This window comes from Streptomyces sp. NPDC001219 (assembly GCF_053597915.1).
The window spans coordinates 1-40684 of record NZ_JBSFJF010000060.1 but is presented as its reverse complement, the minus strand read 5'-3'; the positions used below and the strand labels follow the sequence as shown (position 1 = coordinate 40684).

The window sequence follows — 40684 nt, the reverse complement described above, 5'->3', positions numbered from 1 at the left end:
CGGACGAACTCCCACTCGGCATCGGACAGTTCATGACGACGTATCACCCGACCATGATCTACCACCCGAGATCATTTGAAGACACCCCCTAGGGGACGTTCTTCACGTGGCCCTTCGCCGCGTAGGCCGGGGCTGCCGGTTTGAGTGGTTACCGGTGTCTTACAGGGCGTTCTCCCCGCTACCCCGGCGGGTCGGGTGCGGGGTTTGCTGGACACATGACGGGGCCGGCCGATCGCGGTCGGCCTGTTCGTCCCCTTCAGGAGGCCCTGGTGTCCCGCATGTCCCGCCGTATCTATCTGCCCCTCGTTCTCGTGCTGTTGGTCGTCGCCGGGGCCGGGCTCGCGCTCTTCCAGCCCTGGAAGGCGTTCAGCGACACCACGGTGAACGAGGCCCTGCCCAGCGCATCCGCCGCGATGAAGGACGGACCGCAGGGGAAGGGCAACGCCGGTATGGAGGGCGGGGAGTCGTCGGGGACCGGCATGCGGCCCAAGGACCTCGCCGAAGGCCGCTTCGTCAGCCACGAGCACGACACCACCGGCAACGCCCGTACGGTCCGGCTGGCGGACGGCGGTCAGGTGCTGCGGCTGGAGCACCTCAAGACCTCCGAGGGGCCGGATGTACGGGTCTACCTTTCGGCCCGGTCCGCCGATGGCGCGGAGTCCGGGCTCGGTGACGGGGCGGTCGAGCTCGGGAAGCTCAAGGGCAACCTCGGAAACCAGAACTACGCCGTCCCGGCCGGCACGGACCTGTCGAAGTTCCGCAGCGTGGTGATCTGGTGCGAGCGGTTCTCGGTCTCCTTCGCTGCCGCCGACCTCACTCCGGTGAAGCGCTGACCCGTGGCACACCCGGCCCGGCCCCGGCTCTCGGGCCGGGCCGCCAAGTCCTCGTGGAAAGACGGGCCTTCACGCGCTCGGACGCCACGGCAGACCAGCCGACGGGGTACATCATGGGCGTGGACGCCCGAGGGGGCCTGCGGAGAAGAGTGGAGTGGTACGTGACACGCATACTGGTCATCGGCGGCGGGATCGCGGGTACGGCGACCGCGTTGGCCCTGCACAAGGCAGGTTTCGACGTCACCGTGCACGAGGCGCATCCCGACACGGCCCAGGACATCGGGGCGTTCCTGACCCTGGCGAGCAACGGCATGCGCGCGCTCGCGCAGCTCGACGCCTCGGATGTGGTCACCGCACTCGGCTTTCCGCTGCCCTCGATGCGTGTGCTCGATGACCAGGGTGGTGAAGTGGCGCGTGTGCCGCTGGGGGAGGCGGAGGACGCGCGCCTGCGCTACCGGTGCCTGCGGCGCGGCGAGTTGAACTCCGCGCTGCAGGCCGAGGTCATCCGCCGGGGCATCGGGCTGGTGCACGGCGCGCAGTTGGTGTCCGTCGAGAACGGCCCGGAGGAGGCGACGGCGCGCTTCGCCGACGGCAGCGTCGCGACCGGTGATCTGCTCATCGGCGCGGACGGCCTGAGTTCGACCGTCCGGCGGTCGATCGCGCCCGGCGCTGACCCCGTTTACGCGGGGCAGAGCGTCTTCTACGGCTACACGCGCAGCACGCCGGCGGCGGACGAGACGGGGCACATCACCATGGTGCGGGGCAGCGCCGTGGCCTTCGGCTACGCGGTGTCGCCGGACGGGGAGACGTACTGGTTCGCCCGCGTCGCCGGTCCGGCCGTCCCCGCCGAGGAACTCGCACGCCCCACGCCCGCCCGGTGGCGGGAGCACCTCGTGGAGCTGCTGGGCAAGGACGCCACCCCCGCCGCGGGCATCGTCGCGGCCTCCACCGACGGCATCATGGCCACCAACGCCACCGAGATCCCGCTCGGAACTCCCTGGCGCTCCGGGCGGACGCTGATCATCGGTGATGCCGCGCATGCGGCGTCACCCGCGACGGGGCAAGGTGCCTCGATGGCGTTGGAGGACGCCGTCATCCTCGCCAAGTCCCTGCGGGACGCGCCCGATACGGACAGCGCGCTCGCCCTCTACGAGGCATGCCGGCGCCCCCGCGTGGAGCACAACATCACCGCCAGCGGCGAGATCTCCCGCGGCACCCGCACCCCGCCGCGCACCGGCCGGGCGCCATCCCCGCAGCGTCCCGGTGACGACGCGCTGATCGCCCAGCTCAACTGGAACCTCGATCTGCGCACTGCCTCCGGCGACATGGACTGAGCCGGGCCGAGTCGGAGTGAGCCGGGCCGAGTCGGACTGAGCCGGTCTGATGCCGGGGCACGTGGGCGTGCCCCGGCATCACTGTGTTCCGCCTCGCCCGGGTTGTGCGCCGGGGTGTGTGGTGGCCGGGTGGGGAATGGGGACGGTGAGGCAGGAGTTTCTTTCCATAGGCCTCGCTGATCTTGTATGGGAAGTCGAGCCGGCCGTTCTTGACGGTGATGAGGGGCTTGTTCGCAACGGTCGTATGGCGGTGAACGTAATGGCCGGAATTCTCCGAGGAATCCCATTCCATTCGACCACCGCGCTGCTACAGTTTCCCTCCTGTACAGTTGCCGGCTGCACGGATTCAATACCCGCCGGTTTCTTGCTGCTGTCGCGGCGCTGACCACGTCTGGACTGAATGGCTGAACGGGGGGCAGGTCATTGTCTGTCGATAGGCACTCCCGCTCGATGCTCGCCCGTGGCTTCAGTGTGCTGCGCTGTTTCCGGACAGGCGAACACGAACTCCCGCTGTCTGAAATAGCGCGCAGAGCCGACATGCCAAAAGCGACCGCTCACCGGATCATCGCGGAACTGGTCGACGAGGGAATGCTGGAGCGCAGCGAGAAAGGGCTGCGACTCGGCGTCGCCTTATTCATGCTGGGGGCACGGGTTCCCCGTCAGCTCAAGTTCCGTGATCTCGCTTTTCCGTATGCGGAGCGGTTGCATCAACTCACCCGCGGAAGTGCCTTCATTTTCATTTCCGACGCGTTCGGGCCGGACGCGGCGCTGGTGGACGCCGTGCGGCGCAGGTTCGGCCCGGACGGCGGGCTCGGGGCCGAGGGGGAGACCTGGGCCTCGGCGGAGGCCGCGACCCGGGTGCTGCACGCGTTCGCGGTGCGGGAGGCGGAAGGGAAGACCACCGGGGAGGAGAACCGGGTGCGGCACCAGGGGTTCGCGGCCGTCCGCAGCAAGGCCGGCACCCTCGGGGTCGCGACACCCGTGCTGACGGCGTCGGGCACGGCCATGGGAGCGTTGGCCGTCGCCGGCCCGCACACCCGGCTGGAGGTGGGCCGGGCCGCCTCGCATCTGCGGGCCGCGTGCAACGCCGTCTCCCGGGGGCTGCACCGTACGCCCGAGCTGGTGCCGGTGCAGTGACCCGCCGTCCGGCGGCCGTCGCGGCAGGCCCGTGGCACGGGGCGCCATGTCAGCCCCGCCGCGCAGTGAACAGGGTGGGCAGCAGCCGCCCGGCCAGGTACTCCTCGCGGGCCGCGGTGAGGGTGTCCCGGATGCGGTCGGCGGATGCGGAACCGTAGATCCCGGCGACACTGCCGCGGAAGATCCGTACGACCTTGAGGCGTTCGGCGAGCAGCGCCATGGCCCAGTCCGTCAGATCGCGCCGGACCAGGGCCGTGAAGCCCGCGTCGTCGAGCTGGCGCAGGCGGGCCGGGAGCGGGGTGGTGAAGAAGACCTCGCGCGGATGTGTCACGCGGAACGCCGCGGACGGCCCCGGGCCGCCGGGTGTCAGGCTCACCTCCTCGGTGAGGACGAGCAGTCCGCCGGGGCGCAGCAGCCGGCCGGCCTCGCGCAGGACGGCACCGGGGTCGGGGAAGTGGGGCATCGATCCCGTCACCACGACGACGTCGAGTGCGGCGTCCGGGAGCGGAACAGCGGTGGCCGAGGCGCAGATCTCGGTCATGCCCTCGCGCCCTTGCGAGCGGCGGATACGGCCGCTGACCGCGCAGTGCTCGGCGACGAGGTCCACTCCGTAGGCGCGGCGTACGGGGACCGGGTGCGCGGTGAGCCGGTCCACCAGGTACCGCAGCGCGCCGCCGAAGCCGCTGCCCAGTTCGCACAGGTCCACCGGGGGGAGGGCCGCCCCTCCGGGAGAGGCCTCCGCCAGGAGCGCTGCGACGGAGTCGGCCACCAGGTCGCAGCCCTGCGGACCGAAGTGGCCCATCTGGTCCAGCCCGAGCAGCCCGGCGGGCCCCTTCTCGCCGGTGAACTCGACGATCGACCGCTCGGTGCGTTCCCAGTCGTGCAGCGCGGGGAACAGCTCCCGGTGGTAGCGGTACTGGATGCCGCTCTGACCGTCCGGGACCCCGGGCGCGGTGTTCGGCACGATGACGCTCCTCGTTTCGTACGAAGGCGGATGCGGGTGGGAAGACCGGGTGCGCAGGGGGTGAGAGGGCTTCGGTCAGCTCCGGTCCTGCGGGCGGAACTCGTCGGGCACCGCGGCGCACACGGTGTCCAGAATCGCCAGCGCCTCCTTCGCCTCCTCGTCCGTGGCGATCAGCGGTGGCAGCAGCCGCAGCACCTCCGGGCGGCCCAGGCAGGGGGAGACCACGAGTCCGTTCCGGCCCAGCTCCATCAGGACCTCCCCGGCCGCGGCGGGAGTGGCGAACTCCACCCCCCACAGCAGCCCTTGCCCCCGCACCTCCCTGATCAGCGACGGGTGGCGCCCGGCGAGGCCGGTGAGCCCGGCGGCGAACAGCTCGCTCAACTCGGCTCCCCGCGACGCCAGTTCCTCCACGGACGTGAGGGCCGCGAGGCCGGCCGCCGCGCCGAGCGGATGCCCGGAGAAGGTGGTGGTGTGCACGAACGGGTCCGCGGACAGCGGCTCGTACAGCTCCGGCGTCGCCACCACGGCGGACAGCGGCTGCACTCCGCCGCCGAGCGCCTTGCCGAGCAGTACGGCGTCCGGCCGTACACCGCGGTCGGTGCTGACCAGCCGGGGCCCGCAGCGGCGCAGCCCGCTCTGGATCTCGTCGGCGATGAGGAAGGCGCCGTGCGCGTGCGCGGCGTCCGCGAGGGCCCGCAGGAACTCGGGCTCCAACGGCCGGACACCGCCCTCGCCCTGGACCGGCTCCACGATCACGGCGGCCACGCCGTCGTCCGGGTCCTCGCCGTCGCCCGCGAAGGCGCCGGGTATCGCGGACACCTGGGCGGGAAGGTGGGTCACGCCGCCGAGCAGCGGTTCGAGCGAGCGGCGGTAGCGGGCGTTCCAGGTCGTGGCGAGGGCGCCGAGGGACTTGCCGTGGTAGGCGCCCTCGACGGCGACGACACGCGTGCGGCCCGTGGCGAGCCGGGCCAGCTTCAGTGCCGCCTCGACGGCGTCGCAGCCGTTGAGTCCCAGCCACACCTTCGTCAGCCGTCCCGGGTCCGCCCAGGCCGTCAGAGCCTCCGCGAGGCCGGCGGTCGTACGGTTGGCCAGGACCCGGGTGGACACCGGCAGCGTGTCCAGTTCGCGGCGCACTGCGGCGACCACGGCGGGGTGACGCTGCCCGAGCAGGGTCACCGCGTAGCTTCCGAAGTCGAGCGCGCTGCGGCCGTCGGAGAGCCGTACGCGTGCCCCCTCGCCTCTCACCTCGATGGCGCCGGAGCCGTTCATGCCGTGCACGAGGGCCAGTTGGGGCGAGAGATGGCGGCGGGTCGCCCCGAGCGCGCTCCGGGCGGACTCGTCCTGCGCGGTCATGGGGCCGTCCTCTCCGCCGTCCGGTACGTCCCGCGGTCGCCGGCCGTCGGTCACCGGTCTGCCCATCGTTGTAGCCGCCCCTCCACGGTGCTGAGAAGTCGTGTTCCGGCTGCCGGAACGTCCGTTGAACCCGGTGGCGGCCCTTGGGAGGCTGCGCCGCATGGAGACCACGTCAGCCGGTGCCGCCACCGCGTTCCCGGAACCCGGCACCCTGGAGAAGCGTCTCGACGCGTTCCTCGCGGAGCGCGGGCTCGACCGGGATGCCGTGCGCAAGGAAGCCGACCAGGGCGTGGGCGCACCGGCCCTCGCGGTCGCCGCCGGATCGGTGCTCGCCGGCTTCGCCAACCACCGCAGCGATCTCGACCTGCTCGTCCTCGTCGAGAACGACCGGCTCAACCGCTTCCCCATCCAGTCCCACGAGCACGGCACGCTGATCGACGTCAACTTCCGCCGGGCGAGCGCCGTCCGGGACGCCACGGCCGAGCTGACCGCCGAACCCTGGCCCCGGATGTCCTCGGTCACCGAGGAGGCCTGGAACCACTGGCGCCGCACCCTGAACACCGTCGGCCGACTGGCGCTCGGACTGCCGCTCCTGACCTCGCGGCCCTGGGACGACTGGCACGCCGGGCTGCGCCGGCCGTGGCTCGCGGACGTGGTGGAGCAGTGGTGGACGGTGGAGGCGCACCGGCTCGCCCAGGCCGCCCGCTGGCTGCTCGGCGCGCGGCCCATGGCGGCGGCCGTACGCGCCCGGGAGGCGCTGGTGGCAGCCCTCAACGCCCGGGCCGCGGCGGGCGGGGAACTGTACTTCGCGGCGAAGTGGGTGGGCGAGAAGCTGAAGCGGCTCGGGGACGCCGAGGGCCTGGCTCTGCTCCGCGCCGCACTGAGGCCGCCGCTCGCACCCCACGAGGGGGTCCCGGAGTGCCTCGCCGCCGTCGAGCGCCTGATCGGTGCGGCCGCCCCCCTGCACGCGGTGCTGCGCTGGTCCACCGGCACCGGCACGACGCCGCTGGACGACCGCACGGTCGTGGACCGCTGGCAGCTGCGCGCCCTGGAGGTGCCGCGGCTGGGCCTGCCGCCCGTGGAGGGCGACGGAGTCATCTGGTCGGGCCCGGCCGGGACCTCGCCCCCGGACGACCTGCTGTCCCTTTTCGTGCACAACATGGCGTGGCTCGGTGTCGCACGCCCCGACCCGGCCGAGGCCGGACACCCCGCCACGGAGGTACCGGCGTGACACTCCCCGCAGCTGCGACCGCGGCCGCCGGCCGGCCTGCCGACGCGCCCCCGGCCGACCTACGACGCCTGCTCGTCTTCCGCGCCCACGGGGCCGCCCGGCTGCTGCTCGGCTGCCGGGCCCGGCTGGAGGACATCGAGGGCGCCGTCGGCGCGGGACAGGCCGAGGTCGCCGTCCTCATGGCGTACGAACTGGTACAGCTCTCCCTCTCGGTGCGCGGGTTGCGCACCGAGGGCGAACTGACCTACGGGCGGGACGAGGCGGGGTTTGACCCCTTTGCCGGGGTCCCGGCCGACGAGGCCGAGGCCGGGCTGGCCCTCGCCGCGGAGGGCCGGAGCGTCGTGACGGAATCCGGCGGTACCGACGTGTCCGGCGAGGAGTGGCTGGAACGGCTCCGCGCCCATCTGCGGGACACCGAGGCGCTGTTGGGGTACCCCGAGCCGCTCCCGGACGTGCGGTCCGGCAGCGGCCTGATGAAGGGCTTCAAGCTGGCGCGCACCTGGGAGCCGCTGCTGCGGCGGGTGGGCCTGCCCGATCTGCTGCCGGACGCCTGGACGCGCCGTGCCGACTGAAGTGGAACCACCACGCCCCGGCCCGGCGCCCGGCCCCGCGCCGGGGCACGGCGCCGTACCCGCTCTGCACGCACGCGGAGTCGGCAAGCGCTACGGCAGCACGACCGCGCTCCAGGACGTCGCCCTCGACATCGCCGAGGGCGAGATCGTGGGCCTGCTCGGACACAACGGCGCGGGCAAGACGACCCTGATGTCCCTGGTGGCGGGCCTGCTGCGGCCGGACGCCGGGGACATCGAGGTGCGCGGTGTGTCCGTCGTACGCGACCCGCGCCGGGCCCGCCGCGAACTCGGCCTGGCACCCCAGGAACTGGGGGTCTACCCGCCGCTGACCGTGCGGCAGAACCTGCGGTTCTTCGCCGAACTGGCCGGACTGCGCCGCCGCGAGGCCCGGCTGCGGACCGAGGAGGTCGCCGGGCCCCTCGGCCTCGCCGCCCTGCTGGACCGGCGCGTCTCCCGGCTCTCCGGCGGCGAGCAGCGGCGCGTGCACACCGCGATGGCCCTGCTGCACCGGCCGAAGCTGCTGCTGCTCGACGAGCCCACGGCCGGTGTGGACGTGGCGACCAGGGCGGGGCTCATCGCGTTCGTCCGCGAACTCGCCGCCGCCGGTACGGCCGTCTGCTACTCCACGCACTACCTCGCCGAGGTCGAGGCGCTCGATGCGAGTGTGGCCGTACTCGACCACGGCCGCATGATCGCCCGTGGCCCCCTCCGGGAACTGGTCCACCGCCACGGCGACGGTGCCGTGGAGCTGACCTTCTCCGGCGAGGCACCACACCCGCTGCACTTGCCCTGGCCGGTGACCCGCGAGGGCGGCGTGCTGCGCGTCCGCGTCAACCAGCCGCACCTGGCGGCACCGGAAGTGCTCGCCGCGCTGGGCGAGTCGGTGCGCCACCTGGTGAACCTGCGCGTGGTGCAGCCCAGCCTGGAGAGCGTGTTCCTGCAGCTGACCGGGCGCCGGTACGCGGCCGCCGGCCAGGACGCCGGCGACAAGGGCCGGGCCGCGGACCCGACCACCGGCCAGGCCGTCGGAGAGCCGTCAGAGGCGGGGCTCCATGGCTGACGCCCTCCACGGCTCCCTGGGCCGGATCACCGCACTCGTCCGGCAGGACGGCAGGCTGCTGCTCCGCGACCCCGCGCCGCTGGTCATCCGTACGGTGATGCCCCTGCTCATCATGGCGTTCATGCAGCCGCTGTTCCGCGCGGCGCTGCGCGCCGACGACGTCCACGACGCCAACGGCGCCGAACAGGGCGTCCCCGGCATGGCGGTGATGTTCCTCTTCTTCCTCGTGAGCATCGTGGGCTTCGCGATGTTCCGGGAGCACGGCTGGAACACCTGGGACCGGCTGCGGGCCGGACCGGCGCGGCCGTTCGAGCTGGTGGCCGGCCGGCTGGTGGTGCCGCTCGCGGTCGCGGTGGTGCAGCTGGCCGTGGTGTTCGGCGCGGGCGGTCTGCTGTTCGGGCTGCGGGTGCGCGGCTCGTACCTGGCGCTGGTCGTGGTGGGTGTGCCGCTCGCGCTGTGCGTGGTCATGGTCGGCATGGCGCTGGTGGCGCTCTGCCGCACCATCGCTCAGCTCAGCGTGTTCGCCAACCTCCTCGCGCTGGTCTTCGCCGGGCTCGGCGGCGCGCTGACCCCGCTGTCCGCCCTTCCGGACTGGGCCCGCCCGCTCGCGCCCGGAGTGCCGAGCTACTGGGCGATGCGCGGCTTCTCCACCGTGATCCTCGACGGCGGCGGCGTGGGCGCGGTCCTGTTGCCGGCCGGGGTGCTGTGCGCGTTCGCGGCCGGGCTGACCGCCGTGGTCCTGGCCTTCTTCCGTACCGGCCACCGCAAGCTCTCCTGGTCCTGACGTGCCCGGACCACCGGACCCGGTGCCCAGTGCCCGGCTCACCGTGACAGCAAGAGGGGACAGCCATGCCCGCCGTCGTGGTCTTCGACTGCTTCGACACGCTCGTGACGTCCCGGCCGCTGCCGGGACCGCGGGAGTTCACCGCCTGCCTCACCGACGTCCTGGCACTGGAGCGGCGGTGCGCGAAGGAGGTCGTCGAGGCCGTCTACACCACCCTGTTCACCGCGATGTCGGACCGCTCAGCGCTCCAGCCGCCGACACTGGACCTGTTGGACGCCGCCCTGCGCGAGCGCGGTGCGGCACGGGAGAAGGCCGAGCTGGAGAAGGCCCTGTGGTACGCGCTCGGCTGCGAGGAACCCGGCCAGTACGCGCTGTGCGCGCCGGCGGCGGAGGCGATGCGCCGCACGGCCGCCGCCGGCCACACCGTACGGCTGCTGTCCAACTGCTATCTGCCGGGCAGCCTGATGCGCAGGCTGCTCCACCGGGTGCGGGTGCCGGCCGTCTACGAACGGGCGCACTTCACCGCGGACGGCGGGCCCAAGAAGCCCGACCCCCGTGCCTTCCGCCTCATCGGTGAGGGCGACTTCGAGCGGCGCGTGATGGTCGGCGACTCCGAGGAGACCGACCTCGCACCGGCCGCCGCACTCGGCTGGGAGACCGTACACGTGCGCCCGGCCGCGCCCGATCTGACGGAACTCCTCGCGCTGCTGGACCTGTGACGCGCGCTGTGCGCACACGATGAGCGTTCCGCACAGAGAAACACCCGCTGCTTTCAACTGCCCGCTCTGCCTAGGGTTTTCCTGTTACGGCCAGCGTCGTAGAGAAGGAGTCGATACGTGCAGTCTGCCCCGCATCAGGCCCTCCTCGATGCCGGCTGGAGCACCGCGTGGAAGCCCGCCCCCGCCCGAGAGGGAGCCACCGGAGCGGAACGCATCCGCGCGCTCGCCGCCGGCGGTTACGCGGCCCTTCCGATCCCCGTGGAGTTCGGCGGCGCGGGCGCGAGCCTGACCGAAGTGGCCGCTGCCCAGCGGGCGCTGGGCATGGCCGACCCCTCCGCGGCCATCGCGCTGAACATGCACGCCTTCACGGTCGGGCTGATGGCCGACTACTGGCAGCGGCACCGGGACACCAGCTGGATGCTGCTGGAGGCGATCGCGGACTCCGGCGCCCTGGTCGCCTCCGCCTTCGCCGAACCGGGCGGCAGCCCCAACTTCATGAGCAGCCGCTCCGAGGCCGTGCCGACCACCAAGGGCTACCGAGTGACAGGCGTGAAGTACCCGTGTTCACTCGCCACCACGGCCACCCTCGTGTGCCTGACGGCCCACGTCACCGGCACCGACGAAACCCTGCTGGCCCTCTGCCCCCGTACGTCCCCGGGACTCACGGCCGAGGGGGAGTGGCCCTCGCTCGGCATGACCGCCTCCGACACGGCCCGGCTGGTCCTGCGCGACGTCGAGGTGGACGACCGGCTCGTCTTCCACCGCGGCCCGGCCGACGCCATCGACGACAACGTCGTCTCCGGCATGGTGTGGTTCGCGGTGCTGCTCACCGCCACCTACCACGGCGTCCTCAGCGCCCTGCTGGACACGGCGTACCGGCAGGTCACCGACGCGGGCACGTACGGGCCCAGGACCGCCCTGCTCGGCCGCGCCACCCGGGAGCTGCTGACGCTCGGCGGCGCCTGCCGCCAGCTCGGCGCGGACGTCGGATCGGGCGCGGTCGGCGGGCAGCCGGCGCTCGCCGCGGCGGTGGGGCTGCGTGCCTCGCTCAGCGACACCCGCGACCGCGTGCTGACCGCGGTCACCCCGGTCATCGGCGGCCGCCTCTACGGACGCGGGCAGCAGGCCGCCGGTCTCCTGGTCGACTCGCTCGCCGTCCACCACCACCCGCCGTCCCTGCTGGTCTGCGACGAGGTGGTCGGCTCGTACGGCACGGGGCGCGCCATCAGCTTCGACCCCGCGGCCGGCTGAGGGCCGCCGCCCCACCCCAACCCCGTACGCCCGTGAGGAGACACACCGCCATGCCCCACGTCGAGGTCAATCTGCCGATCAAGGCCCCGGTGGCCGCCGCCTGGCGCGCCGTCACCCGGCTTGAGGACTACGCCGCGTACATGGAGAACGTCGAGTCGGTGAACGTGCTCGGCGAAACCGCCTCCGGCGTCCGCACCAGCGAGTGGTCGGTGCTGCTGAAGGGCTCCGTACTGGAGTGGGTGGAGGAGGACGAACTCGACGAGGAGCGCCGCGTCATGTCGTTCACCCAGGTCTCCGGGGACCTGGACGAGTTCCGCGGATACTGGTGGGTCGACGAGGCCGGGGACGGCTCCGGCACGTCGGTGGTCACCTTCTCCGTGGACTTCGAGATCGGCATACCGCTGCTCGCCGACATGCTCAACCCGGTCGCCGGCCGGGCCCTGCGGGAGAACTCCGAGCACATGCTCCGCGCCATCGAGCGGCGCATCACGGCGGTCTCATGACAGCCCCCGCGGGCCCCGCGGCACCCGTGGAGTCCGCCCGCGTCCTGGTCACCGGGGCCACCGGCGCCGTCGGCAGCGCCGTCGTGGGCCGGCTGGAAGCGGCGGGCCACGAGGTGTACGGCGTGAGCCGCCGCGGCGCGCCCCGGCCGCGGCAGTTCGCCTGGCACGCCGGGCAGGAGGAGCCGCCGCCCGCCCTGCGCGGCCCGTGGAGCGCGGTCGTCCACTGCGCCGCCGACACCCGCTGGAACCTGCCCGCCGAACAGGCCGAGGAGGCCAACGTCGCCCCGCTGCGCGCCGTGCTCGCCCTCGTCGGCCCCGGGACGCACCTCGTGCACCTCTCCTCCTCGTACGTCACGGGGCTGGCGGGCGACATCGCCTCGCACTCCCCGGACGCGTACCGCAACTCCTACGAGTGGTCCAAGGCCGCGGCCGAACGCCTGCTGCACGCCGAGCGGGAGAGCGCCGACATCGTGCGCTTCCCGATCGTCGTGGGGGCCAGGGCCGACGGCGCGCTCGACCGCTACAGCGGCTTCTTCTGGCTGCCGTCGTCCATGTGCAGTGGCGCCGTTCCCGCGCTGGTCGCGGAGGAGAAGGCGCTGCTGGACATCGTCAGCACCGACGACGTGGCCGCGCACGTGGACCGGCTGATCGCCGGCGGGCCGCCCGCGAGCCACCGTCTGACGGTGCTGGGACGCGGTGACCTGGCGCAGCGGGTGGACGAGGCGTTCGACACCGTCCTGGACGCCCTCAACGACTGGCGCGCGGAGCACGGAGTGCCCCTGCTGGAGCGGCTGCCCTATGTGACGCCCCAGCAGTGGAACCGCTTCTATCTGCCGTTCGCCGAGCAGTACCTGGACCGGGCGCAGCTGCTGCGGGTCACCGCCTTCCGCGCGTACCAGGGCTATCTCTCGGTCACGGAGCCGTTCGACATCACCGGCCGGGTGGCGGACACCCGGCCGGTGCTCTTCCGCTCGATCCGGCGCTGGGCCGAGACCCACGAGACCTCCGCCCGTCGGGTGCCCAGGCCGTGGAAGGCCTGACGCAGAAAGGACAACCTCCCATGAAACCCATACGTGTCGCCCTCGCCGGTGCCGGGAACTGCGCCTGGAGCTTCGCCCAGTTCGTCGCCCTCGCCCAGGCCGACCCCGACACCCCGCTGCCGGGCCTGATGTGCCCCACCGTGGGCGGCTACCGGCTCGCGGACGTACGGGTCGTCGCGGCGTTCGACGTGGACGCGGCGAAGGTCGGGCGCCCCCTGGCCGAGGCGTTCACCGCTCCGGTCATCTCCGCGACGGCCTTCACCGAGCTGGGCGGCGACCGCCATGCCCCGGTCCTCGCGGCACCCCTCCTCGACGGCCTCGCCGGGCCGCTCGGCTCCGTCGTGGTCCCGGCCGACGCCGCCCGCGACGCCACCCAGGACGACGTCGCCAAGGCCCTTGTCGACCACGAGGCGGACGTCCTCGTGATCGCGCTGCCCACCGGCGCCTCCCGGGCCATCCGGATGTTCGCGGACGCCGCCCTCGCCGCCGGCGTCGCCGTCGTGAACTGCACCCCCGAGGAACTGGCCCGGGACGAGGGCGTCAGCCGCCGCTTCGCCGAGGCGGGGATACCCCTCCTCGGTGACGACCTGCGCAGCCACCTGGGCGCCACCTGTCTGCACACCGCCCTGATCGAGCTGCTGCTCAGCCGCGGACTCCAGCTGGCCGGCACCTACCAGCTCAACGTCGGCGGCAACACGGACTTCATGAACCTGGCGGACGCCGGCCGCTCGGCCTCCAAGTTCACCTCGAAGGCCAATGCGCTGCGCGCGGCGGGCATGACCGACGTCGACGGCGTGGCCGGGCCCACCGGCTACATCGCGCACCTCGCCGACACCAAGGTGTGCTTCGCCCACGTGCGGGCCACCTCCGTGCTCGGCTCCGAGGTGCAGATCGACATCAAGCTCACGGTCGAGGACAGCCCGAACGCCGCCGGTGTCATCGCCAACGCCGTGCGTGCCGCGAAGACCGCGGTCGACCGCGGTCTGTCCGGCCGGGTGGACGCCCCGTCGCCGTTGCTCTTCAAGAGCCCGCCGCGCGGGCTGCCCGAGTCGGAGGCGCGGACGGCGTTCCTGGACTTCGCCGCCTGACCGGCACCGTCACCGAAACCATCCGGAACAGCGAGAAGAGAGACGGTCGATGCTGTCGATACAACGGGACTCCCGGTCGGTCGAGGACCTGCCCTACGAGCTCGTCGAGCGCAAGGGGGTGGGGCACCCGGACACCATGTGCGACGCGATGGCGGAGCGGATGTCCCGCTGCTACTCGCTGCACTGCCTCAAGGAGTTCGGGGGCATCGCCCACCACTGGTTCGACAAGGTGACGCTGTACGGCGGCGGGGCGGACGTCGGCTACGGGAGGGGCGAGCTGACCTCTCCGTACCGGGTCAAGGTGTTCGGCAAGGCGGCCTTCCGGGTGGGCTCCGCCGAGATCCCGGTGCAAGAGCTCATGTTCCGCGCCGCCGCGGACGTACTGGCCGAGGTCACCACGGGCTTCGACCCCGCCCGCCACCTGGTCCTCGAACTGGGCGTGGTGGACCATACCGGGGCGGGCCGCGGCCGCTCCCGCTACCAGCCCGCGACGCCGGAGGACCTGGTCCCGCTGCGCTCCACCGGTCTGGTCTCCAACGACACCAACCTGCTGCACGGCTACGCCCCGCTGTCCCGACTGGAGAACGCGGTGCTGGGGCTGGAGCGCCTCGTCAACGGCCCCGACTTCAAGCAGCGCCACCCGGACAGCGGCTGGGACGTGAAGGTCTTCGGCAGCAGACGGCACGACACCTTCAGCCTGGTCGTCAACATGCCCTTCCTCGCGGCCGGCATCGAGTCGATGGACCACTACCTGGCCCGCAAGGCCGTGATCCAGCGGGAGCTGGAGGAGTTCGTCAGGACCCTCGGCATACCCGACTTCCGGATGCTGATGAACGCCACCGACCGCAACGGCCGCCCCTACCTCACCGCGCTCGGCTCCGTGGCGGACACCGGCGACGTGGGCGTGGTCGGCCGGGGCAACCGGGTCAACGGGCTCATCACCCCCATGCGCCCGATGAGCATCGAGGCGCCCGCGGGCAAGAACCCGCTCGACCACACCGGCAAGATCTACAACGTGCTGGCCATGCGGCTCGCCGGGCGGGTGCACGAGGAGTTCGGCGGGCCGGCACAGGTGCACATCTTCACCTCCAAGGAGGCGCCGCTGGAGCGCCCGGACGAGGTCGTCGTGACGACCCGCCCCGACATGGACGAACCGGCGCTGAAGGCCCTGGAGTCGCTGGTGGAGAACTCCGTCGCCGGCTCGGGCGAGCTGACCGCCGAACTGGTGGAGACGGGCGTCACTCTGTGGTGAGCGCGGAGCAGGCGCGGGCCCTCGTCACAAGGGTGGGCGCCACGGGAAGGCGCGCGGACACCGGCCCTCCGCGGGTGCCCGCGCCCGTGACCGGCAGCCACTTCGCGGTGCTGGTCAAGCCCGAGGTCATGACGCCCGGTTTCGCGGCGGAGGCGCTGGCGCAGGCCGTACGGGTGCTGGGCGAGGGCGGTGTGGACGTGCGGCGCTGCGCGGTGCTGCCGGCCGGGGACTTCGCCGGGCGCGGCTGTCTGCTGCTGCACTATCCGCGGCTGCACCGGGTCGCCGCCGACGGCGCCGAGGCGCTGTGCTCCGCCGCCCGCCGGGAACTCGGCTCGCTCCTCGCCGTGACAGCTGCCGCCCGGTCCGCGGCCCCGCGCGTCCTCGGGGCGTACGAGGCGATGACGCGCGAGCCGGACCTGTCCCCGGCCGCCCTGGAGAAGCGCTGCCGGGACGCGGGCATCCACAAGCTGGGCTCCGGCTCGTACGCCGCGGTGACCGAGCCGGACGGGCACCCGGCCACCGTGGTGCTCAACGGTTTCCTGCCCGCCCTGGCCGCGGGCTACGGCACCCCCGGCTCTCTCGTCGGTCTGCTCGAATGCCACAGCCACCGCGAGATCGCCGCGTTGCGCGGCGCTCTCCTGGGCGCCCTCGATCCGGCCGCGGCGGCCCCCGTGTCGCTGCGCGGTGCGCTGGGCGCGGCGGCCCGGGAGCGGGGAATCGCCCTGGGCGAGGGACGCAACGCCGTCCATCTGTCGGCGGGCCATCTGGAGGGGATGTTCCAGGTCTGGCGGTACTTCACCGCCATCGACGGGAACGGTGTCGAGACCACCGCGTTCGGCCGCTCCCTGGCCGGGCTCGGGGCGTCCCCGGCGCGGGTGGCGGAGCTGGCGGCCGACCACAACCTCTCCGAGGACTCAGGGGAGACGCTCTCCCCGCACGGCGCCACCGAGAACCTCGGCCGCGACGCGGCCCTCGCCCTCGTCGCGCGATGGTGCGGCAGCGGAAAGGAGTCAGGCACATGACCGGGACCACCGGCCCGCAGCGCGGGCTCGCCGGACGCACCGCGGTCGTGACCGGCGGGGCCCAGGGCATCGGGGCCGCGGTCGCCGAGCGGCTGTGCGCCGAGGGCTGCCGCGTCCTCGTCTACGACAGGAGCGCCGAACACGGCCGGACGGCGGTGGCCGCGTGGCGGCAGCAGGGCCATGAGGTGCGGCTGGCCGTGGGTGACGTGACGGACCGCGCGGCGGTCGCGGCCGCCTTCGCTGGCCTTCCCGGCGACTGGCCGCGGCCGACACTGCTGGTGAACCTCGCCGCGGGCTTCGTCTTCAAGGGGCTGGAGGCGACCGAGGAGGAGTGGCACGCGGCGCTCGACCCCACCATCGTCGGACTCTCCCTGGTCACACGGGAGTTCGTCACCGGGCTGCCGGAGCGGGCCGTCGGCGCCGCGATCGTCAACATGGCCTCCATCTCGGCGCACATCGCCCAGCGCGGCTATCTGACGTACAACACGAGCAAGGCGGCCGTGCTCGGTTTCACCCGGTGCACCGCAGAGGAACTCGCGCCCCGGGGGGTACGGGTCAACTCGGTGAGCCCCGGGACGGTGTGGAACGCCAACAACGAGCGCTACCACCGCGAGGCCCTCGGCCTGGACCGGGCGACGGCCGAGGCCGCCCCGGAACACGGCGGCAGGTTCCTGCTCGGCCGGTTCGCCGACCCGGCGGAGGTCGCGGCGCCCATCGCCTTCCTGCTCTCGGCCGAAGCAAGCTTCATCACGGGGACCGACCTCCCCGTCGACGGCGGATACCTGGCGGTGTGACGCGATGATCGATCTGCACACGCACCACGAGCGCTGCGGGCATGCCACGGGCTCGCTGCGGGACTACGTCACGGCGGCCCTGGACAAGGGCGTCAGGGTACTGGGCCTGTCCGACCACACGCCCTGGTTCGCGGAGGACGAGGACCACGCGAAGCCCCGGGTGGCGATGCCGAAGTCGGAGTTCCCCGCCTACATCGCCGAAGCCCTGGCGCTGAAGGAGGAGTTCGCGCACAGCATCGAGATCCTCGTCTCCACCGAGGCCGACTTCTTCAGCGGCCGTATGGACCCGTACAGCCGGGCGCTGAGCGGGTATCCGCTGGACTACGTCATCGGGTCGGTCCACATGTTCGAGGGCCGGGACATCTTCGACACCCGCCGCTGGGAGTCGGTCCGGGACGACGAACTCGGCGCCGTGAAGTCGCGGTACTTCCGGGCGGTGGCCGCCTGCGCCCGCTCCGGGCTGTTCCACGTCCTGGGCCATGTGGACGCGCTGAAGGGCAACTACCCGAAGCTGGCCGGCGCACCGGCACCCGCGGCGGCCGACGAGATGCTGCGCGCGATCCGGGACGCCGGCGCCGTGATGGAGATCAACACCTCCGGCGGCACCAAGATGTGCGGCGGCTGGTATCCCGACTTCGACGTCCTCGAACGCGCCCACCACTTCGGGGTCCCGATCACCTTCGCCTCCGACGCGCATGTGCCGGAGCGCGTCTGCGACCAGTTCCCGGAGGTGGCCAAGGTGCTCGAAGAGATCGGGTTCCGCGGGTGGACGGTGTTCCGCCGCGGGGTCGCCCGGACCGTGCCGCTGTCCTGACGGACGCCAGTCCCGACCGTTTCGACTCCCTGGAGCCTTCATGAACGTGAGCGCACTCGCCGAGACCGAGCCCGCCGGGGCGATCACCCGGTACCTCCTCGTCCGGGACCAGCCGTTACGGGTCGTCACCACCTCCGCCGAGGCCGACGGGCTGGTCACGGAGACCTTCTGGCCGCCCGGGATGCTCGGCGTGCGCGAGACCCCCGCCGTGTCCGACCCCGGCCTCACCGTCATCGATCTGACCCGCACGCCCGCCGAGATCGACGAGCTGCTCCGGGCGGCGGAGGACACCGCCGTGCGCGGCGCGTACGAACTCACCCGGCACTACCGGCTGCCGCGCTACGACGGCGACGGCTGGACGGTGTTCACGCTCCGGGACGTGAACTCCGACGAGACCGCGGCGCTGATACGGACGGAGCGGACCCTCACCGTCGTACGGCCCCGGACGGGGCTCGGCGACCGGTGGCTGACCCGGGTCATCCGCGATGTGGCCACCCGGGTCGCCAAGGCCGGCGGCTCCCTCGTCCTGCACTCCTCGGCGTTCGTCCATGACCACGGTGCCTGCCTGGTGATCGGTGACTCGGGAGCGGGCAAGTCGACCACGGCCATCGCGCTGGCCCGGCTGCTGTCCGGCGCCGGGGCCAGGTCCCGGACCGGCTGGATGGGCAACGACCGTATGCACCTGGACCAGCCGTCGGACGGCGACGGCTACCGGGTCACCGCCTGCCCGCTGCCGCTCGCCATCAACAAGGGCTCGCTCGACGTCATGGGCGTCACCGACTTCCGGTCCTGGTCCGTACGCGCGGGCTTCCCGCCGCCCGGGTCGGACTGGGACCGCTTCCAGGGCGAGGACAAGCTGAAGCTCAGCTCCCAGGAGGTCGGCCGGTACCTCGGCGTCCGCGTCGTACCGAACGCCCCGCTCGTCGCTGTGCTCCTTCCCCGGGTCGACCTCGACGCCGAGTACTCCTTCGGGCCCGCGGCACCGGACCACACGGCCGATGTGATCAAGCGGAACTGCTTCTCCCTCGACGACAACCTGTACGGCGAGGACTGGCTGAACGTCCCCGTGCGGCGCCGCACCGCGCCGCCGTCGCTCGACACCTTCCTGGAGCACCTCACGAAACTCCGCGTACTGCGCTGCTCCGTGGGCAGTGCGGCGGACCTGGCGCGGCTGGCGGACGACTTCCGGGACGCCGTACGGAGATGACCCTCAGCCGGAGATGACCCTCAGCGGCCCGGGTCGGCCTCCCCGTCCGCGCGGGCGTCCGCGTCGAGCGCCGCCGCCGTCCTCGTGACCAGGTCGAGGTTCTGCCGGAACCGCGCCCAGAAGCGCGCGACCCAGCCGAGGTACCACGGTCCGAGGCCCGCGTCGCGCCGTGCGAGCAGCGTCACATGGCCGTGCCTCGGCAGGAACCACAGGGCGCCGAGCCGCGCCAGGTCGCCCGCGCTCGCGTACGGCACGGGCAGGCGCCTGTGCAGCTGCGTGAGAAAGCGGCGCAGGGCCGCCGGGTCCAGTACGAAGTCCCCGCGGCCGGCGCGGCAGGAGAGCCACAGTGCCTTGCCCGCGTCGGCCGGCCGGCGCGAGAAGCCCGCCTCGTCCCAGTCGATCACGGTGAGCGGCTGCCCGCCGCCGGAGATCAGGTTCCTGCCGTGCAGATCGCCGTGGTGGACCAGCAGGGCGTCGGCCCGGGTCAACCGCCGGGCGGCGTCCCGCAGTTCACCGAGATGCTCGTCCATGGCGCGGGCGAGGCCCTGCCATGCGCCGGTCAGCAGCGGCCCCACGAGCGCGCGCTCCTGCCCGGCCTCCGCCACCCACGGCGAGGCGTAGTCCCCGACGAGATCCTCCCCGGCCCCCCTCTCCGCCCCGGTCCCGGCTCCGGCCCCCCGCGCCGCCAGCTCGGCGAGTACGCCCACGACCTCGCCGATCCGCTCCCGCGCGTCGTCCGAGGGCACTCCCGGTGCGTAGGGCCGTATCACCACCATCCGGCGCGGGCCGGTCCCGTCGTGTCCGATGCCGAGCAGCGGCGGGTACCAGTCCGCGCCACGCAGCACCTCGTCCACGCGCAGGATGCGCCGGTACTCGGCTTCCGAGGAGCGTTCCGCGCAGTGCACCTTCACGGAGAAGGTACGGGCGCCGTGCGCCACCCGGTACGACGCGTTGAGACCCCGGCCTTCCAGGGCCCGCGCCGCACCGGCGGTGACGAGCCCCACGGCGTGCGGGACCGTGAGCCGGGCGGGCCCGCCGGAGGTCACCGCCGGCGCCCGCGCGGAGCCACTTCGCCGCCGAGCCAGTCGGTCACCGCGGTGACCAGGCGCTCCACCGGCTGGTCGCTGTCCAGCCGCAGTACCGGGAGGTCCAGCCCGGCCAGCCAGCGCTCGTCCTTGGACCGGCGTCCCGGAACGTCGGTGTCCTCGTAGCCGCGCGCCCACTCGATGAAGTCCCGGTGGGCGGTCTCGTGGGTCCCGCCGCTGCCGATCGTGTCGCCGTACCGGACCACCTCACGGTGCAGCAGCCGCTCCACGCGGGTGTCCGCGTCGACGGTCAGGAAGACGACCGCGTCCGCCTGCGCGACGACACCGTCGCCCCAGCCCCGCAGCGACCCGGAGAGCACCCAGGCGTCGCGCGGCACGAACAGCGCGTTCATCAGGGCGACGCGCTCCTCGACGGGGCGCTTGTGGAGGTAGGGCGGGGAACTCGGCAGCCAGAGGTAGTCGTCCACGTCGGCGTGCGGCACGGCCCACAGGGTCGCGAGCGAACGGCCCAGAGTCGTGCTGCCTGTTCCGCTCGCCCCCGTGACGAGCAGCCGGTACCCGCGCATCAGCAGTCTCCCCCTCGTTCGGTGTCCCTCTGACCGGTCCTGCCCGGCCTGCTGCGTCCTGCCTCCGTCACAACGGTCTCATTCCGGAGTTTCGCTGGGCAGAACGGTCGAGGACAGGCTACGGCCCGGCGGCTAGTCTCGCGGCATGCCGACGGCACTGGTGACGGGTGTCTCCCGCGGCCTGGGGGCGCACCTCTGCCGTGCGCTCAAGGCGTCCGGTTACCGCGTACTGGGCCTGGGCCTCGCCACCTCGCCGCGCGGCGCCGCCGTCGACGCCTACCGGGTGGCCGATCTGCGCGAGCCGCTCGCGGACGGCCTGTACGCAGCCGAGGACATCGACGTGCTCGTCAACAACGCCGGGGTCTATGTGGACGATCCGCGCGGCGGGTACGGCGATCTCTTCGCGCTCTCCATGGCCGACCTGCGCGAGACCTTCGAGGTCAACCTCTTCGGCACCGCGCAACTGGTCCTGAGGTACGCGCCCCGGATGCTCGCGCGCGCCTCCGGCCGCATCGTCTGCGTCTCGTCGGGGATGGGCAGGCTCCAGGACGCCGACGGGGCGTCCTTCGCCTACCGCTCGTCGAAGCTGGCGGTCAACTCCCTGGTCCTCACGGTGGCCCGGCAGTTCACCGCCGGTGGCGGGGACCTGGCCGCCTTCTCGTACTGTCCGGGCTGGATTCGGACCGACATGGGCACGGACGCGGCCCCGCTCGCTCCGGGGCCCGCGGCGGACGACCTCGTACGGCTGCTGGGACTCCCTGCCACACGGTCCAACGGCCGGTTCTTCCGGGGCTTCGCCGAACTGGGGTGGGACACCCGGGGCCCGCTGGTGGGGGAGGGGCGGGACACCGGCGCGGAGAACGGCTGAGGGGACACCGCCAGCCGCTGGCCGGCCTCCGTTCCGCCCAGCGGAATCACCACGGACAGGGCACGGAAACCTTGTCACGATCGGCCCATGGCACCGAGCAGCCCGACGCACCGGTACACCGTCGGCTCACGCTTCGCGCGTACCGGACTGACGTGCACGCCGTCCGTCGCGGAGCGGATCGACCGGCTCGCGCGTCCCTATCTGACCCTCGAACGGAGCCCGTCCCCGCCGGGTGCGTGGCAGGTGATCGCGGAATCCGGGCCGCCCCCGGAGGGCGCCGTACCGGAGTCGGTCACCGCGCTCGGCGAACTCCCCCTGGAGTACGCCGTCGACCACACCCGCAGAACCCTCCACCACGTCGCCCCGGAGGGCGAGGCCTGGGTCGTCCAGTCCCTGCTGCGGGCCACCCGGGCGGTGCACCGCTCGGCCGCGAACCGCCAGGGCGTGCTCTTCCTGCACGCCGGGCTCGTCGAGCTGAACGGCATCGGCGTCGCCCTGGTCGGCGGAAGCCGGGCGGGCAAGACCTCGTTCATCATGGCCGCCGTGCTGGACGGTTCGGGCGTCATGGTGGGCAACGACGACGTGAGCCTGACGACGGAGCAGCCGGCTCCGGACCGTGGCCCCGAGCAGGGTGGCGCCGGCACCACCGTCGTGGGCGACGGGTGGCCGCGGTCCGTCTCGGTCCGACTGGACACCCTGGACCTGCTGTTCGGGCCGGACCGGGCGGCCGACGTCCTCGCCGCACTGACCCACCCCGCCAACGAGACGCTGCCGGGCCTGCGGGAGTCCGGTGTCGAGAAGCACGGGACGGCCCTCATCTACCCCTGGGAGTACGCGGATCTGCTGCACACGAAGATCGGGCGGTCGGCCGGGGTCGACGCACTCGTCCATCTGAGCCTCGCCGACGACCCGTCGGAGGCCGGACTGTCCCTCGTACCCCCGCCCGAGCGCACCGGGCCGCTGGACGAGCACGTCCTCGCCCTGCCGAACAAGCACCTCAACATCTTCGGCCACGAGCCCCGCCCCGGGAGCCTGCTGCGCACCCGCGAGGCCCTGGCGGCGCTGCCCACGTTCCGCTTCCGCTACGAGTTCCGTGACGTGCGCCGGCAGGTCGGCCGGCTCGCGGACGGGCTCGCCGAGCGGCTCGGGGACGTCACAGGCCGAGCAGCACCGGCCGGTCCGGAACCCCGCCCGTGAGCAGCGCGGTCAGCGGCGTGGCCAGATCGCGCGGCGAGAACAGGTCGGGGCCGCGGTGGTCCACGAGGTCCCGCGGCCGCCACCAGCGCATCCCGCTGATGTTCTCCGCGGCGAGCCGCTCGTCGCTCAGGGCTCCGCGCGGCACGAAGGAGGCGGTGCGCACGAGGTAGTAGTCGTTGACGACGCCGTCGTACCCCTTGCTCATACCGGGGTCGGCGACCTCCTGGTGCCACACGTGAGGCGGCTCCGCGCGCCCGGCGAGGTCGAGCCCCACCTCCTCGCGCAGTTCGCGCCGCAGGGCGCCGAGCGGGGTCTCGCCCGGGGCGACACCTCCGCCCGGAGCGGCCCACAGCACGAAGGTGGCGGCCCCGTCGCCGTCCGGCCCCGGCAGAGTGAACCGGCAGAGCAGGATGCGGTCTTCCCCGTCCAGGACGAGCGCGCGGACGGAGTGCCGGAGGTTCAGCGAGGTCACCAGGTCACGTTATCCGCACACCATCGCCGGCGGTCCGGAACCGGACATCGCCCGGCAGAGAGGGGAAGACCAGCCGTGCTCTCCTTCCGTGCCCACCTGTCCGCGGTCCCCGGCATGGACTCCTTCGACGAGGACGCCGTGCTCGCGAAGATCCATCTCGTCGACAGCGACATCCTGATGCTGTCCGGCTCGCTCGTGGACGGATCGGGCACCCCGTCATCGGACTTCGACTTCTGCGTCATCGCGCAGGAGAAGGACGGGCGCTTCCACCGCGACACCTTCCCCCGCGCGAGCCACATGCGCTACTACACGAGCGGCGACCGCGTGAAGGCCAGCTTCGACTACCTTCCGGACAGCCTGCTGGGGGTGGACGTCGAGTACCGGACGGTCCAGGAGATCTCCGACATGCTCGCCGCGCACGCGCGCCTGTACACGGAACTGAGGAGCCGCGCCCGCAAGTCCTCCGCCTTCGCCGCCTCGGCCGTGGACTTCCGGGTCCTCTCCCGTCTCACCTACGGAGTCCCGCTGACGAACGCCCCCGCCTTCGAGAAGCTCGCGAGCGAGGTGCGGCCGGGCGAGGTGGCGTACACGGCCTTCCGCACCGCCGTCGGCAGCTACCCGGACTTTCGCGACCTGGCCGGAATGTGGGCCCAGCACGACCACGAGTCCGCGCTGATCGCCGCCCGCAAGCTCGGCATCGACACCTTCCGGGGTCTGACGCACGCGTACGGCAACACCAACCGCAACCCGAAGTACCTGGCCCGCTTCCTCGCCCGGCTCCCGGCGCGGCTCTCCGGACTGAGCGGGCGCTTCCGCCACCTCAACGCCTACGGCCCCGGGGACCAGGACGGCGCCGCCGACGCCGTCCTGGAGTGGCTGGACCTCATCGACGAGGCCTTCGCCGAGATCCGCCGGGTGCGCGACGAGGCCGAGGCCTTCGTCGGCCGGCAGGAGTTCCTCGGTCTGCTGAGGGGCGAACTCCACCGGACGATGAGCTGGAACGCCGAGATCTCGAACGAGTACAGCTTCCGCGCCCGCGAGGCGGAGTCCGGCCTTCCCTCGCTGCGCGAACTGCTGACCGCCATGACGGCGCGCAGCGCGGCCGAGCACCGGCTGCCGCTCCGTGAGTGGGCCGCTGAGCGGGCGGCACCCGCCGGCGAGGACAACAAGTCCACCTGAAGGGCCCGCCGCGCCACCCGTCCTGCACCGCGCTCTCGTCTTCCAGGGGGAGATGCTCTTGTGCCGTATCTACGGCTACTTCGGACCGGATCTCGACATGACCGCCCTGGAGGCCGCGCGGGACGCCCAGCTGTCGGGCGGCCCCGACCGGCAGCGGTTCGCCCGGGGTGAGTTCTGGGGCCTGGGCTGCAACCGCCTCGCGATCCAGGACCCACCCCACGGCTGCCAGCCGTTCACGAACCCCGAGGGTTCGCTGTACGCGGTGTTCAACGGCGAGATCTACAACTTCCGTGCCCTCAGGGCGGAACTCGCCGCGCACGGCGTGCATGTCGACGGCGACTCGGACGGCTCGGTCCTGCTGCCGTACTACGAACTCCACGGTGACCGCTTCGTGGAGCGGATCGAGGGCATGTACGCCATCGCTCTGGTGGATCTGCGCGCCGGGCGGCGCCGGCTGAAACTGTGGTGCGACCCGCTCGCCGTCAAGAGCCTGTACTACGCCGCCACGGACGACGGCATCGCGTTCTCGTCCGAGCTGAGCGGGCTCACGGCCCTGGCCGCGAAGCCGTTCGACGTGGACCCGCTCGCCGTCGACCACTACATGAACTGGCAGTGCCTGCCGAACGGTTCGTCCTGGTACGCCGGGGTGGCGGCCCTGCGGCCGGGTGAGCGGCTGGTGTACGAGCGCGGGACCGTGCGCGTCACCGCGTCGCTGCCGCCGGACGCCGGTGCGCCGCCGTCGGACGAGCCGTGCACCGCGTCGGCGCTCGGCGCCCTGCTGGCCGGCGAAGTGGCGCGGATGTCCCTCCAGGAGGCGCCCGTGGCCGTCCAGGTCTCGGGCGGACTCGACTCCGCCGTCCTCGCCACGCTGCTCGCCCGGCGCCGCTCCGACGTCACCGGCTTCCACGTCACCCATGAGGGCAGCCACGACTCGGACGAGGAGACGTATGCGCGCGAGGCGGCGGCGTACGCGGGCATCCCGCTCGACGTGGTGGAGATCCGGGAGGCCGAGCTGCCCGAGCTGATCCCGGCCATGGTGGCGGCGCTCGGCACTCCGAACGCCACCCCGCACGCCCTGAGCGCGTACGTCCTCTTCCGGGAGATCTCGCGCCGCTCGTTCCGGGTCTGCTTCGTCGGCGACGGAGCGGACGAGCAGTTCGGCGGCTACCGCCGCTACAGCACCGCCCTGGGCGGCACCGGCACACCCCCCGCCACGAGCGGCGCCGACACCTGGCAGAGCCGCTACCTCGATCGCCTCTCCCTGCTCCCGTACGCCCAGTGCCGCCGGCTCTACACCGCGGACTACCGCGCCGAGCTCGACGCCCGTGGAAGCAGCCGCCGGCGCGCCCTGGAGCTGCTGAACCGGCCCGCCCCCTCCCGCCTGGAGCAGCTGCTGGACTTCGACCGTCTCCACAAGCTGCCGAGCCTCAACCTGCGCAAGCTCGACCATCTCTCCATGGCCCACGCGGTCGAGGGCCGCGTGCCCTACTGCCAGCCCTCCGTCACCGCCTTCGCGCGCCGCACCCCCGACGCACTGAAGGTCGCCGGACAGACGCGCAAGCAGATCCTGTGGGAGGCGGGCAGGGAACTGATCCCGCGGGCGGTCCGGGAGCGCCGGAAGCAGCCGTTCACGTTCCCGGTCAGCGCCTTCCTGACCCCGGGAACCAAGCTCTGGGACTTCGTCACCGATGTACTGTCCGTACCCCGGCTCTGCACCTCCGGCTTCCTCGACGGCGCCGCCGTCCGAACGGTCCTCAGGGAACACGCGGACGGCGAACGGGACCACGCCCGGCTGCTGTGGGGTCTGATGATCCTGGAACTGTCCCTCCCCTGAGGGGAGCCACCCGACGGGGCACGAAATCCGTCACGTCCCTCAGCGGGGCCCTGACCAGAAAGGCACGTACCGGTGCGCAGCATCCACGTCGTCACCCACCCGGAGGCGCTCCATCACATCGACGGTCTCGTCGGTGGCTGGCACGACTCGCGGCTCACCCCTGCCGGCCTGCGTGACGCCACCGCGATCGCCCGCGCGCTGCGGGCCGAGATCCCCGGGACCGCCGGGGTCGAGGTGATCTCCTCGGACCTGCAACGCACCCGCCGCACGGCCGAGGAGATCGGCGGACTCTTCGGAGTGGAGCCGGTGCTCGACCCGCGGCTGCGCGAAAAGTCCTACGGAGACGCCGAGGGCCGCCCCCAGGAATGGCTCGACAAGCGCTTCGTCCCACCGCCCGCCGACGGCGACCGGATGGGGCACGACGAGGGCGTCCCGGGGGCCGAGACGAAGGAGGCCTTCGCCCGGCGCGTCTACGCGGCCATGGACGACATCCTGAAGCGCCCCTGCGAACAGCAGATCGTCGTCACCCACGGCTTCGCCCTCACCTTCGTCGTGGCGGCCTGGATTCGGATGCCGCCCGACTCGCTCGGCTACGTCAACCTCCGCGCGCCGTCGGGCAGCATCACCCACCTCCGCGAGGACGACTTCTTCCACAACCGCCAGCTGGCCCGGCTCGGGGACACGGCCCACCTCGACGGGGCCTGACCCGCCCTCAGCCGGGGAGGAGGCCGCTGGTCGAGCCACCGGCGAGTCGGCGGAGGGTGAGGGCGGCGCCGAAGAGCTGTACGCCGCGTGTGGTGTGCGGGTCCAGGCCGGTGAGCTGGGCGGCTCGGGTCAGGCGGTTGTCGACGGTGTTGGGGTGGACGCTGAGCGCCTGGGCCGTGCGGCGCCGGTCGAGGTCGCAGTCGAGGAAGGCGGCGACGGCCTCGACCAGACCGGCATGGCCGTCCAACGGGTCGAGAAGCGCGGCCAGTTCGGCGGCGCTGTCCTTGGACCCGGCCAGGTGGTAGTCGAGCAGCACGTCCTGGAGCCGGTGCACGCCGGGAGTGCGGGCGATGGCGGCGATCCGGTGCGCCTGCCCGGCGGCGGCGGGGACGTCCTCCGGCTTGGCCGCGAGGGCGGCCCCCGCGACCACCGGGCGGGACAGGCCGGTGGACAGATCCCGGACGAGATCGGCATGGGGTGTGCCGAGAGGGAGCAGGATGTGGCCGCCCTGTTCGTTCGGCAGGCTGAGCACCCGGCCGTCCGCGGCGGGCGCGAGCCGGACCAGGACCTGGTGGAGCAGTCGCCGCGCGGCCACCGGTTCCTGGTGGGGCACGGGGGCGCGGACGCTGAGCACGAGGTAGCCGGGTTCGAGTGGCAGTCCGCACCGGGCCGCCACCTCCTGCGGCGCGTCACCGCGGAGCAGCGCCGCGGCCAGTTCCCGCTTCGCCTCCTGCTGGTCGGCCAGCCCCAGCAGGTACGCCTCGGTGCCCTGCTCGACCAGGGAGTTGACCGTCGTGAACAGCCGGCGGGTGAGCCACAGCAGGGCGGCCTCCTCCCCGGGGCGGGCGGCGGCGCGGAGCGCGTCCGCCACCACCTCGGCGCCGACGTGGTACGCCCTGAGCAGCCCGGTCAGGTGGACACCTTCCGAGGCACGCTGGATGGCGCGTTCCCTGAGCACCTCGGCGTCGGTGTCCGCGAGGCCCTGTACGCCGCGGAGGAAGCCGCGGAACGTGTGGCGGGCGGCCGAGGCGATCTCCAGATCCTGCATGTCGCCGGGCAGGCGGTCAAAGCCGGGCACCTCGGCTCGCTGGCGCTCGACCACCAGCCTGGCCAGCTGGTTGATCCGGGGTTCGAGACGGGCGGCCATCCGGACCACCTGCTCACGGATGTCCTCGCCGGGTTCCGGTGCCTCAGTGGGCGACGCGCTGCGTTGTGACACCTCACAACGATAGGCCGCCTGACGTGTCCTCAGAACCGATTGTCCCTGGCCATCGGCGGGACGAGAGTGAGGCGACAGCGCCCCGGCCTTCGTGCTGCGCGGTGTCGGCCGGCCCGGCCCCACCCGGGCCCGGCCCGGCCCACCCGCATCCCGCCGTCAACTCCGACAACAGCCCTGTGAGGAACGCCCCCGTGAGTAACGACCCCGTGAGGAACAACCCGTCATGAACGCAACGCGACGACTCCGCCGCTGGGGTGCCACCGCCGGTGTCGGGGTGGCGATGCTCGCCCTGTCCGCCCCGCCGGTGACAGCAGCCCCGGCGAGCACGGCACACCCCGCGCCCGCTCCCGCCGCCACCACCGCCGACGCGGTCAAGGCCTACGTCTACGGCTACCCACTGGTCCTGGCACGGGCCACCGAGCAGGCGTCCACCAACGTTCGCAAGCCCGACCCGGCGACCCTGCGGGCACCGGTGAACCAGTTCGCCAAGGCGGACCGGGCTCCCGGCCCGGAGTTCCACACCGTGGTGGCCCCCAACGTCGACACCCTGTACACCTCGGCGTGGCTGGACCTGAAGAAGGGGCCGATCGTGCTCCATGTACCGGACACCAAGGGCCGGTACTTCATGATGCCCATGCTCAACGCCTGGACCGACGTCTTCGCCTCCCCGGGAACCCGCACCACCGGCAGCTCGGCGGGCGACTTCGCCATCACCGGCCCCGGCTGGCACGGCCGGCTGCCCGCCGGAGTCAAGCAGATCAAGTCGCCCACCCAGACCGCGTGGATCATCGGCCGGACCCAGTTCAACGGCCCCTCCGACCTGCCCGCGGTCAAGAAGCTGGTCCGCCACTACACCCTCAAGCCGCTCCGCGACTACGGCCACCACCACACCCCGCCGCCAGGCCACGTCGACCCGAACGTCCCCGCCACCTCGCCGGCCGCCCGCGTCGCCGGCATGGACGCGCAGACCTTCTTCTCCCACCTCGCCTCGGCCATGGCCACCAACCCGCCCGCGAAGAAGGACGCTCCCATGGTGGCCAAGCTGGCCCGCCTGGGCGTCGTCCCCGGCCGGCCGTTCGACATCAACGCCAAGGGCCCCGCTACCGCGCAGGCCCTGCGGCAGGCCGTACCCGCGGCCCAGAAGCAGATCAAGGCCGCGCTCGCCACCTCCGGAAACGAGGTGAACGGCTGGCGTGTCTCGCTCAACCTGGGTGACTACGGCACCAACTACATGCTGCGCGCGACCACCGCCTGGCAGGGGCTCGGCGCCAACCGCCCCCAGGACGCCGTCTACCCGATCGTCCGCACCGACAGCCGGGGCAAGCCGCTGACCGGAGCCAAGCGGTACGTCCTTCACTTCCCCCCGGGGCAGACCCCGCCGGTGGGCGCCTTCTGGTCCCTCACGATGTACGACCCGGACGGCTTCCTGGTTCGCAACCCGATCAACCGCTACGAGGTCGGACACGCCGTCAAGCCGACTCGCAACCCCGACGGTTCCACGGACCTCCACATCCAGCACGACGCCCCGGCAGGCAGGCAGTCCAACTGGCTGCCCGCACCGAGCGGCCGGTTCTCCATGATCCTGCGCATGTACCGGCCCAAGTCCAGCGTCCTCGACGGCACCTGGTCCCCGCCCGCGGTCACCGAGGTCAACTGACGCAAGCCTCCCAGCGGCACCTCTCCGTCGTGTCGCAGACGTAGCACAAGGGTCCTGGCCGGCCGGTTCCGCCGCATCGCGGAACCGGCCGGCCCGGGTTCTGCTGGTCACCGCCACGGCGGCCGGGCCCTTCATCCGCACTGCCTCAGTACAGATTGTGCTGGTACTGGTGCTCGGCGATCGCTGTGAGGTCCCCGAGCTGGTCGCCGAGGTTGTCAGCCATCTTGGCGGCGTTCTCGGCCACGTGCATCGTGAAGAAGTCGCCGCCCAGCAGAACGGCGTCGGCAAGGTGGCGCTGATCGCCCTCCCACAGCTTTGAGCGGATCACGGCCTTGCCGCACTGGGCGAACACCTCCCGCACGCGCACGACGATCGCCAGCACAGCCGGCTTTCCGTCGGCGCTGAGCATGGTCAGCAGCTCCGGATCATCGCTGACGAACGCTTCCCCGTTCACCCGCACGACCTCCCGCAGCCCGGGCACGAGGAACACCAGGCCCACCGCCGGATTGCGGGTGAGGTTCTCGAAGGTGTCGGCGAGCTTGTTACCGGGCCGATCCGGGAGGGCCAGCGTCCAGGGGGCCAACACGCGCACGGCTCCTGGCGGATCACCCTTGGGACTGATGTCGAGGTGCCCGGCGTCGTCCGCCGTGGCGAGACAGAGGAACGTGCTGTGCGCGATGAACCTGGTGACGAACTCACCGAGGTGGCTTTCCTTCTTGTCCGCGATGAACGGTGTCGGATATCCGATGACCTCCCGTACCCGGTCCATGGTCAGCGGACGGTAGTCGTCGGCGGCGGTGCGCGTCGGAGCGCCGCCGTGGGTGTCGTCGTGGTGGTTCGTGCCGGCCCTCCAGGAAGCTGCTCTTCTCGGCCATGGCTGTCCGGTGCGTCACACATCGAGAACGAGGCGTCCGCCCCGGGCTCGGGACACGCAGATGTACATACGGTCACCGGCGGCGCGGTCGTCCGCCGTGAGGATGTCGTCGCGATGGTCGGGCTCGCCGTCGAGAACCCGTGTTTTGCAGGTGCCGCACACGCCCTCGCGGCAGGAGCCGGTCACGGGAAGGCCCGCGTCCTCCAGCCCGCTCAGGATGCTCCGACCGGCCGGAACGGTCACCGTGCGGTTCGACCGTGCGCACACCACCTCGACCTCGGTGTCCACCCGGGCCGGCTTGGGACGCGGCCTGAACCGCTCCAGGCCCCCAGTGCGCGGCCTCGTTCTCGACGGCGGTCAGCAACGGCTCCGGGCCGCATGCGTAGATGGTGGTGTCGGGGCGGGCCCGGTCGAGCCATTCGTGCAGCGGTATCCGGCCCGCCCGGTCCTCCGGGTAGAGCCGCACGTTGTCCGGATGGTCGCGCAGCTCACCGAGGAAGGCCATCGAGTCCGCGCTGCGACCGCCGTAGAGGAGTTGCCACGGGGTGCCCCATGCGGCGGCCTGTCCGACCATCGGCAGGATCGGGGTGATACCGATGCCGCCCGCGATGAACAGGTAGGCCTTCTCCTGTGTGAAGCCGAAATCGTCCAGCGGTCCGCGCACCCGGACGGGCTGTCCCGGTCGCAGGAAGGCGTGCACATACTCCGAGCCTCCTCGGCTCGCCCGCTCGCGCAGCACCCCGATGCGGTAGCAGCCGCGATCCTGCGGGGACCCGCACAGTGAGTACTGCCGCACGATGCCCGTGGGCAGCACCAACTCGACATGGGCACCCGGCCGCCACGGCGGGAGCGCCGCCCCGTCGGGGGAGGACAACTCGACGCTGACCACCCCCGCGGCCTCCCAACGCAGCTGGCGCACGATCAGTGGAATCACGCAGGAGCAGCAGGCGCAGTCCGACCCCCCCCTTCCGCGCCGGCGGTATTCGATGTCTCCGAGTTCCCGGCACTGCGAGCGGCCTCAGCCCACATCACCACCGGCTCCTTCGACGAGCGCTTCGAGTTCGCGCTGGACATGCAAGTGACCGCACTCCAGGTGGAGTTGTCCCGTAGCGGCCACGCAGGTGACCACGGGGCCTGATCGTCCTGCTTCGGAAGCCTGCCTGCTGATGTCGACCAGATGGCCGTCCCCCGAGTTTCCCCTCGATCAGTAGCTCGTTGACCTCGTCATGCTCACGGTCATGTTCAGGTGGGGACCTCACGACGAACACGAGACCCCCCTTCGGCCGTAGGCTGAACCGCGCACGTGAGGGACAGGAGGCTGTGGTGGCCGAGACGACTCCGACCGGGACGACGGTGGCCGAGGTGCTGGCCGAATTGGCCGCGCTCGAGGACCCGAAGACACGCGAGGTGAACGAGAGGCACGGTGACGACCACGGTGTGAAGCTCAGCAGTCTGCGTGCGCTCGCGAAGCGTCTCAAGACGCAGCAGGAACTCGCGTGCCGGCTATGGGAGACGGATGACACCGGGGCGAGACTCCTGGCGATCCTGATCTGCCGCCCCAAGGCGTTCGACCGCGACGAGCTGGACGCCATGCTGCGCCAGGCGCGCACACCCAAGGTGCACGACTGGCTCGTGAACTACGTGGTGAAGAAGAATCCGCACTCCGAGGAACTGCGCCTGGCCTGGTCCGCCGACCCGGATTCGGTGGTCGCGAGCGCCGGCTGGGCGCTGACCACCGAACGCGTGGCGAAGAAGCCGGAGGGGCTCGACCTCGCCGGACTCCTCGACATCATCGAAGCGGAGATGAAGAACGCCCCCGATCGCCTGCAGTGGGCGATGAACCACTGCCTGGCCCAGATCGGGATCGAGCACCCCGAGTACCGCACCCGTGCCATCGAGATCGGTGAGCGCCTGGAGGTGCTCAAGGACTACCCGACGTCCCCGGGCTGCACCTCTCCGTTCGCGCCCACCTGGATCAACGAGATGGTCCGCCGACAGCACGACAAGTAGCAGGGCTCGCGCTCACGCGGGCTTTGCGACGCCCCTGAACCCCTGGGCAGCGAGGCGTTCTTCGCTGCCGTCCTCTACCGCATCGTGCAGACCCGCCTGCGCTGCGAGCCGGGAGCGAGGCGGAGTGAAGCGCAGAGAGGGCCGAACCCGTGGGAGCGGGTACGGCCCTCCCCATGTGTGCGGGCGTGTCAGTCAGCCGGGGCCGTCCGAGCTCAGCGGTCCTCGCAGGCCAGTGTCAGGCACAGCATCTGCACCTTGTAGGGGGCGCGGTAGCTCTGGGCGGTGGGCGTCTCCTCGGAGTCCGCGACGAACCGCCACTGCGATGGCTGGGCGTGCTTGGTCTCTCCCTTCTTCTCCACCTCGACGTGGAGTGTGCGGGCCTGCGGGTCGTTCGTCTCGACGAGCACTTCGTCGCTGTCGACCGAGAAGTGGTCGTGTAACAGGACCAGACCGAACCGGTCCAGGTTGCCGTGCTTCTTCAGCACGGCCTGGATGTCCCTGGCGAACTCCGCGTCCTGCGGGCCGAGCGGTTCGGCGTCTTCGAAGCGAGGAAGGCTGTGCGATGCGGGGCTGGTCTGCGTAGGCATGAGGATCTCCCTTCGACCGCGCTCTGCGGTCTCAACACACCATAGGCACAAGGCGAGTTGCGGAAGAAGCGCTTGACGGTGGCAGATCCAGCGCGAGCCGGGCGCCGACGCTGCTGGGACTCAACGCCCACGCCGGGGCGACGACAAGGCGGTACTGCAGGCACCCGCATCCCCTCGTGCTTGGCTGCCGCATCCCCGGTCCCACCACTACACGACCGGGGGCACCCGGCGGGTCGTTCGAGGGGTCACCACCGTGCACTTGCCGATTCCAGCACTCACGTCGTCGGCAACTCGATGCCCTGCGCGCCCATTCCCATCCCAACGGAGTTCGGCTGGTCAGCAGGGTGCCAGAGCCGACCTGAGAGGAACCTGGCGACGTCCGATTGCCACGACCGACCGGAACGCCACCCCACACGGAGAGCGAGCGGCGCATGGGCGAGCTGGTCAGGGCGCGGGAACGGGGCCGCCCGGCCGGAACCGCTCAACCCCCACGATGTGCCGCACCTTGACCGGGCGCACGATCACCGCAACCCGCTGCTCGCCCGGCATGATCCACTCGAAGCGTTCGCTGCCCAGGTACTTCCGGGCCAGCTGGTCCATTCGATCGTGCGCTTCCTGGCCTTCGATGAAGCGGGCCACCTCGCCACTGATCTGCACCCGGTCGAAGGGATCGGCGGCGTCCGCGTGCGAGAGATAGACGCGGGGGTCGTGGCGCAGGTTCTCCTCCTTCACCCGGCCCACCGAGGTGTTGAACATCAGCTCACCCTCTCCCTCCAGATCCACCCACATCGGGCTGACCTGCGGTGCTCCGTCGGCGAACACAGTGCCGACGTACCAGATGTTGGGGGCCTGCAGCCGGGCGCGGACGGCTTCGTCAAAGATCATTGTCATCCTGGGAGGCTACCAACCATGATCACTGGGACGGATCGGAGGACCGCGGACTCCGCATCAGGCTCATGATGCGGTCGGGTCGCTGGCGACCCTTGCGATCTCGGCACCCGCCTCGCGCGCACATCCACTGGCCGCGGACGGCTGCGTGCTTCCACTTCCGGACCACCATCGCCGCGGCCGTGCCGGCGCCATCCCGGCCAATGGCGGGTGGGCAGGTCAAGGAGCGCGTCGGGCCATTCAGCACCGCCGACAGGCCTCCGCTCCCTTGCCGCGATGTCCCGAACCGGCAGGGCGGCGATGTACGGACCGCAGCCAATGATTACCCGTGGGTAACTTAGCGTACAGTGCTTGCAGTTGCGGGCAGTTGGCCCCCCATCTGTCTGCAGGACAGGCTGTCACCGCACCACACACGGGCTGCCACTGCGCGTCGCCCGTGCAACGGAAAGGATCGTCCTCATGGCCTCCCCACGCCGGCTTCGTTCCATACTGCTGCCGCTGACTGTGGCCGTCTCCGCAGCGACCCTGGGCACCGGAGCCGCCATGGGCGCGGTCTCGGAGGACGAGTCCTCCGAGACCGCGCACAGCACCACCGAGCAGCGCCCCACCTGGGCCATCGCCCACCGGGTGCTGACCACGGGCGGGGTGACCACGGCGCTCAAGAACGGGGCCAACGCGCTGGAGATGGACGCAACGGCCTGGCGCCAGGGCTGGTGGGCCGATCACGACGGCTCTCCCACCAGTTCTGGGGACACCATGTCGGCCATGTTCGACCAGGTGGCGAAGGAGCATGACCAGGGGCGTCACGCCTCCTTCGTCTGGCTGGACATGAAGAACCCCGACTGGTGCGACAGCAACGACCCCAAGTGGCGCCACTGCTCCGTGGCCGGGCTGCGGGACATGGCGCGCACGAAGCTGGAGAGCAGGGGCATTCGGGTGCTCTACGGCTTCTACGGCAAGGAGGGCGGCAGCGGTTGGAAGAACGCCCTCAGTGACCTGAACTCCAAGGAAGCGGTCAGCTACAGCGGCGACTACGCGCAGGTCCGGGACGGCTTCGCCAAGCACGGGCCGAACGTCCCCGGCAACCAGCGCGTAATGGACAAGGGCGAGTTCAGCATGGCCTTGAAGTTCGGCAGCATCCGGAAGGAGCTGGAGGCCGGCAGGAAGGCCCGGGACGCCGGAGAACTCGCGCAGACCGTCGGCTGGACGGTGAGCAAGGGTGACGGGGAGCGTGCCACCACCCTGCTCGACTCCTCCGGCGGGAGTGCCGCTGTGAGCAGCCTGATCTACGGCAACCGGGCGTCGTGCTACCCGGACGGCGTCAGCGGCCCGAAGGGCTGCGGCACGGACGACAGCGCGGTGCGGGAGTCACTCTCGTACATCACGGACTACGTGAAGGCCCACCCGGACACCCGCCGGATGGCCACCCCTCGGGACATCCCCTTCGGCAGCTGACGCCCCAGCTGCCCCGCCCGGCCCCGGCCCCGGTTCCTGTCAGCGCCGTCGCTGCCAGGAACCGGGGCCGGCGGTCGAGTCGCACACGGAGACCCACGGTCATGGCTGGGCGCGGGTGAGCACTCGCCCGGAGCGCCGCCGCGGCCGGGCCGCGAGGGATGGGGGCTCTATCGCGCCGCCGGCTGGTGGAGCCAGGGCGCGCTGGTGGCCCAGAAGATGGCGTCGGCTCCGAGGGTGTTCGTGCCGAAGTCGGTGAACTCCTGCCGGGTGTACGGCTTCTTCGTCTTGGGGTTCTTGTACTCGAAGTCGGGCTCCTGTACGGCCATGGCCACCATGGGGAGCTGTCCCCGGTACTTCTTGAAGAAGGGGTACGAGTTCTCCATCTGCGCCGGGCGGTCCGGCAGGATGTCCGGTCCCCCCAGGCCGATCCCGTGCGCCTTGGCGAACTCGAAGGTACGGCTCATGTACTTGCGGCTGTTGTTCCACTCGCCGGGCCAGAAGTTGACGTACTGGATGAACGGCGTCTTGGTGAAGACCTTCTTCCCGTAGGCCATGTTGTCCAGCTCTGCCTTGAAATAGGCGTCGTGGCTGTATCCGGTGTGGTCCTTCTTGGTGTCCACCTCGGTAGCGGTTTCCGGCAGGTTCACCCCGGCGAGGCGACCGTCGAACCGCTGTGACATCGCCTTCAGCAGCTGCTGGAAGCGACCCCGCACCTGCGGGTTCCATTGCGCCGCGACCGCCCCGGGCTCACCGGGGCCGAGGCCGTTCTCGTTCTTTGTCGGAGCCGCGCCTCCCTTGTACTCCGGGTCCTTCAACAGATAGTCCGGGAGCCTCGTCGGCGGCGCGAAGAACCGGTCCTGGACCTGGATGAAGAGCTTCTTGTGACGGGACTGCAGAGTCTTCAACACCCGGTCGATCTCCGAGAAGTCGTACTGCCCCTTCTTCCGCTCCATCGCCTTCCACGGCACCACCAGCTGCACGCCGGCGACATCAGGGCGATCGATCAACGGCTTCACATTGGCGTCGAAGTCCCCGATGGAGGCGTAAAGGTAGTTCTTCGCCTTCTTCCCGGGAGCTGCAGCGGAAGCCTTGCCGGACACCGGAGCAGGAGCCCCAGAGGCCACCACGGCCGTGCCCGTCAGGCCCATCACCACGAGAATTCCGACGCCCACAGCAAATCGTTTGGTCACCATGAACCCCACGGTGCCGCTCAGTTGTGAGAAGAATGTAAGAGGGCTGGACCATCCCCCGACCAAGAGGTCGTCTCGATTGCTTGAATAGTGACGTGGTGTAGCTGATCCCTAACACGCTGTCGGCGCTACTTGGCGAAGTGCCCGAGGTGGCCACGAAGGTGATCGCGGCCATGACCTCGCGTCACCCGCTGCAGCCGGTCAATTCGACGTATTTCTGCCAGCCGAGACCGTCAGAACTCCAAGTCAGGAAATTCCGCCTCCAGCTCCAACCCCGCCTCCGAATCGAGGACCGGGCGACAGGGACCGGTGCTGGCGCGCAGGGTGATCAGTGGTTTCAGCAGGACGTGCCGGGGTGACGCGGCGGGTGACGTGAGTCGCTCCACCATCAGGTCGACGCCGATCCGGCTCATCTCCTTGGCCGGTATCTCGGCTGCGGTCAGCGGCGGGCTCACCTGTTCCGCCCAGCGGCTGGCCGCCACGCCGACGACCGAGAAGTCGCGCGGAACGCTGCGGCCGTGACGGGTCAGCCCGCGGTAGATGCCTTCCAGGGCGGCTTCGTTCATGACGACCAGGGACGTGGTGGCCGGGTCATCCTGGAAGATCCGTTCCACGACGTCCTCCCCGCCGCCGACATCGTCGCCGCTGGGGTACGTACGCGCGGCCAGTTCCATGTCCTGCATCGCCTCGGTGTAGCCCTCGTTCCCGAGCAGCGCGTACCCGTACCCGCTGCTGACGATCTGCTCCGACTTGTTGACGAAGGCGATGCTGCGGTGGCCCAGTTCGGTCAGGTGCCGGACGCATCCGTTCGCCAGGCCGGCGAAGTCGAGATCGACCCAGCCGACCCCGTCGGTTCCGCTGTTCCGGCCGATGGCGACGAAGGGGAAGGCCGCTTCCGTGAGGTGCTGAATGCGGTCGTCCTCGCGGCGGACCTCCATCACGATGACTCCGTCCACGCGCCGTTCACTGACCATCCGCCGGAACGCGGGGTCCTTCCCCGACTTGCAGGGTGTGAGCAGCAGGTCATAGCCGTATGAGGTGGCGGTTTCCGCCACCCCGCCGACGAAGGCGAGCTGCACCGGCGGGTAGTCCCGGTTGGCGCCGGACGGCGGGTAGAGCAGTGCGAGCGTATGTGTCAGGTCGCGGGCCGCAGCACCACTGTGGGTCTGGGCGCCGTGTCCTGTCGCCAGGTTGACTGTGCGCTCCGTCATGGTCCGCCGGCTGGGAGACGTTGTTCGGCCCAGATGGTCTTGCCGGTGGGGGTCTGGCGGGTGCCCCAGCCTTGGGTCAGCTGGGTCACCATGTGCAGTCCTCGTCCCCCTTCGTCGTAGGTGCGGGCGCGGCGTAGATGAGGGGAGGTGCTGCTGGCGTCGGAGACCTCGCAGATCAGGGTCCGGTCCCGGATCAGCCGTAGCCCGATGGGGGCGTCCCCGTAGCGGATGGCGTTGGTGACCAGCTCGCTCACCACCAGCTCGGTGATGGACGCTGCGTCGGTGAGCCCCCAGGTCGCCAGTTGGCGGGAGGCCTGCGCACGGGCATCGGCCACGATCGCGGGATCTGACGGCAGCGACCAGGCGGCGACCTGATCGGTGTGCAGGGCGCGGGTGCGCGCCAGGAGCAGCGCCACGTCATCGGCGGGGCTCTCGGGCAGCAGGGCCTTGAGGATGATGTCGCAGGTGACGTCCAGCGAGGGTTCGGCGGAGGCCAGGGCTCGGCAGAGTCGTTCGAGGCCGACACCGAGATCGTGGCCGCGGGCTTCTATCAGGCCGTCGGTGTAGAGGGAGAGCAGGCTTCCCTCGGGGAGTTCCAGCTCGGTGGGCTCGAAGGGCAGGCCGCCGACTCCCAGGATCGGCCCCGGGGTGAGTGGGACCACTCGGGCCGTGCCGTCGGGGAAGAGCACGACGGGTGGGACATGGCCGGCGCTGGCCATGGTGCAGATACGGGATACCGGGTCGTAGACCGCGTAGAGGCAGGTCGCGCCGATCTGACCGGGGTCGGGCTCGTTGCGGACGTCGTTGTCCGAGGTCAGGTGGGTGACCAGTTCGTCGAGGTGGGTGAGCAGCTCGTCCGGGGGCAGGTCGACTCCGGCGAGTGTGCGTACCGCCGTACGCAGCCGGCCCATGGCGGCCGAGGCATGGATGCCGTGGCCGACCACGTCGCCGACGACCAGGGCGACGCGAGTGCCCGACAACGGGACCACGTCAAACCAGTCGCCGCCCACTTCGGCGCCCCTGCCGATCGGCAGATAGCGGTGCGCCACCTCGACAGCCGCCTGCTTGGGGAAGTGACGGGGCAGCAGACTGCGCTGGAAGGTGAGGGCGTTGGCGCGTTCCCGGGAGAAGCGGCCCGCGTTGTCCACACTGCCGGCCGCCCGGTTTGCGAGCTCCTCGGCGAGGAGCACATCATCCTGCTCGTAGGGGTCCGAGCCGTCCGCGCGGGCGAAGACCACGACTCCGAGGGTCAAGCCCCGCGCTCGCAGGGGGGTAGCCATGATCGAGTGGAATCCGTGCTCCGCCGCGGCACCCGATCCCGCCACGCCGGCGGCGACCCACCGGGTGAAGTCGGGGTCGTCCGTTCCGCAGAGCACTGTCCGGCCGCTGGTCAGGGCACGTGCCGGGGGTGAGCGTGGGGGATAGGTGTCGACCTCGCCGATCTCGGTGTCGGCTTCGGGGAGCCCGTCGGCGGTCTGGTGCGCGACCCGGCGCAACACCACGGCGGCGTCGGCTGGACCGGGCGGTGGTTCCTTCCCGCGGGTCACGGAGTCGAGCAGGTCCACACTCACGGAGTCGGCGAACCGCGGAACGGCGAGGTGGGTGAGTTCCTGAACCGTGCGCCGTGCATTGAGGGTGGTTCCGATGCGGCTGCCCGCTTCCTTCAGCAGGGCCAGGCGCTGCCGTGCGGCGACCTGCTCGGTGCTGTCGAACGCCGCAGCCCCGACACCGGCCACCCGACCCGTGTCGGGGCTGCGGACGGGCCACATCTCGATGGTCCAGGCACGCCGGTGAGTGGAAGGCGTGGCTGGGGCAAGGTGCTCATAGCGGCCTGGCTTGGCCTCCTCGGCGACGCGGCGGACGCATCGCAGGAACCCCTCGTCAGAGCGGCCGCCACCCAGCAGGTCCGAGTAGGGCCAGCTGCCCGCCTCAGCCGCCTGCCCCTGCGTGGACTCGGCAGCTCCGGCGTGCCCTGCGGCCGTCTGCGCCCCGTCGCCGTCGGCGGGCCTGCCTGTCATACGTCCTGCCGGCGAGGGCTGCTCGCCGTCGTGCGCGACCGCGTTCCCCTGCCATGAGCGTGAGGTGGTGCTGTAGGTGGAGAGCGCAACGGAGGACTGGGCGAACGCCCACTCCACCATCCGTCGGTCGGACTCCGCCTCGACCGCCCCCGCGGTGGCGGTCACGACGAACGCCTGGGTCGTTCCGTCGTCACGGAATGTCGGATGAAGGTGCAGGGGCAGCTCGACGCGGTGGCCGTCACGGTGGCGGACTGCCGCGGTGCCGCTCCACTCCCGGGCGTCGAGCAGGCAGGGCCCGGCCACCTCGGGGTACTCGCCGTTGATCAGGAGGTCCGAGACGGGGTGGCCGACAATCTCCGGGGGGTCGTAGCCCAGGAGTTTCCGAGCCCCTTCGCTCCACCCTGTGACCTTGCCCCCCACGCTGATGATGGCCATGGGGACATGGTTCGACCACCCAGGGTGACCATTTTCCCCCACGGAAGTGGCCATTCTGACTCAATTCACCCGAGCGTCATTACTCACAGTCCCATAGTGCATGCGTGAAAAGAATCGAACAAGCTGCACTGACGGTCAGGGATCGCGGCAGATCCGGTCGGAATCGTCGGCCACGGACGCGAGGGACACGAGCAGAACCGGCGTCGTCGGCTGTGGCCAGGGGTTGCCGGAGATCCCTCTGCGGGGCGGCCGCTCGGGAAGGTCGCACAGCCCAGTTCGGCAGTGCGACCCGCGACCGGGTGTCGCCGCGCCACG

General features: G+C 71.5%; 38 protein-coding genes and 1 pseudogene. 25 read left to right on the top strand and 14 right to left on the bottom strand.

What is annotated here, in order from left to right; genetic code table 11:
• Positions 1 to 278 precede the first annotated feature (278 nt).
• The 3 genes from ACWC9R_RS29255 (at position 279) to ACWC9R_RS29245 (ending at position 3304) form a co-directional block, all read left to right on the top strand.
• A complete protein-coding gene (locus ACWC9R_RS29255; protein WP_450735990.1) occupies positions 279 to 833 on the top strand; it encodes a DM13 domain-containing protein in 555 nt (184 codons plus the stop codon).
• A 161-nt stretch (positions 834 to 994) separates the two neighbouring features.
• The gene (locus ACWC9R_RS29250; protein WP_450735986.1) at positions 995 to 2167 is read left to right on the top strand and encodes an FAD-dependent oxidoreductase; all 1173 of its coding nucleotides are present in this window, start codon (positions 995 to 997) and stop codon (positions 2165 to 2167) included.
• A 450-nt stretch (positions 2168 to 2617) separates the two neighbouring features.
• Positions 2618 to 3304, top strand: coding sequence for an IclR family transcriptional regulator (locus tag ACWC9R_RS29245; protein ID WP_450735988.1), 687 nt, complete (start codon positions 2618 to 2620; stop codon positions 3302 to 3304).
• Between the two features lie 49 nt (positions 3305 to 3353).
• Here ACWC9R_RS29245 and ACWC9R_RS29240 read toward each other — a convergent pair whose 3' ends face one another.
• Together ACWC9R_RS29240 and ACWC9R_RS29235 are read right to left on the bottom strand one after the other, a co-directional pair.
• On the bottom strand, positions 3354 to 4268 hold the full coding sequence (locus tag ACWC9R_RS29240) for a class I SAM-dependent methyltransferase (RefSeq protein ID WP_450735984.1): 915 nt from the start codon (positions 4266 to 4268) through the stop codon (positions 3354 to 3356).
• 75 nt (positions 4269 to 4343) lie between these two features.
• Entirely contained in the window at positions 4344 to 5621 is a 1278-nt protein-coding gene (locus tag ACWC9R_RS29235) for an aspartate aminotransferase family protein (protein ID WP_450735983.1), read from the bottom strand.
• A gap of 160 nt (positions 5622 to 5781) precedes the next feature.
• On the opposite strand from ACWC9R_RS29235, the gene ACWC9R_RS29230 reads away from it, so the two are divergent.
• The 14 genes from ACWC9R_RS29230 to ACWC9R_RS29165 all read left to right on the top strand — a co-directional run bounded on the left by ACWC9R_RS29230 (position 5782) and on the right by ACWC9R_RS29165 (position 18958).
• Entirely contained in the window at positions 5782 to 6852 is a 1071-nt protein-coding gene (locus tag ACWC9R_RS29230; protein ID WP_450735982.1) for a hypothetical protein, read from the top strand.
• Positions 6849 to 7424, top strand: a complete 576-nt coding sequence (locus ACWC9R_RS29225) for a hypothetical protein (protein WP_450735981.1) — start codon at positions 6849 to 6851, stop codon at positions 7422 to 7424. The genes ACWC9R_RS29230 and ACWC9R_RS29225 overlap by 4 nt, the downstream gene beginning before the upstream one ends.
• Positions 7414 to 8484 carry an ATP-binding cassette domain-containing protein gene (locus ACWC9R_RS29220; protein ID WP_450735979.1) on the top strand — a complete coding sequence of 357 codons (1071 nt, stop codon included), beginning with the start codon at positions 7414 to 7416 and terminating at the stop codon, positions 8482 to 8484. The genes ACWC9R_RS29225 and ACWC9R_RS29220 overlap by 11 nt, the downstream gene beginning before the upstream one ends.
• A complete protein-coding gene (locus ACWC9R_RS29215; protein WP_450735978.1) occupies positions 8477 to 9268 on the top strand; it encodes an ABC transporter permease in 792 nt (263 codons plus the stop codon). Before ACWC9R_RS29220 ends, ACWC9R_RS29215 begins: the two co-directional genes overlap by 8 nt.
• A 65-nt stretch (positions 9269 to 9333) precedes the next feature.
• Positions 9334 to 9987 carry an HAD family hydrolase gene (locus ACWC9R_RS29210; protein WP_450735977.1) on the top strand — a complete coding sequence of 218 codons (654 nt, stop codon included), beginning with the start codon at positions 9334 to 9336 and terminating at the stop codon, positions 9985 to 9987.
• A 117-nt stretch (positions 9988 to 10104) separates the two neighbouring features.
• Entirely contained in the window at positions 10105 to 11238 is a 1134-nt protein-coding gene (locus ACWC9R_RS29205) for an acyl-CoA dehydrogenase family protein (protein WP_450735976.1), read from the top strand.
• Between the two features lie 50 nt (positions 11239 to 11288).
• Positions 11289 to 11741: a type II toxin-antitoxin system RatA family toxin gene (locus ACWC9R_RS29200; RefSeq protein WP_450735975.1), complete on the top strand. Its 453-nt coding sequence runs from the start codon at positions 11289 to 11291 to the stop codon at positions 11739 to 11741.
• Complete coding sequence (locus ACWC9R_RS29195) at positions 11738 to 12781, top strand: NAD-dependent epimerase/dehydratase family protein (RefSeq protein ID WP_450735974.1); 1044 nt, start codon at positions 11738 to 11740, stop codon at positions 12779 to 12781. Before ACWC9R_RS29200 ends, ACWC9R_RS29195 begins: the two co-directional genes overlap by 4 nt.
• A 20-nt stretch (positions 12782 to 12801) precedes the next feature.
• Complete coding sequence (locus tag ACWC9R_RS29190) at positions 12802 to 13869, top strand: inositol-3-phosphate synthase (RefSeq protein WP_450735972.1); 1068 nt, start codon at positions 12802 to 12804, stop codon at positions 13867 to 13869.
• Between the two features lie 49 nt (positions 13870 to 13918).
• Positions 13919 to 15121 (top strand): methionine adenosyltransferase, encoded by a 1203-nt coding sequence (locus ACWC9R_RS29185; protein ID WP_450735971.1) that lies wholly within the window; start codon positions 13919 to 13921, stop codon positions 15119 to 15121.
• Positions 15122 to 15207: 86 nt separating this feature from the next.
• The gene (locus ACWC9R_RS29180) at positions 15208 to 16143 is read left to right on the top strand and encodes a hypothetical protein (RefSeq protein WP_450735969.1); all 936 of its coding nucleotides are present in this window, start codon (positions 15208 to 15210) and stop codon (positions 16141 to 16143) included.
• On the top strand, positions 16140 to 16937 hold the full coding sequence (locus ACWC9R_RS29175) for an SDR family NAD(P)-dependent oxidoreductase (RefSeq protein ID WP_450735967.1): 798 nt from the start codon (positions 16140 to 16142) through the stop codon (positions 16935 to 16937). Before ACWC9R_RS29180 ends, ACWC9R_RS29175 begins: the two co-directional genes overlap by 4 nt.
• A 4-nt stretch (positions 16938 to 16941) precedes the next feature.
• Entirely contained in the window at positions 16942 to 17751 is an 810-nt protein-coding gene (locus ACWC9R_RS29170) for a histidinol-phosphatase (protein WP_450735965.1), read from the top strand.
• 40 nt (positions 17752 to 17791) lie between these two features.
• A complete protein-coding gene (locus ACWC9R_RS29165) occupies positions 17792 to 18958 on the top strand; it encodes a hypothetical protein (protein WP_450735964.1) in 1167 nt (388 codons plus the stop codon).
• Positions 18959 to 18978: 20 nt separating this feature from the next.
• On the opposite strand, the gene ACWC9R_RS29160 is transcribed toward ACWC9R_RS29165, so the two are convergent.
• Both ACWC9R_RS29160 and ACWC9R_RS29155 read right to left on the bottom strand, forming a co-directional pair.
• Complete coding sequence (locus ACWC9R_RS29160; RefSeq protein WP_450735962.1) at positions 18979 to 19962, bottom strand: phosphotransferase; 984 nt, start codon at positions 19960 to 19962, stop codon at positions 18979 to 18981.
• 38 nt (positions 19963 to 20000) lie between these two features.
• Positions 20001 to 20570 carry a P-loop NTPase family protein gene (locus ACWC9R_RS29155; protein WP_362612648.1) on the bottom strand — a complete coding sequence of 190 codons (570 nt, stop codon included), beginning with the start codon at positions 20568 to 20570 and terminating at the stop codon, positions 20001 to 20003.
• A gap of 145 nt (positions 20571 to 20715) precedes the next feature.
• Here ACWC9R_RS29155 and ACWC9R_RS29150 point away from each other — a divergent pair, with 145 nt between their 5' ends.
• Positions 20716 to 21438 carry an SDR family NAD(P)-dependent oxidoreductase gene (locus ACWC9R_RS29150; protein ID WP_450735960.1) on the top strand — a complete coding sequence of 241 codons (723 nt, stop codon included), beginning with the start codon at positions 20716 to 20718 and terminating at the stop codon, positions 21436 to 21438.
• Positions 21439 to 21525: 87 nt separating this feature from the next.
• Entirely contained in the window at positions 21526 to 22635 is a 1110-nt protein-coding gene (locus tag ACWC9R_RS29145; protein ID WP_450735959.1) for a hypothetical protein, read from the top strand.
• On the opposite strand, the gene ACWC9R_RS29140 is transcribed toward ACWC9R_RS29145, so the two are convergent.
• Positions 22592 to 23107 (bottom strand): NUDIX domain-containing protein, encoded by a 516-nt coding sequence (locus ACWC9R_RS29140; RefSeq protein ID WP_450735957.1) that lies wholly within the window; start codon positions 23105 to 23107, stop codon positions 22592 to 22594. The two genes, ACWC9R_RS29145 and ACWC9R_RS29140, sit on opposite strands and share 44 nt — an antisense overlap.
• 75 nt (positions 23108 to 23182) lie before the next feature.
• Between ACWC9R_RS29140 and ACWC9R_RS29135 the strand changes: the two genes are divergently transcribed.
• From ACWC9R_RS29135 to ACWC9R_RS29125, 3 genes are all read left to right on the top strand, one after another.
• Positions 23183 to 24286 carry a hypothetical protein gene (locus ACWC9R_RS29135; RefSeq protein WP_450735956.1) on the top strand — a complete coding sequence of 368 codons (1104 nt, stop codon included), beginning with the start codon at positions 23183 to 23185 and terminating at the stop codon, positions 24284 to 24286.
• Between the two features lie 58 nt (positions 24287 to 24344).
• A complete protein-coding gene (asnB, locus tag ACWC9R_RS29130) occupies positions 24345 to 26120 on the top strand; it encodes an asparagine synthase (glutamine-hydrolyzing) (RefSeq protein WP_450735954.1) in 1776 nt (591 codons plus the stop codon).
• 72 nt (positions 26121 to 26192) lie between these two features.
• Positions 26193 to 26825 (top strand): histidine phosphatase family protein, encoded by a 633-nt coding sequence (locus ACWC9R_RS29125; RefSeq protein WP_450735952.1) that lies wholly within the window; start codon positions 26193 to 26195, stop codon positions 26823 to 26825.
• Between the two features lie 7 nt (positions 26826 to 26832).
• Here the strand turns inward: ACWC9R_RS29125 and ACWC9R_RS29120 are convergent, their stop codons facing one another.
• Positions 26833 to 28044: a PucR family transcriptional regulator gene (locus tag ACWC9R_RS29120; protein WP_450735951.1), complete on the bottom strand. Its 1212-nt coding sequence runs from the start codon at positions 28042 to 28044 to the stop codon at positions 26833 to 26835.
• A gap of 223 nt (positions 28045 to 28267) precedes the next feature.
• Here ACWC9R_RS29120 and ACWC9R_RS29115 point away from each other — a divergent pair, with 223 nt between their 5' ends.
• On the top strand, positions 28268 to 29701 hold the full coding sequence (locus ACWC9R_RS29115) for a DUF1254 domain-containing protein (protein ID WP_450735949.1): 1434 nt from the start codon (positions 28268 to 28270) through the stop codon (positions 29699 to 29701).
• 145 nt (positions 29702 to 29846) lie between these two features.
• Here the strand turns inward: ACWC9R_RS29115 and ACWC9R_RS29110 are convergent, their stop codons facing one another.
• The 3 genes and pseudogenes from ACWC9R_RS29110 to ACWC9R_RS29100 form a co-directional block, all read right to left on the bottom strand.
• Entirely contained in the window at positions 29847 to 30470 is a 624-nt protein-coding gene (locus tag ACWC9R_RS29110; RefSeq protein WP_450735948.1) for an MSMEG_1061 family FMN-dependent PPOX-type flavoprotein, read from the bottom strand.
• Positions 30471 to 30590: 120 nt separating this feature from the next.
• Positions 30591 to 30818 (bottom strand): 2Fe-2S iron-sulfur cluster-binding protein, encoded by a 228-nt coding sequence (locus ACWC9R_RS29105; RefSeq protein WP_450735946.1) that lies wholly within the window; start codon positions 30816 to 30818, stop codon positions 30591 to 30593.
• A gap of 163 nt (positions 30819 to 30981) precedes the next feature.
• A pseudogene (locus ACWC9R_RS29100) lies at positions 30982 to 31149 on the bottom strand (oxidoreductase); the annotation flags it as partial.
• A 749-nt stretch (positions 31150 to 31898) separates the two neighbouring features.
• Between ACWC9R_RS29100 and ACWC9R_RS29095 the strand changes: the two are divergent.
• Entirely contained in the window at positions 31899 to 32585 is a 687-nt protein-coding gene (locus ACWC9R_RS29095) for a DNA alkylation repair protein (RefSeq protein WP_450735945.1), read from the top strand.
• 212 nt (positions 32586 to 32797) lie between these two features.
• Here ACWC9R_RS29095 and ACWC9R_RS29090 read toward each other — a convergent pair whose 3' ends face one another.
• Both ACWC9R_RS29090 and ACWC9R_RS29085 read right to left on the bottom strand, forming a co-directional pair.
• Positions 32798 to 33172 (bottom strand): hypothetical protein, encoded by a 375-nt coding sequence (locus ACWC9R_RS29090; RefSeq protein ID WP_450735944.1) that lies wholly within the window; start codon positions 33170 to 33172, stop codon positions 32798 to 32800.
• Between the two features lie 444 nt (positions 33173 to 33616).
• Positions 33617 to 34063 carry a TIGR03618 family F420-dependent PPOX class oxidoreductase gene (locus ACWC9R_RS29085; RefSeq protein WP_450735943.1) on the bottom strand — a complete coding sequence of 149 codons (447 nt, stop codon included), beginning with the start codon at positions 34061 to 34063 and terminating at the stop codon, positions 33617 to 33619.
• A gap of 456 nt (positions 34064 to 34519) precedes the next feature.
• Here ACWC9R_RS29085 and ACWC9R_RS29080 point away from each other — a divergent pair, with 456 nt between their 5' ends.
• Positions 34520 to 35515 carry a phospholipase gene (locus ACWC9R_RS29080; protein WP_450735942.1) on the top strand — a complete coding sequence of 332 codons (996 nt, stop codon included), beginning with the start codon at positions 34520 to 34522 and terminating at the stop codon, positions 35513 to 35515.
• A gap of 167 nt (positions 35516 to 35682) precedes the next feature.
• On the opposite strand, the gene ACWC9R_RS29075 is transcribed toward ACWC9R_RS29080, so the two are convergent.
• The 3 genes from ACWC9R_RS29075 to ACWC9R_RS29065 form a co-directional block, all read right to left on the bottom strand.
• A complete protein-coding gene (locus tag ACWC9R_RS29075) occupies positions 35683 to 36708 on the bottom strand; it encodes a hypothetical protein (RefSeq protein WP_450735940.1) in 1026 nt (341 codons plus the stop codon).
• A gap of 230 nt (positions 36709 to 36938) precedes the next feature.
• Positions 36939 to 37916, bottom strand: coding sequence for a LacI family DNA-binding transcriptional regulator (locus ACWC9R_RS29070; protein WP_450735938.1), 978 nt, complete (start codon positions 37914 to 37916; stop codon positions 36939 to 36941).
• Positions 37913 to 40423 (bottom strand): SpoIIE family protein phosphatase, encoded by a 2511-nt coding sequence (locus tag ACWC9R_RS29065; RefSeq protein WP_450735937.1) that lies wholly within the window; start codon positions 40421 to 40423, stop codon positions 37913 to 37915. Before ACWC9R_RS29065 ends, ACWC9R_RS29070 begins: the two co-directional genes overlap by 4 nt.
• Positions 40424 to 40684: the final 261 nt, after the last annotated feature.

Coding starts and splice junctions, on each gene's coding strand:
- ACWC9R_RS29080 (WP_450735942.1), top strand. CDS start 34,520: ATGGCCTCCCCACGCCGGCTTCGTTCCATACTGCTGCCGCTGACTGTG.
- ACWC9R_RS29110 (WP_450735948.1), bottom strand. CDS start 30,470: ATGGACCGGGTACGGGAGGTCATCGGATATCCGACACCGTTCATCGCG.
- ACWC9R_RS29085 (WP_450735943.1), bottom strand. CDS start 34,063: ATGACAATGATCTTTGACGAAGCCGTCCGCGCCCGGCTGCAGGCCCCC.
- ACWC9R_RS29235 (WP_450735983.1), bottom strand. CDS start 5,621: ATGACCGCGCAGGACGAGTCCGCCCGGAGCGCGCTCGGGGCGACCCGC.
- ACWC9R_RS29090 (WP_450735944.1), bottom strand. CDS start 33,172: ATGCCTACGCAGACCAGCCCCGCATCGCACAGCCTTCCTCGCTTCGAA.
- ACWC9R_RS29170 (WP_450735965.1), top strand. CDS start 16,942: ATGATCGATCTGCACACGCACCACGAGCGCTGCGGGCATGCCACGGGC.
- ACWC9R_RS29195 (WP_450735974.1), top strand. CDS start 11,738: ATGACAGCCCCCGCGGGCCCCGCGGCACCCGTGGAGTCCGCCCGCGTC.
- ACWC9R_RS29155 (WP_362612648.1), bottom strand. CDS start 20,570: ATGCGCGGGTACCGGCTGCTCGTCACGGGGGCGAGCGGAACAGGCAGC.
- ACWC9R_RS29145 (WP_450735959.1), top strand. CDS start 21,526: ATGGCACCGAGCAGCCCGACGCACCGGTACACCGTCGGCTCACGCTTC.
- ACWC9R_RS29215 (WP_450735978.1), top strand. CDS start 8,477: ATGGCTGACGCCCTCCACGGCTCCCTGGGCCGGATCACCGCACTCGTC.
- ACWC9R_RS29245 (WP_450735988.1), top strand. CDS start 2,618: ATGCTCGCCCGTGGCTTCAGTGTGCTGCGCTGTTTCCGGACAGGCGAA.
- ACWC9R_RS29165 (WP_450735964.1), top strand. CDS start 17,792: ATGAACGTGAGCGCACTCGCCGAGACCGAGCCCGCCGGGGCGATCACC.
- ACWC9R_RS29075 (WP_450735940.1), bottom strand. CDS start 36,708: ATGGTGACCAAACGATTTGCTGTGGGCGTCGGAATTCTCGTGGTGATG.
- ACWC9R_RS29200 (WP_450735975.1), top strand. CDS start 11,289: ATGCCCCACGTCGAGGTCAATCTGCCGATCAAGGCCCCGGTGGCCGCC.
- ACWC9R_RS29185 (WP_450735971.1), top strand. CDS start 13,919: ATGCTGTCGATACAACGGGACTCCCGGTCGGTCGAGGACCTGCCCTAC.
- ACWC9R_RS29150 (WP_450735960.1), top strand. CDS start 20,716: ATGCCGACGGCACTGGTGACGGGTGTCTCCCGCGGCCTGGGGGCGCAC.
- ACWC9R_RS29115 (WP_450735949.1), top strand. CDS start 28,268: ATGAACGCAACGCGACGACTCCGCCGCTGGGGTGCCACCGCCGGTGTC.
- ACWC9R_RS29210 (WP_450735977.1), top strand. CDS start 9,334: ATGCCCGCCGTCGTGGTCTTCGACTGCTTCGACACGCTCGTGACGTCC.
- ACWC9R_RS29175 (WP_450735967.1), top strand. CDS start 16,140: ATGACCGGGACCACCGGCCCGCAGCGCGGGCTCGCCGGACGCACCGCG.
- ACWC9R_RS29230 (WP_450735982.1), top strand. CDS start 5,782: ATGGAGACCACGTCAGCCGGTGCCGCCACCGCGTTCCCGGAACCCGGC.
- ACWC9R_RS29070 (WP_450735938.1), bottom strand. CDS start 37,916: ATGACGGAGCGCACAGTCAACCTGGCGACAGGACACGGCGCCCAGACC.
- ACWC9R_RS29065 (WP_450735937.1), bottom strand. CDS start 40,423: ATGGCCACTTCCGTGGGGGAAAATGGTCACCCTGGGTGGTCGAACCAT.
- ACWC9R_RS29190 (WP_450735972.1), top strand. CDS start 12,802: ATGAAACCCATACGTGTCGCCCTCGCCGGTGCCGGGAACTGCGCCTGG.
- ACWC9R_RS29255 (WP_450735990.1), top strand. CDS start 279: ATGTCCCGCCGTATCTATCTGCCCCTCGTTCTCGTGCTGTTGGTCGTC.